Genomic DNA, 55,323 nt, shown 5'->3' on the forward strand with positions numbered 1-55,323 from the left:
GCCAACTGGCAGATGACCGACACCACCCTGACCGGACCCGGCGGACGCAGCGTGCCGCTGAACCAGATCGCGGCCGTGAATATCATGGGCAGCTTCGTGCAGATCGTCACCAAAGGCGGCGACAAGCACCTGATCAAGTACCAGGCCGACCCGGCCGCCATCAAAGCCGCGATTGAAAGGGCAATGGCATGACCAAGCTGATCTTCACCAACGCCCGCCTGATCGACCCCGAAGCCGGAACCGACGCGCTGGGTTGGCTGCACGTGGCCGACGGGCGCATCTTGGCCAGCGGCGACGGTCCAGCTCCCGAGGCGGACGCGCAGGTGATCGATTGCGGTGGTCAGTGTCTGGCCCCCGGCATCGTCGATATCGGCGTCAAGGTCTGCGAGCCGGGCGAGCGGCACAAGGAAAGCTACAAATCCGCGGGCCTTGCCGCTGCGGCCGGGGGCGTGACCACAATGGTCACCCGCCCCGACACCCTGCCTGCGATCGACACGCCGGAAACGCTCGAGTTCGTCACCCGCCGCGCCCAGGCCGACACGCCCGTCAACGTGCTGACCATGGCCGCCCTGACCAAGGGCCGCGACGGGCGCGAGATGACCGAGATCGGGTTTCTGATGGATGCCGGTGCGGTGGCTTTCACCGACTGCGACCATGTGGTGACGGACACTAAGGTGTTTTCCCGCGCGCTGACCTATGCCCGGGCCTGCGGCGCGCTTGTCATCGCCCACCCGCAGGACCCGGGCCTGAGCCACGGTGCTGCCGCCACAAGCGGCAAGTTCGCCGCCCTGCGCGGTCTGCCCGCCGTTTCGCCCATGGCCGAGCGTATGGGGCTGGACCGCGACATCGCCTTACTGGAAATGACCGGCGCGGCCTATCACGCCGACCAGATCACCACGGCCCGCGCCCTGCCCGCACTGGAACGGGCCAAGCGCAACGGGCTGGACATCACCGCCGGCACCTCGATCCATCACCTGACGCTGAACGAGCTGGACGTGGCCGACTATCGCACCTTCTTCAAGGTCAAGCCGCCGCTGCGATCCGAGGATGACCGGCAGGCGGTGATCGAGGCCGTGCGCTCCGGCTTGATCGACACGATCAGCTCGATGCACACGCCGCAGGACGAGGAAAGCAAACGCCTCCCGTTCGAAGAGGCGGCCTCGGGCGCAGTTGCGTTGGAAACCCTGCTGCCGGCCGCACTGCGCCTGTATCATGCCGATCAACTGGACCTGCCGACCCTGTTCAGGGCCATGACACTGAATCCGGCGAAACGACTGGGGCTGGACTGCGGCCGCCTCAGCGCGGGCGCCCCGGCCGATCTGGTTCTGTTCGACCCAAATGTGCCCTTCGTGCTGGACCGGTTCACGCTGAAATCGAAATCGCAGAACACCCCGTTTGACGGACAGCGGATGCAGGGTAAGGTCACCGCAACCTACGTTGCAGGCAAAGAAATTTTCCGGAGACCCTGATGCCCGTTTTCGACAGCACGACGACCCAACTGATTATCTGGGCCGCGATCGGATACCTGATGGGGTCGGTGCCCTATGGCATGATCGTTGCGCGGGTGATGGGGCTGGGCAACCTGCGCCAGATCGGATCCGGCAATATCGGTGCCACCAACGTGTTGCGCACCGGCAGCAAGGCGGCGGCGGCGCTGACCCTTCTGTTCGACGCCGGCAAAGGCGCGGTCGCGGTCCTGCTGGCCCGGGCACTGGCCGGCGACGATGCCGCCCAGGTCGCGGCGCTGGCGGCTTTTGTCGGCCATTGCTACCCGGTCTGGCTGAGCTTCAAGGGCGGCAAGGGCGTGGCAACTTTCCTGGGCCTGTGGCTGGCGCTGGACTGGCGGGTGGGCGTTGCATGCTGTCTGACATGGCTGATCGCTGCTGCGATCTGGCGGATCTCATCCCTCGGCGCGCTGGCCGCGGCAGCCCTGTCGACAACATGGGTGATGATCCTGACGGACGGGTCGACCTTTTTGTTGGGCGTCGTTCTGACGCTGCTAATCTACTGGCGCCACCGCGAGAATCTGGCCCGCATCAAGGCGGGAACAGAGCCCAAGATCGGGAAATCGTGACCGCGCCGACCGACTTTTTGGACGCATTCTTTGCCTTGCCGGCGGGTTCCTTCACCGGAACCGCAAACGGTCGAAGCTACTCGGTCACGCGGCTGGCGATGGCGGACGGCAAATCGCACAAGCTGGTCGCCCATGAACGGGGTGGCGGAGACTACATCAGTATGAACCTGTACCTGACGGATCAGAGCGGCGCTTTGCTGCGCCCCTGCGAGATGCCTGCCGCCAAGGTCGTACGCTTTGTTCTTGCCCTGGTACCCGACAGCTGAACCGCGGACCGACCTGCGCAGGCGAACAGACCGCTTGGCATTTCCGCACATTCACGTTTGATTGCTTTGAACGTGATCGCTGCCTTTCCCACCTCAGTTTCCGTGACGCTCAATTACCGGGTGCACGAAACGCAATTTCGGTGCTGGAACGCCCGCGCTTGGACATGCCGGGCAGCCCCGATCACGAAAGGTGGAACCATGAACAAGATCAAATCCCTGTTGGGCGGCGTGGCGCTGTCCGTGGCAATCGCAAGCTCGGCCCTGGCGGCCGGCGTGGAAATCAACGCCTCGTCGACCGGCCTGGCGATGCAGGGTTACGACCCTGTGGCCTATTTCACCGAAGGCGAGCCGACCAAAGGCAGCTACAAGATCACGGCGTTGCACAACGATGCGCTGTACCGTTTTGCCACCGAAGAGAACAAGGCCGCGTTCGAAGCCAATCCCGAGGCCTACCTGCCGGCCTATGGCGGCTACTGCGCCTTCGGAGCGGCCATGGGGTTCAAGTTTGACGGCGATCCCACCTACTGGAAGATCGTGGACAACAAGCTGTACCTGAACCTGTCGGAAGACATCCAGCAGCGTTGGGAAGGCGACATCCCCGGCTTCATCGAAAAAGCCAGCGTCAACTGGGAAACGATCGCCGACAAGGATCCGGCCGAACTGCAGCAATAATCTGCTGAATTGGCGGCAAGGATCGGCGGCAGCGTGCTTCTGCCGCCGATCGTGATTTGAAGCCCCACGACCCCGAACCTATCTGATCAGAACAACACTCCAAAAGGGCGGCAAGCCGCAGACCTTGCGGAAATCCGGGTCGGAATAACAGCGAAAAACCAATGATCCGGTCCACCGACCGGAACGTAATGATCAAAACAAACCTTCAGGCCAACCAAAGGCCGAGGCAGATAACTTCCAACGAAAGGATAGCAAGATGACGAGCAAACTGGCACTTTTGACCACCGTTGCAACTTTTGCAGCCGGCACCGCCATGGCGCAGTCCTCGGGCGATTGGACCGGATTCTATGCAGGTGCGCAGGTCGGCTACGCGGATATCGGCACCAGCCTGTCCGGTGTGGACGGAGACGGCGCCATCGGCGGTCTCATCCTTGGTTACGACTATGATCTGGGCGACTGGGTTGTAGGCGGCGGCTTTGACTATGACTGGTCTGACGTCGACCTTTCGGGTGCCGCAACGGTCGAAGACGTCTGGCGGCTGAAAGCCCGCGCCGGCTACAAGGTCAACCCGCAGGGGCTGCTGTATGGTGTCGCTGGTTACGCGGATGCGGGAACCGACACGCTGGGCAGCGACGATGGTTGGTTCATCGGCGCCGGCTATGAACAGATCGTCGCGCCGAACGTCAGCATCGCGGGCGAGCTGCTGTACCACGAGTTCGACAATTTCAACTCGACCGGTGTCGACGTGGATGCAACCACGTTCCAGATCCGGGCGGCATACCGCTTCTGATCCCTCGCGCAGAATCGAACGGGCCCGGCACGGCGTGCCGGGCCTTTTTCATGGCACCAGGATTGTGCTTCCGGTTGTCTGCCGCGCCTCCAGTGCGCGGTGCGCCTCAGCGACCTGATCCAGTTCAAAGCGTTGATCGATGTGAATCTTGACCTCGGCGCCGGCCACCTTGCCGAACAACCGCCGGGCCATGGCCTGACATACGGAATGGTCCGCAATATGGGTGAACAGCGTCGGCCGGGTGATTTTCAACGACCCTTTCTGCCCAAGAATGCCTATGTTGAATGGTGGCACGGGTCCAGACGCGTTGCCGAAGGAAATCATCATCCCCAATGGCTTGAGGCAGTCCAGCGACCCTTCGAACGTATCGGCACCGACAGAGTCCATGACCGCATCGACCCCTTTGCCGCCGGTAATCTCGGCCACGCGGGACGCAAAATCCTCGGTCCGGTAGTTGATGCAGTGTGTGGCGCCGTTGAACTGGGCCAGACGGCACTTGTCATCGGTCCCGGCCGTACCGATCAGCTTGATGCCTTCGGATTTGGCCCACTGGCACGCGATCAGGCCGACACCCCCGGCGGCGGCATGGAACAGAACCGTATCACCACGTTTCAGCGGCGTGGTGCGGTGAAACAAGTATTCAACCGTCAAGCCCTTGAGCATCATGGCCGCCGCGGTCTCGAATGAGATGCCGCCAGGCAAAGGGCACACCTGTGACGCGGGCATCACCCGCGCTTCGCAATAAGCACCGGCCGGCACCGCGGCATAGGCCGCCCGCTGGCCCGGTTTCAGATGGGTCACGCCCTCACCGACTGCCTCGATCACCCCAGCAGCTTCCATTCCCAGCGCGTGCGGCAGTTCCATCGGATACAGACCGGTCCGCTGGTAGACATCAATAAAATTCAGACCGCAGGCGTGATGGCGGATCCGAACTTCGCCCGGTCCCGGGTCACCCAACGGTCTATCCTCGATCTTCAGCACCTCGGGGCCGCCGGTTTCGTGAATGACTACGGTACGCGCCGTTTTCTGCATGCTGACCTCCTTTTGCCTGGATCCAAGCTATCACTTCGGCGCCGCAGGGCAATCGGGCGATCTCACAAGGGTGAACCAGGATTGGAAAAAACTGTGGTACACTAGGGTCAGGCGTTGCCGGGTCATCCGGCCACGGGCAACTTTTCGCCGGATGCATCCTGCGGCGCACCTGTGCCAAGGAAAGGGATGACAATGGCAAAGACAATCGGAAACCCGATCAGTTGGACCGCGCAACAACTCGGCGCGACCAGCGATCACATCGCTGAAAACGTAACCGCCATCGGCAGCGCTGACACCCAGCATCTGCCGACGGTTCAAACGCTGACGCTGCAAGACTTGCGAGAGTGCCTGCGCGCCGGATACCAAGACTTTCTGGCGATACGGGCCGATGCCATTTTCATCGTTCTGATCTACCCGATCGCGGGGCTTTTGATGTTCGGATTCGCCATGCAGGCCAACATGGTGCCGCTTCTGGCTCCTCTGGTGGCCGGGTTTGCGCTTATCGGTCCGGTGGCTGCTTTGGGCTTGTATGAGATCAGCCGCAGGCGGGAACAGGGGCACGAGGTTCACTGGCTGGACGCGCTGGGTGTTTTCCGATCCCCCTCGTTCGGCGCCATACTGGCACTGGCCTTTTACCTTGTCATGCTTTTGCTGGTCTGGCTGATGGTGGCCCATGGCATCTATGTCGAAACACTGGGTCCGCAGCCGCCAGAGACGCTGGGCCAATTTCTGACACAGGCTCTGACCACCGGCCCCGGCTGGACCATGATCATCGTCGGATCGGCGGTTGGGTTCCTGTTTGCTCTGGTGGCCTTGGCCGTCAGCGTTGTCAGCTTCCCGTTGCTTCTTGACCGCAAGATCGGCCTGCCTGTGGCCGTGGTCACCTCGGTCCGGGTCCTGCGGCACAATCCGACCGTGATCCTGACTTGGGGCTTCATCGTCGCCGCGCTGTTGGTTCTTGGCGCGATCCCGCTGCTTTTGGGCCTGATCGTCGTAATGCCTGTCTTGGGGCACGCGACATGGCACCTGTACAGACGCGCCATCGCCTGAGCAGAGCGCGGAACAACCCCCGCGCCGACATGCCTAGCCTGATACTTTCAAGACGATCTTGCCAATGTGGCCGGAGCTTTCCATGCGGGCATGCGCAGTGGCGGCATCGACCAGATCAAATTCGCTGTCCATGACCGGGGCAACTTTTCCAGCCTCAAGCAGCGGCCAGACCGCCTCATGCAGATCCTGCGCGATGCGCGCTTTCGCCTGATCGCTCTGTGGCCGCAGCGTGCTGCCGGTCAGGGTCAGGCGTTTGACCATCATCAGCGCAAAGTTCAACTCGACGACGGGTCCTTGCAGAAACGCGATCTGAACCAGCCTGCCGTCCTCGGCCAGCGCCTTGACGTTGCGAGGGATGTAATCGCCGCCAACCATGTCGAGAATCAGATCCGCCCCACCTTCGGCCCGCATGGCAGCAACAAAATCCTCGGTCTTGTAGTTGATTGCCCTCTCGGCCCCCAGGTCCAGACAGGCCTGGCATTTCTCGTCCGAACCGGCCGTCACGAAGACCCGGGCTCCGAAAGCGTTGGCCAGTTGAATGGCCGTAGTACCGATCCCGCTCGATCCCCCATGTACAAGGAACCGTTCGCCAGCCTTCAGCCCGCCACGAGTGAACACGTTTGACCAGACCGTAAAGAAAGTTTCGGGCAGGCAGGCGGCCTGTTTCAGGCTCAGGCCCGAGGGCACAGGCAGGCAGTGCACCGCCGGTGTCGCCACGTATTCGGCATACCCGCCGCCAGGCAACAACGCACAGACCTGATCCCCCAGTGCCACCCCCGAGACGCCGGACCCGATGGCCACCACCTCGCCCGAGGCCTCGAGTCCTGGCAGGTCGCTGGCCCCCGGCGGCGGATCATAGGCCCCGGCCCGCTGCAGAGCGTCCGGGCGGTTGACGCCGGCATAGGCCACTTTCAGAACCACCTGACCGTGACCCGGCTCGGGCAGGGGGCGTTCCGTCAGCTTGAGAACGTCCGGACCTCCGGGCGTGGTGATCTCAATCGCGCGCATCATCTGGGGCATTGGCAAAACTCCTTTGCGCAATGGGTATCAGGCGAATCGGGAAAGGCCCAGCAACAAGAGGCGGTTACTTGCGCGGGTTCAGAAGACCCGGCAGATCGGCCCGCATCCTGACTGGCGCCCGAACCTGACTTGCCAGCCAGTTGGGAACCGCAAGGAACGGTTTGAACAGCGGATTGTTGTTCACCTGCGCCTTGAGCTTCTCGAACTGCATCACATCCGCGATGCGGCGATCCAGGAATTCCCATGTCCGCTGGTGGTCCGGGCTGTCATCGCCCAACCAGAACAACAGGGTCGAGGAATACACACCCGACAGTGTCGCGCGTTTGGTGTACCAGTTGACGTCATCCGAAGTGTCGCCTAGCGCATCCCAGATCAGGTCACAGGTGCCCCAGACCGCCTTGGCGCCATCTGCCGCATATGACGGCAACGAAAACAAAGTCACGCCTCGTCGCACCGCCTCCCTGTCGGGGACAGCCTGCAGGCGGAAGCGCACTGCGGCGGCAATCCTGTCGCGGAACTTCAGATCGCTCAGGTCCTCGGACTTCAGCCGTTCAAGCATCTCGGCGTCCCCACGGGCGTGAAATGCGAGCGCCAGATCCACAGCGCCCCGCGGGCAGATGACCCGGGCCAGACCTTCGTCCAGATCGCAGTCTGCAATGGCCGCGCGAAAGCTCTCTTCGGACCAACCATCAAAAGGAACATGGGTCAGAATTGCGTCCAGCAATTGCTGTTTTGCATCTTCATAGGTCACGGTCATGGCGGTCCTCCGACTGTTGGGCCCAGTACTAGACAAGTTAGGTCCGCTTTGCTATACGGCCAACTCCTGCAATTTCCTTGCAACTCTATCTAGAAAGGTGGTGACAACCACATGCAGGTTAGTGTTCGCGACAACAATGTCGATCAGGCGCTTCGTGCCCTGAAGAAAAAGCTGCAGCGCGAAGGCGTGTTCCGTGAAATGAAGCTGAAGCAACATTTCGAGAAACCGTCCGAGAAAAAAGCGCGCGAGAAAGCTGAAGCGATCCGCCGTGCCCGTAAACTGGCACGCAAGAAAGCCCAGCGCGAAGGTCTGCTCTAAGATCTTCCTCGTCCAGCTTTGGATGACACTATTTGACGACCCCCGTGGCATCGCCCGGGGGTTTGTCGTTTCAGTAGATCTTGGGCACGTACAATTCGTCCGGCAGAACCCGCCGTTCATACTCGGGATTGTATTTCCGATCCGGCAGAGTGACCTTTTCGTGGGGCACCTCTTCGTACGGAATCTTGGTCAGAATGTGCTCCATGCAGTTCAACCTTTCCCGCTTTTTGTCGTTGCCTTCGACAATGTACCAGGGGGCCTCGGGAATGTTGGTTCGGAACAGCATGTCTTCCTTGGCCTTGGTATAGTCTTCCCAGCGGATGCGCGATTCCAAGTCCATCGGTGACAGTTTCCACTGCTTCATCGGATCATGGATTCGCATCAGAAAGCGCAGCTGCTGTTCTTCGTCCGTGATCGAGAACCAGTATTTCAGCAAGATGATCCCCGACCGAACCAACATGCGCTCGAATTCGGGAACGTCCTGAAAGAACTGCTCGACCTGGGCTTCGGTGGCGAAGCCCATCACCCGTTCAACGCCCGCCCGGTTGTACCACGACCGGTCGAACAGAACGATCTCACCCGCCGCCGGCAAATGCGGCACATAGCGTTGAAAATACCACTGGCTCTGCTCGCGCCGGCTGGGGGCAGGCAAAGCGACGACGCGTGCAACCCGCGGGTCCAGCCGCTGGGTGATCCGCTTGATTACTCCGCCCTTTCCAGCGCTGTCGCGCCCTTCGAACAGGATGCAAACCTTGGCGCCGGTATGCTGCACCCAGTCCTGAACCTTGATCAGCTCGGCCTGCAGGCGCAACAGGTTGCGGAAATAGACCTTGCGATCCAGCATTTCAGGATGCTGTTCGCGATAGATCTTGCGGACCTCCATCGACAGCATGGGTTCACTGAACTCGATCTCAAAATCCTCGTCCAGTGTGTCCTGCAACTCGGCTTCCAGCCAATCGTCGACTGTGTTCTCATATTCTTCAGCCAAGGGCCTGCTCCTTATCTTTCAACAGTCTCGGACCATATCGGGTACGTGTAACCGGCCAATGTCATGACGACCTGTTTCCCGCCCCGAAGCCCAATATTGAACCGGCTCAACGGCAGATACAACCGCATCGGCAAGACTGCCGCACCAGGATCAGACAGGCAGTGCGGTCGTCTTGAAAACGGTCCGCAGGGCGAACGAGCTTTGCATCTGCGCAACTCCGGGCAGGCGCGACAGATACTGGCGGTGGATGCGCGCAAAATCCTCGGTGTTTTCGGCGACCACCTTCAGGACATAATCGGCCGACCCGGCCATCAGGTGGCACTCCAGAACGTCCGGAATGCGCCGGACTGCCCGCTCGAAAGCCTCCAGCACCTCCTCGGCCTGACCCTGCAAGGTGATCTCGACGAATACGGTTGTCGGCACCCCCAGTTTGCGCGCATTCAACAGCGCGACATAGTCCCGGATATAGCCTTCCGCCTCAAGCCGCTGGACCCGGCGATGGCAGGCAGAGGGCGACAGGTTGACCTGCTCTGACAGTTCCGCGTTCGACATGCGCCCCTTGCGCTGAAGGGCCGCCAGAATCTTTCGGTCAGTCGCATCAAGTGACATTCACGCACATCCGTTGCAAGATTTTCTCATTTCATCGAAAAATTTCCCACATATTAGCGCATCTGCGCACCGAGTTTCACAGAAATTGCGCGGCTTTCTGCACATAATTTGTGCAGTTTATGAATGGAGAGCCCCATGAAAATCGGTTGCCCAAAAGAAATCAAACCGCAGGAATTCCGCGTCGGCATGACCCCGAACGCCGCGCAGGAAGCGGTTGCCCGTGGTCACGAGGTCATCATCGAAACCGGCGCCGGGTTGGGTTCAGGCTTTGACAACGACGCCTATGTCGCCGCAGGCGCGCGCATTGTGGACACCGCTGAAGAGGTGTTCGCGACCGCCGGCATGATCGTCAAGGTCAAGGAACCGCAAGCGGTCGAGCGCAAGATGCTGCGCGAAGGCCAGCTGCTGTTCACCTACCTGCACCTTGCGCCCGACCCGGAGCAAACCCACGATCTGCTGGCCTCGGGTTGCACGGCGATCGCCTATGAAACGGTGACGGATTCCAACGGTGGTCTGCCGCTGCTTGCCCCGATGTCCGAAGTCGCGGGGCGTCTGGCCCCGCAAGTCGGTTCGTGGACCCTGCAAAAGGCCAATGGCGGGCGCGGCGTTCTGATGGGCGGCGTCCCTGGTGTGGGCCCGGCAAAGGTTGTCGTGATCGGTGGCGGCGTCGTTGGCACGCATGCGGCTCAGGTGGCGGCTGGCATGGGCGCTGATGTGACCGTTCTGGACCGTTCGCTGCCGCGCCTTCGCTATCTGGATGACGTCTTCGGTGGCCGGTTCAAAAACCAGTACTCGACCGCGGGTGCCACGGCCGAGCTGATCCAGTCGGCTGATATGGTGATCGGGGCCGTTCTGATCCCAGGCGCGGCCGCACCGAAACTGATCACCCGCGAGCAATTGTCGACCATGAAGCCGGGCGCTGTGCTTGTCGACGTTGCCATCGACCAGGGCGGTTGCTTCGAAACCTCCAAGGCAACGACACACGCGGATCCGATCTATGAGGTGGATGGCATCATGCACTACTGCGTGGCCAATATGCCGGGTGCGGTGGCACGGACCTCGACCATCGCGCTGGGGAACGCAACAATGCCGTTCATGCTGGCGCTGGCCGACAAGGGCTGGAAGCAGGCGTGCCAGGACGATCCCCACCTTCTGGCAGGCCTCAACGTGCACGCCGGCCAGTTGACCTACTACGCCGTAGGCAAAGCGCTCGGGATCGACGTGGTCTCGCCCGCAATGGTCGTCAAGGCCTGATCGCAACGCAACAGCGCCGCGCATCTGCGCGGCGCTTGGCCCAACCGGAGAAGGGCATTTCCAATGCCCGACGGACGGGCGGGAGCATTCAGCCCTCTTTGTGGATTTCCACCGAGTGCGGGTAGGGAATCGAAATGCCCTTGCTGTCAAACGCTTCCTTGACGGCCTTGGTCAGATCAAACTTGACGTCCCAATAGTCGGCGGCAGCGCACCACAACCGCGCGGTCAGATCTACCGAGCTGTCTCCCAAGTTGGTCACACGCACCCAGGGCTCGGGGTCCGAGTGTATGCGCTTGTCCGCCTTGGCCACATCCAGAATGATCTTCATGGCCGCATCCGCATTGTCGCCATAGTCGATCCCGAATACCAGATCGACACGCCGCGTGTCGTGGGCCGAGTAGTTGGTGATGATCGACCCCCAGGCCTGACCGTTGGGAACGATGATCTGCACATTGTCGGGCGTGACCAGTTCGGTCGTGAACAGGTTCAGGTCCTTCACCGTGCCGGCTGTCCCACCGATGTCCACGAACTGACCCAGCTTGTATGGCCGGAAAACCACCAGCATCACACCTGCTGCTAGATCGCTGAGCGTGCCCTGCAGCGCAAGGCCGATGGCCAGCGAAGCGGCACCCAGAATGGCAACGATACTCGTCGCTTCGATCCCGAAGATGCCAAGTACAGCAACCAGAACAATGGCCAAGATCACCCATTTGACCGTGCTGGCAACGAAATTCCCCAAAGTCGGATCGATTTGCGGGGTCGAATTAATTCGGCGGCGAACGATCCCTGCGATCATGCCAGCGGCTATCCAGCCGACAACAAGAACGATCAGGGCTTTGACCGCGCTCATGATCAATGGGGCAAATGCCCCTACCTGCGTCACGACCTCATCCACGGGCGTCTCCTTTCCAACAGCAACAAACCCGCGACTTTTGCGCGGGGTTTCCGCAACATTGGGCGATAAAACCGCACAGGTCTAGGTTTGAAATACCCGGGATTTCCCCGCTGTGCTTCAGCAAACAGTCGCTGCCCGGGGTTGCACAGACCGCCATCTAACAATCCGCCCCCGAAAGCCTAGCTTGCAATAGTACCCGAACAAGGAGCTTGCCATGCTGGACACCGCCACCTTCCCGATCATGACCAAATGGCCCCCGCATTCGCCAGAGCGGATCCAACTCTATTCCTTCCCGACGCCGAACGGCGTTAAGGTATCCATCATGCTCGAAGAAACAGGCCTGCCTTATGAGGCGCACAAGGTCACCCTGTCAGACGCCGACGTCAAAAGCCCCGAGTTTCTGTCGCTGAACCCAAACAACAAGATTCCAGCGATCATCGATCCTGACGGCCCTGATGGACAGCCCTTGGCGCTGTTCGAAAGTGGTGCGATCCTGCTGTACCTCGCCGAGAAAACCGGCAAGTTCCTGGGCCAGAACACGGCCGACAAGTATCGGATCACGCAATGGCTGATGTTTCAGATGGGCGGCGTGGGCCCGATGTTCGGGCAACTGGGTTACTTCCACAAGTTCGCCGGCAGCGCAATCGAAGACCCGCGCCCGCGCGAGCGGTATATCAACGAGGCCAATCGGCTGCTGAATGTCGTCGAGACCCAGTTGCACGGGCAGGACTGGATCGCCGGTGAGTACTCAATTGCCGATATCGCTTTGGCCCCGTGGCTGCGCGGCCTTGATTTCTACGGCGCCAAAGAGTTGGTCGGCTGGGACGATCATCGCAACACCATCGCCTATCTGAACCGGTTCCTGGACCGGCCCGCGGTTCAAAAGGGTCTGGTCACGCCTCCGCGCGGGTAAGGGATCACGCCGTCGCCGCCTTGCAAGCGGCGTTGGCATTCCGTGCGATCAACCGGGCAGTTTCCCGGTCAGCACATACCGCAGGATCTCGACCACCTGACGGGGCTCCTCGGCCACCGCCAACGCGGCGGCATCGACCTCTTTCAGCGCATGTTGATGGTCGGGGCCGTGCAGCACGATGATCGACTTACCCAGGGCCGCAGCATAGCCCGCGTCAAAGGCCGCGTTCCACTGCTTGTACTTGTCCCCGAACCGCACCACGACGACATCGGCATCGGCGATCCCCTTCCGGGTGCGAATGGCGTTGACCATCGCGCCTTTGTGGTCGTGCCAGTACTTGTTCGGCTCGGCCCCCAGAATGGCGACACCGCAATCGTCGCTGGCCGCATGATCGGTCACTGGGCTGTTGAAAGTGACGTCCAGCCCTTGCGCGCCTTCGATGATCTGCTCGCGCCAATCCGTGTGGATCTCGCCCGACAGGTAGACATTCAATCCCATTGCAACCTCCGCATTTTGCTTCCGGCCCTGTTTACTGTCCAAACCCGCAAAGCCCAATGCGGAAGTTGCCTGTTGATGCAGCGCTGGCGTTACAGCTTGCGAGCCACCAGATAGCGCGAGGGCGGTTTTGCCGGAAAATTCCCGCTTTCTATGATCTCGAACCCGGCCTTTTCAATGGTCGTTTCCAGTGTCTTGATGTCGAATTGGCTGACGAATGGCGCCTTGCCCAAAAGCTGCATGACCGGCAGCAACAGCTTCAGCAAGCCGAACTTGAACCCCAATCCACCCTGGGCAAGACAGGGCGTTTTTGAAATGAACAGACCGCCGGGTTTCAACACCTCATGAACCCCGGCCAGCGTCGCCTCTAGATCGCGGATCAGGTGCAGCAGATTGAACGCCATCACCACATCATAGGCCCAATTCGGGGGGCGGGTCGCGTCGGCCTCGACAAAGACAACGTTTTCGATCTGTTCCTCTTGCGCCAACCTGCGGCCCACGGCCAACATGCCCGGAGAGACATCGCTCGCCGTGATCGTATCCGCATGGCCGGACAGCCGCAGCGCGGTGCGCCCGGTTCCGCAGCCCAGTTCCAGCACCTGGTCGGTTGGCTTCAGGTAGGACACCGTGCGTTGCAACGTGTGCTCGTAGGACTCCATGTCGCGGATCGGGGATTTCGCGTATTTCTCGGCGATTCCGTCCCAGAATTTGGCTGTGGCAGTCATGTCGGCTCTCCTTTGAGCGCAAGGTAGTGATACGCGTTTCAAAGGTGAATTGCCGAAATTCGCAGAATCCTTATACATTCATGCATGGATGATCCGCGCAAATTCGACTGGAACCATATCCGCGCCTTTCTGGCGACAGCCGAGACCGGCTCACTTTCGGCCGCGGCGCGGCGATTGGACCAGACGCAACCGACCCTCAGCCGCCAGATCGCCGCGCTTGAATCCGACCTGGGCGTGATGCTTTTCGAACGGGTCGGCCGATCGCTTCAGATCACCACCGCCGGAATCGAGTTGTTGGAGCACACACGGACCATGGGCGCAGCTGCAGATCGCATTGCGTTGGCCGCGTCCGGTCAGGCGCAATCGATCGAGGGGCAGGTGCGGATCACCGCAAGCGACGTGATGTCGGCCTATATCCTGCCGGAACTGCTGCGCGAGATCCGCGCGCAAGCCCCGAAACTACGGATCGACGTGATCGCCGCGAACGACATTCGCGATTTGATGCGGCGCGAGGCGGATATCGCCATCCGACACGTCCGCCCCGACCAGCCTGACCTGATCGCAAAACTGGTGCAGGAGGCTGACGGGCATTTCTATGCCGCCACCACCTACCTGAACCGCGCTGGACGCCCCAAGTCCCTGTCGGACCTGTCCCGGCACGCGTTCATCAGTTTCGGCGACACCGCACAAATGATCGCCTATTTCGAACCGATCGGCCTGCATCTGACCGAAGAAAACTTCCGCCTAGGGTCGCAGAACGGCATCGTCTCGTGGGAGTTTGCCAGGCAGGGCTTTGGCATCGCGCCCATGTCCGAGCCGGTGGGCGATGCCACACCCGGTATGGAGCGCGTCCTTCCCGACATGGAGCCGCTGCGGTTCCCGATCTGGCTGACCACCCATCGCGAGCTGCATACCAGCCGCCGCATCCGGCTGGTCTTTGACCTGCTGGCGGATTTCTTCGCAAAATGAAACACGCGCGCCATGGGCGCGCGTGCCACTTCGGGTTCAAGCCACCTCAGCCGCGCAGAACGCCGCCGGTGGCCTTGGTGACCTTGGCGATGATCTTTTCCGCCACCGCCTCGATGTCTTTTTCCTTCAGCGTGCTGTCGGTCGGCTGCAGACGCACGGTGATGGCCAGAGATTTCTTGCCCTCACCCAGGCTGCCGCCGATGAATTCATCGAATACACGCACCTCTTCGATCAGCGCCTTGTCGGCCCCGGCGGCGGCATTTACCAGCGTCAGCGCCTCGACATCGGCATCGACGACAAAGGCAAAGTCACGCTCGACCGCCTGCAGGTCGCGCAGCTCCAGCGCCGAGCGGGTGGTGCCGGATTTGCGCGGCAGCGGCACCTCGTCCGGCCAGATGGTGAAGGCCACGGCCGGGCCCTTGATGTCCAACTGCTGCAGCACGCGCGGATGCAGTTCACCGAACACGCCCAGCACCTTTTTGGGGCCCAGGCAGATCTTGCCGTGACGGCCGGGATGCCACCAGGCATCGCCGTCGCGCAGGATCTGCACCTTGGCCGGGGCCCCGATGGCGGTCAGCACAGCCTCGGCATCGGCCTTGGCGTCAAACACGTCGACCGCGCGGGTGGTGCCATGCACATCCTTGGGTCCGGTCCGTCCGACCAGAAGGCCTGCGATCTGGGTGCGTTGCTCGCCGGGTTCCCCGTCATGAAAGACCGGGCCGACCTCGAACAGGGCCAGATCGGCAGAGCCGCGCGCCTGGTTGCGCGCCGCGGCCTGCAACAGGCCGGGCAGCAGGTCGGGGCGCATGTGGCTCATCTCGGACGAGATCGGGTTTTCCAGCATCGTCGCGTCATCGCCGCCACCGAACAGCGCGGCCGAGGCCCGATCGATGAAGGTATAGCTGACGCATTCATTGTACCCCAGCGCCGCGCAGGTGCGCCGCGCCATCGACTGACGCCGCTGGGCCGGAGTCATGACCGGCTTGGGAATACCATCCGTGACGCGCGGCAGCGGCTTGCCCTGCAGCTTGGTCAGCGAAGCGATGCGGGCGACCTCTTCGACCAAGTCGGCCTCGCCTTGGATGTCGGGGCGCCAGCTGGGCACATGGGCCATGTCGCCTTCCAGCCGGAAGCCCAGCCGGGTCAGGGTCTGGCGCTGCTCGCTTTCGGGGATGTCCATGCCCACCAGCGACTGCACCCGCGCCGCATCCAACCGATAGGCGCGCGAATGGTCCGGCGCTTTGCCGGCCTCGACCACCTTCGAAACCTCGCCGCCGCAGATATCCAGGATCATCTGGGTCGCGTGCTCCAGCCCTTCCAGCGTGTATGCCGGATCGACCCCGCGTTCGAACCGGTAGCGCGCGTCCGAGTTGATCTTGAGCGCGCGGCCCGCCAGCGCGATCTGAACGTGGTCCCAGAAGGCGCTTTCCAGGAACACGTTCACCGTGTCCTCGGTACAGCCGGTCTCCATCCCGCCCATGATGCCGGCGATGGATTCCGGGCCGTTGTCGTCGGAAATCACCATCATGCCGGGCTGCAGCGTGTATTCCTTTTCATCCAGCGCCACCAGCTTCTCACCGCCCTTGGCGCGGTGCACCCGCAGATTGCCCTTGACCTTGTCGGCGTCAAAGACGTGCAGCGGGCGGTTGCTGTCGAAAGTCATGTAGTTGGTGATGTCCACCAAGGCCGAGATCGGACGCAGACCGATCGCCTTCAGCTGATCCTGCAGCCATTGCGGGCTGGGGCCATTCTTGACACCGCGGATCAGGCGGCCAGTGAAATGCGGGCAGCCATCCAGCGTGTCATCGTCGATCGTCACCTTGATCGGGCTTTCGAAATCCCCCGGCACCGGGGCATAGTCGCGCTGCTTCAGCGTGCCCAGACCCCGCGCCGCCAGATCGCGCGCGATGCCCGCAACGCCCAGCGCATCGGGGCGGTTGGGAGTGATGGCGATCTCGATCACCGGGTCGATCTTGGCGGGGTCGTTCTCGGCCAGCCAGTCGACGAACCGCTGGCCCACCTCGCCCGAGGGCAGCTCGATGATGCCGTCATGCTCGTCCGACAGTTCCAGCTCGCGCTCGGACGCCATCATGCCAAAGCTTTCGACGCCGCGGATCTTGCCGACGCTGATCGTCAGATCCAGACCGGGGATATACATACCCGGCTTGCAGACCACGACGGTGATGCCCTCGCGCGCGTTGGGGGCGCCGCAGATGATCTGCAACTCGCCCTCGTCGGTGTCCACCTTGCAGACGCGCAGCTTGTCGGCATCGGGGTGTTTCTCGGCATGTTTCACATAGCCCAGGGTAAAATCCTTGAGCTTGTCGGCCGGGTTGATGACCTCTTCGACCTCGAGCCCGAGATCGGTCAGCGCCTCGACGATCTCATCAACCGAGGCGTCGGTGTCCAGGTGGTCTTTCAGCCAGGAGAGGGTGAATTTCATTTCTGTTTTCCTGTCCGGTAAGGCGGGCTTACCCGCCGAATTCTCTTGGGCAGCAGGGCAAGCCCCACGCTATTTCATCGTGACAAGCCACCATGCAGGTTGGGCATATCCAGCGCCGCAAACCCATAGTGGCGCAGCCAGCGCAGGTCGCTGTCAAAGAACGCCCGAAGATCCGGGATGCCGTATTTCAGCATCGCCAGACGGTCGATGCCGATGCCAAAGGCAAAGCCCTGATAGACCTCGGGGTCGATCCCGCCGGCGGCGATCACCTTGGGGTGGACCATGCCGCTGCCCAGAATCTCCATCCAGTCATCGCCCTCGCCGATCTTCAGCTGGCCGCCTTCCCAGGAACAGCGGATATCGACCTCGGCCGAGGGTTCGGTGAACGGGAAATGCGAGGCGCGGAAGCGCAGTTCGACGTCGTCGACCTCGAAGAACGCTTTGACGAATTCCTCCAGAACCCATTTCAGGTTCGCCATCGAGATATCCTTGTCGATGGCAAGGCCCTCGACCTGGTGGAACATCGGCGTGTGGGTCTGGTCATAATCGGCGCGATAGACGCCGCCCGGGCAGATCACGCGGATCGGCGCGCCCTGCTTCTCCATCGAGCGGATCTGCACCGGCGAGGTATGGGTGCGCAGCACATGCGGCGGGCGATTGTCGCCCGGCGCGCGGTGCATGTAGAACGTGTCCATCTCGGCCCGCGCGGGGTGGTGACCGGGGATGTTCAGCGCGTCGAAATTGTACCAGTCGGTCTCGATCCGGGGGCCTTCGGCGACGGAGAAGCCCAGCTCGGCAAAGATCGCGGTCAGTTCCTCGGTCGCCTGGCTGACCGGGTGGATCGAGCCCTGGCGGCGCGGGCGCGCGGGCAGCGTCACGTCCAACCACTCGGTCCGCAGACGTTCATCCAACGCGGCATCGGCCAATGCGGCCTTCTTGGCGGCCAGCGCCGAATTGATCTCGTCCTTCAGCGCGTTCAGCGCGGGGCCGGCGACCTGGCGTTCCTCGGGCGTCATCTTGCCCAGTTCGCGCATCTTCAGCGCCACTTCGCCCTTTTTGCCCACCGCGGCCACGCGGATCGCTTCCAGCGTGCTTTCGTCGCCTGCGTCAGCGATCTGACCCAGATATTTTGCCTTAAGATCGTCCATGACGGTCCCCTGAATTCTGTTGCTGTCCTGCTATCACAGCAGCGCGCGAAAGCAAGAGGGCCGGGCCGCGCGATCAGGTCGCGCGCAGAACCGCTGCCTGTCGATCACACCGGACCGGGCGGATCGTGGGGCCATAGCCTTGCAGATGGGTCCGCAGGTCGGGGAACAGCGCAAACAGCTCGCGCGCGGCCTCCTGTTCCAGCCCCGAGAGCGCCTCCTGCCCCGGAAAGAAGCTCTCGGACACAAGACCCGAAGTGGTGACCAGCTGGTGCCGGTCGAAGAACAGATGGACATAACGAACGATGTCGCAGGGCTGCACGGTGACGGTGTCGCCGTTTACCAGCGACTTGGCCGGAACCAGAACCTCATCCTCGCCGAACAGAAGCTGGGCTTGCCAGCCGCTGACAAGAATGCGGTGCTGGGGCGAGACCAGAATGTCTGCCGTGGCGCCCAAAACACCCGCGCGGATGCCCACCGGCGCAAACCGGCCCACGCCGCGCACCGTGCGGCCGCCGATCCAGCGAACCCGGCAAGGGCCGTCATCGACGGTCAGGACCGTGTCGCCGGGCTGCAACGTCTCGATCCGGCGCGGCCCCTCGGGGGTATCCACCAAGGTTCCTGCCGTGAAACACGCGGCCCCGGTATCCCCGGGCGACAAGGGGCCATATGTCAGCGTGCCGGGATCGGGCTGGTTGAATTGCAGGGTCGTCGTGGTCTGGTTCGGCCCGACCAGCACCGGCAGGTTGACCGAGGTTTCCCCAGCCGCCAACCCATCGACCGCGACGATGTTCTGCGTGCCGCCACCGATGTCGTAGAAATCTATCACCTCACCCGTGGCGGTGTTGGTCAGCGCATAGGCTTCGTAATTGGTGGCGCCGCCGCCATCCGGATCGGTCAGGAAGATCGGGAAATCATCGGCCGAGATGACATAGACGATCTCGTTATTGTCGGGGTCCACGGTGACCTGAACGGAAGGATCGTTCAGCGGGATCTCGATCCCGACCTGCCCGTTCGCCTGATAGAAAGACACGGTGAAATCCGCCGGGTCTTCGTCCGGGCGAAGGGACACCTCCAGGAATTCGGACACGCCCGAATTCGCGGCATAGGCATTGGAATAATGCAACTCACTGATACGCGCCATGAAAGCACCACGACCGGACAACCTGACCCGAATGTATCGCGCAAACGCCGCCGCCGAACAAGGCGCGGTCCGGGAATGTGGCTAACAGGCCCCTAATTGCAACAGGTCGCGGTCAGTAGCTGTATTCGGGGTAGATCCGCGTCAGATCGCCCTGCCAGTCGCCGTGGTAATCCTCGAGCAGTTCGTCGGCCGGCACCTTGCCGGACTGGATGCTTTCCTTCAGCGCGTTCAGGAAATGGGTCTCGTCCGGGACGAGCCCGCCGGCACCCGGCCGCGCCCGGGCCTTCAGGCCGGAGTCGGCGATGGCCACCACCTCGCGCGCCAGATCGTGCATGTTGATGCCGCCGACCTGCGCCTGCAGCCCGTCTTGGGCCGCGGCGACGCGCAGCCCCTCGCGGGTTTCGGCGTCCCAGCCCTTGACCAGATCCCATGCGGCATCCAGCGCGGACTGGTCATAGGTCAGCCCCACCCAGAAAGCGGGCAGCGCGCACAGGCGGCGCCACGGGCCGCCGTCAGCCCCGCGCATTTCCATGAATTTCTTGATCCGCGCCTCGGGGAAGGCGGTGGTCAGGTGATCGGCCCAATCCGAAAGCGTCGGCGTCTCGCCCGGCAGCGCGGGCAGCTTTCCCTGCAGGAAATCGCGGAACGACATGCCCAGCGCATCGATATATTTGCCGTCGCGATAGACGAAATACATCGGCACATCCAAGGCATATTCCACGTAGCGCTCGAACCCGAAGCCGTCCTCGAACACGAAGGGCAGCATGCCGGTGCGCGCGTCATCCAGATGCCGCCAGATGTAGCTGCGCCAGCTTTTGTGGCCGTTGGGCTTGCCCTCGAAGAAGGGCGAGTTGGCAAACAGCGCGGTCGCCACCGGCTGCAGGGCAAGCGCCACGCGTAGCTTCTGCACCATGTCCGCCTCGGACCCGAAATCGATGTTGACCTGAACCGTGCAGGTCCGGCGCATCATGGCGCGGCCCATGTCGCCGACCTTTTCCATGTAGTCGTTCATCAGGACATACCGGCCCTTGGGCATCAGCGGCATATCCTCATGCTTCCAGATCGGTGCGGCGCCCAGCCCGATGAAGCCTACGCCGATCTTGTCGGCGATGTCCTTCACGTCGCGCAGATGCGCGTTCACTTCGTCGCAGGTCTCGTGGATGGTCTCCAGTGGCGCGCCCGACAGCTCCAGCTGCCCCCCCGGTTCCAGCGAGACGTTTGCTCCGTCCTTTTCCAGCCCGATCAGCTTGCCCGCCTCTTCCACGGGGGTCCAGCCATGCCCGTCGCGCAGCCCCTGCAGCACCGCTAGGATCGAGCGTTCGCCCTCATAGGGCAGCGGTTTCAGCGTGTCCTTGCAGTAGCCGAATTTCTCGTGCTCGGTCCCGATGCGCCATTCGCTTTTGGGTTTGCAGCCATCGGCCAGGTATTCGGCCAGTTGTTCGTGGCGTTCGATCGGCCCGCCGCCGGACTGAGGAATGGACATGAACCGTGCTCCGATCCTGATGTGTCGAGTCGTGGGGGTCAGTGGTGGTCGCAATCTCCCCCGGTGTCAATGCACGGTCAGTTCAACCGGATGTGCGCCGGGCGCGAGGGGTGGCGTTCCCAGATCACCACCGGATGCGACGCCCCGCCCTTGAGTTCCGACAGCATCCGCTCGGTCCGCAGCCCCGGCAGGGCCGAGAACACGTCGAACAGCGCCTCGGCCCCCTCGGCATTCACGGGAATGTGAAGCGGCGGCTGGCCGGGCTGCTGCAGCACCCAATGCGCGGGGCTGGCGGTGGGGTCCAGCGTCAGGCTCTCGATTTCGCGGGTGGCGACGATGCCGCCTTCCAGCGGCCCCAGATAGGCGATCTGCCCTTCATCCACAGATACCACGCCCGGCCCGCCCGCGCCCAGCCGAAAGCGGGCCCGCTGTACCCCGATCACGGCCAGCGCGATCGAGACCACCACAAGTACCCAGCCCAGCCAGCCCAGAAACCCGCCCGGCCCGCCGATCCAGCTGAGGCCAAGGATCAGAACGAACCCGGCGGCCAGCACCTCGCGCCAGCGCCACAGGGCCAGTTTGGCTTCGGGACGGATGAAACTCATGACGCGGCCTCCATCTGATCGCTGAACAGGACCAGTGAAAAGGTCCCGGCAGGGGCAAACCCAATAGCAACATAAGCACGCACGGCGGCGTTTGAAGCCGCAAACAGAACGGCCTTGCGAACGCCGGCGGCCCGCGCCTCGGCCAGATGCAGGGCGACGGCGGTGCGGGCATAGCCCCGACCGCGCAGCGCGGGCGGGGTGAACACGCCGCCGATCTGGACGATCTCGGGCAGCGTGGCATTGAAGCCTGTCATGCTGACGGGCTGGCCGTCGACCATCAGCAGCCGGTGCGAGTCGCGCTGAATATATCCGTCGATGTCCTTCTGCGCAGCCTTGCGGGCCATGCCCGGGTCGGTGCCCAAAGATTCCAGATGATAGGCCTCGCGCCAGCGGATCAACAGGCTTCGGTCGCCATCCGACAGCGGCACCAGCCGTGCGTTTTCCGTTGGCGGAACGATCAGGTCGCGCAGATCCAGCGCAAAGGACGGTTCGTCCCGGTCCAGATGCGCGGCGCGGTCCTGCCATCCGGCCTGTTGTAGAAACCGGCGGGCTTGCGAAGCTTCGCCCGCCAGCCCCATGACCGTGCGGCCCCGGATCAGGTCAGCTGCCGCGGTCAGGTCGGCCTCGGGCAGATCCGGGCATTGCGGCAGGATCATGCCTTCGTTGGTGATGCCGAACACGCCGCGCAGCGGGTCGCCCAGCATCCACATGCTCATCGCGCGCGGCGCGGGTGCGTTCAGGCCAAAGTCTCGCAGGTTGGCCAGCGCGAACATCGAGCTTTGCACATGATCCAGAAGAAACCGTTCGATCGCCGGAATGTCCTGTTGCCGCGCCAGCCGCCACATCAGGACCAATCCCCCAGCGCCTGTTGCCACAGGGTCATCGCGGCCACCGCCGCCGTATCGGCTCGCAGGATGCGCGGCCCTAGGCTGACCACATGCGTGAAAGGCAGATCCTTCAGCCGCTGGCGCTCGGCATCGGAGAACCCGCCCTCGGGGCCGATCAGGATGGCCCACGGTCGGCCCTTGTCCTGCGCGGCCAGGCGCAGGGCCGACCCGGCCTCGACCTCGTCGCAGAACATCAGCTGGCGGCCGTCCGGCCAGTTGTCCAACAGCTTGTCCAGCCGTTGCAGGTTGCAGACCTCGGGCACGAAGGTGCCGCCACATTGCTCGGCCGCCTCGACCGCATGGGCCTGCAGCCGGTCCTGGCGGATGCGTTCGGAATTGGTGAAGGCGGTCTGCACCGGCATGATCTTCGCGGCCCCCATCTCGGCCGCCTTTTCGACGATGAAATCGGTCCGCGCTTTCTTGATCGGGGCAAACAGCAGCCACAGGTCCGGCGGCAGTTGCAGTGGCCGGGTCTGTTCAAGACAGCTCAGAGCGCCGCCCCGTTTGCCCGCCTCGGCCACCTGCGCCAGCCACTCGCCATCGCGGCCGTTGAACAGGGCCACCTGCCCGCCCACGGCCAGACGCATGACGCCGAACAGGTAATGGGCCTGCTCGCGCGTCAAAGGAACCGATTGCCCCGCACCCAAAGGGTGATCTACATACAGCCTGATCTTCGCACTCATGAGACCCTACATATGCAAGGCAATGCCCCAACACCAGACGGTCAGGTCGCCGACGCCGTTACCGGCAACTGGGTCGATACCCGCGCCCCGGCCTTTGCCCGCCCCTATCTGCGGCTGTCGCGCGCGGACCGGCCGATCGGGACGTGGCTGCTGCTGATTCCGTGCTGGTGGGGCCTGGCGCTGGCGATCCTGCATGACGGTCAGCCGCGGTGGGGCGATCTGTGGATTGCCGTTGGGTGCGCGGCCGGGGCCTTTCTGATGCGTGGCGCGGGTTGCACCTGGAATGACATCACCGACCGCAAGTTCGACGCGAAGGTTGAACGCACACGCTCACGGCCCATCCCCTCGGGTCAGGTCAGCGTGCGGCAGGCGGTGATCTGGATGGGCATCCAGTGCCTTCTGGCGCTGGCAATCCTGCTGACCTTCAACCAGGCGGCCATCGCGATGGGCGTCCTGTCGCTGCTGCCGGTGACGATCTACCCCTATGCCAAGCGCTTCACCTGGTGGCCGCAGGTGTTTCTGGGGCTGGCCTTCAACTGGGGCGCCCTGCTGGCCTGGGCGGCGCATCGCGGCACGGTCGAATGGCCCGCGATCCTGCTGTACCTGTCCGGCATCGCCTGGACGCTGTTCTACGACACGATCTATGCTCACCAGGACGCCGAGGATGACGAGCTGATCGGCATCAAGTCCACCGCGCGCCTGTTCGGGACCGACACCGCGAAATGGCTGAAGTTTTTTCTTGTGGCGACCGTGGCGCTGATGGGGCTGGCCATCGTCGAGGCCGCACTGCCCAATTCCAGCGTGTTGGCGCTGGTCGTGGCCATTGGTGGACCTTGGGCAATGGGGTGGCACATGGCGTGGCAACTGCGCGGGCTGGACATCGAAGATAACGCGAAACTGCTGCAACTGTTTCGCGCCAACCGGGACACCGGCCTTATTCCGCTCATCTTCCTTTGCGTCGCATTGCTCCTCTGATTGCACCTCGGTACCGGTGCCTGTAAGAGTCCCGCCCAATGGCCCGAGGAGATAAGAAACCGCTCATGCGCTTGCCGTATTTCCTGACATCAGCCCTGATCTTTGTCGTATCGGCGGGGGTCTGTCTGCTGGCCGCCGGATTCGCGGTGACCAAGATCGAAGAAACCTCGGAAACTGCCGTTCGAAATGCACTGAGCATGCAGGGCCATGAGTGGGCCGAAGTGCAGGCGGATGGGCTGCGTGTTGTGCTGACCGGTACTGCCCCGGACGAGGCCACGCGATTCAATGCGCTGACCGCGGCCGGTACACAGGTCGACACCTCTCGGGTGATCGATGAGATGGACATTGCCCCGACGGCTGACCTGACTCCGCCCAAATTCTCGGCTGAAATTCTTCGGAACGACAGCGGCATTTCCGTGATCGGGTTGGTTCCGGCCAGCGTGGATCGCGACGCTCTGATGGACCGGCTGCAGAAGCTGGACCCGCAGGCGCGGGTGTCGGACCTGCTGGAAACCGCAGACTACAAGAAACCCAAAGGCTGGGACGACGCGATTTCCTATGCCATCCTTGCCCTGTCCAAGCTGCCGCGAGCCAAGATTTCCGCCAGCCCCGATCTGGTCAAGATCACTGCCATCGCCGACAGCCAGCAGGAAAAAGAACGGCTGGAACAGGAACTGACACGCGCCGCGCCGCCCAGCTTGCGCATCGGTCTGGCGATTTCGGCACCGCGCCCGGTGATCACTCCGTTCACCCTGCGCTATCTGATTTCGGAGGATGGCGGACAGTTCGACGCCTGTTCGGCACAGGATGAAAAGGCGCGCGACACCATTGTTGCCGCCGCGCAGGATGCCGGGCTGTCAGGGCCCTATACCTGCACAATCGGCCTGGGTGTGCCATCGCCCCGATGGGCGCAGGCCGCTGAACTGAGTATCCGGGCTCTGTCCGAGATCGGGCGAGGATCGGTCACGATGTCGGATGCCGACATCACGCTGATTGCTGAACCGAACACCAGCCCGGCCACCTTCGACAAGGTCGTGGGCGAGTTGGAAAACGCCCTGCCCGAAGTGTTTGCCCTGCACGCGGTTCTGCCTGAACCCGAAAACAACGAACAGGCCGGACCTGTGGAATTCACCGCCACCCGCAGCCCGGAAGGTCTGGTACAACTGCGCGGCCGTCTGGGCGATGATTTACAGCGCGACATGATCGACAGCTATGCCCGGGCTGCCTTCGGATCCGATCAGGTTCACAGTGCCGCCCGCGTGGTCGACCAGATGCCGCAGGACTGGCCCGTGCGCGTTCTGGCGGGGCTGGAATCCCTGTCCTGGCTGAACAACGGCGTGCTGACCGTAACGCCTGACAAGGTCGAGTTGACTGGCGTCAGCCACGATGAGGACGCCAAGGCACAGATCGCGGGCCTGCTGTCAGACAAGTTGGGCGATGCGCAGGACTTTGACCTGTCGATCACCTATCAGCCCCCGCCCGAACCCGAAGACGCGCTGCCAGACCCGGAGCAGTGCGAAAGTCGCATCGCCGAGGTTCAGGAAACCCGCAAGATCACGTTCGAGCCCGGGTCGGCTACGGTCTCGTCTGAATCCCGCGACAGTCTGAATCAGATTGCCGAAATCCTGCGCGAATGCGGACCGATCCGGATTGAAATCCAGGGTCATACCGACAGCCAGGGCCGCGAAGAGATGAACCAGCAGCTGAGCCAGTCACGCGCCCAGTCCATCCTGAACGAATTGCGCGCCCGTCGGGTGCCGACCAAAAGCTACTCGGCCGCAGGATATGGTGAGACGCAGCCGATTGCAGACAATGACACCGAAGACGGGCGCGAGAAAAACCGGCGCATCGAATTCCGCCTGATCCGGCCCGAGCCGGTCGCCAATCAGGAAACCGGTCTGGAAGCGTTGGAGACCCAGACAAGCGCAACCGAACCTGCGCCAACAGAAGAAGAAGCATCCGAAACGGATGCAGGGGACCAGTAAGTTGAACAGAACCGAATTCATCATCGCCACCGCCGTCATCCTGTTCGCCGCCTTCTGCATGGGCTGGTTCGCCAACTGGCTGGTGCACCGCCTGTCGCGCGTGCGCCAATCCGACGTGGCCGATCTGGACCGCATGAGCCAGGAGTTACACGAAGCCGAGGAAACCCGCGATCAGGCGATCACCTATTTGCAGCAGCGTGAGGCCGAGCTGACCAACCAGCTGACCCAGACCGAGGCCGAGCTGGCCGCGGCTATGGACGGGCTGCGCGCTGCCCGCCAGGAAGCCGAGGAATTGCGCGGCCGGATCAACAACGCCGATTGAGGCTTACCAGCGCGACAGCGCGTCCTCGTCCTCGTCCTTGGCGGCAACCCAATCGGCCCCGGACGCGGTGATTTCCTTTTTCCAAAACGGGGCGCGGGATTTCAGGTAATCCATCAGGTATTCAGCGGCCTCGAACGCATCCTTGCGGTGCGGGGCTGCCGTTGCGACCATCATGATCCGGTCACCCGGGGCCAGCCGCCCATGGCGATGGATCACCAGCACATCGCCCAGCGACCACCGGTTTTTGGCTTCCTCGGCGATCTTGGCGATGGCGCGTTCGGTCATGCCGGGATAATGCTCGATCTCCATGCAGGCCAGATCGGTCTGGGCCAGATCACGCACGATGCCGGTAAAGGTGACGATGGCCCCATTGGCCGTGTCACCCGCGGCAAAGGCATTGGCCTCGGCCCCCAGATCGAACGGCTCTTGCTGCACCGAAATCCGCATCACCCTACCCGCCGGTCATGGGCGGGAAAAAGGCCACTTCGCGGACGCCGGCCAGCGGCGCGTCGAAATCCGACAGTTCCTGATCCAGCGCGACCCGCAGGGCGGAGACGTCGGCAAAGGCCGCGGCATAGCGGTCTTCACGGGCGCTGAGTTCAGCCACCAGATCGGAGACCGTGGCCGCGGTGGTTTCGACCTTTTCCTTCGGCACGCCGATCCGCTCGCGGACCCAAGCGAAATACAAGACATCCATGCGTCAGCCCTCCTTCAGATGGGGCATGGCTTTACGTAGGTAGTCGTAGCCGGTGATCAATGTCAGCGTCGCCGCGATCCACAGCAACCACAACCCGATGCGGCCCGACCAGAACATGCCATCCAGCTTCCATTGCAGGCCCGAGATGTCCTCGACCTGACCCGACAGGATCTGGTCGATCAGCGCGGCGTCCATGCCGAAGGTGGACATGACGAAATAGTGCTCAAATATGCCCTGCGAAAACAGCACGGCGATCGCCACCATCTGCGCGGTCGTCTTCCATTTGGCCAGCTTGGTGACCTTGAGCGTTCCAGCCACGTCGCCCAGATACTCGCGCAGGCCCGAGACGAAGACCTCGCGGAACAGGATCACGGTGGCGGGCAGCACCAGCCAGGGCGTCCAGTGCTCGGTCGAATAGCCGACCAGGATCATCAGCGCGATCACCACCATCGCCTTGTCGGCGATCGGGTCCAGCATCGCGCCCATCTTGGTTTCCTGCTTCCAAGCGCGCGCCAGATAGCCGTCGAACCAATCGGTTATGGCCGCCGACAGAAACAGGATCAGCGCGAACCAATCAGCATAGGGTCGCGTGAAATACAGAAACATCACCGCCAGGCCGGGCGCGGCCAGTAGGCGCAGCAAAGTCAGAATATTCGGCAGGTTCCACTTCATGCGCTGGACCCTACAACCATGGCCGGGAACAGAAAAGACGGCACGACAAAAAACTGCCAAGAACACAGGTGTTTGGACCACGACAGGTCAGACCGTCGCAGGCGGTGGATCGATGACCGTTTCCCCCTTGGCGCGGCGCGAAGAACGGGTCAGGTTGCGTGGGTATCGCCAGCCAGGAAAGATCCGCCCCGTGACCTCACATATCAGAACCGATGCGCGCGCCAACCTGATCGGCAGCGCCTGGATGATCGCGGCCATGGCCGGGTTCGCCCTGGAGGACGCGTTGCTGAAAACTGCGGCCAAAGCGCTGCCCATCTGGCAGGTTCTGGTGCTGTTCGGGCTGGGCGGGGCGTTGATTTTCGCCGGGGTCGCGTTGCTACAGGGGCGGCGGTTGCTACACCCCGATGTCCTCTCCAAGCCGATGAAGATCCGGGTGCTGTTCGAAGTCTTCGGGCGCCTGTTCTATGTGTTGGCCATCGCCCTGACGCCACTGTCCTCGGCCACGGTGATCCTGCAGGCCACGCCGCTGGTCGTGGTGGCGGGTGCCGCGCTGTTCTTCGGGGAAACCGTCGGCTGGCGGCGCTGGAGCGCCATTCTGGTCGGACTGATCGGAGTGGTGATCATCATCCAGCCAACCGGAGACAGTTTCTCGGCCCTGTCCATTCTTGCAGTGCTGGGAATGCTTGGCTTTGCCGGCCGCGATCTGGCCAGCCGCGCGGCCCCTGCCACGCTGGGCACCACCGTTCTTGGGTTTAACGGCTTTCTGTCAATTGTCGTCGCAGGTGGTTTGTACCGGGCTTTCGAAGGCGCCGCCGCGGTGCCGGTGGACGCCCAAACCGCCCTGCATCTGACCGGAGCCGTGGTGATGGGGGCGGTGGCCTATGCTTCGCTGATGCTGGCCATGCGGACGGGCGAAGTGTCGGCCGTGACCCCGTTTCGCTATACCCGCCTTCTGTTCGGTATCGGGCTGGGCGTGCTGATATTCGACGAGCATCTGGACCAGACCATGTGGCTGGGCAGCGCGCTGATCGTGGCCTCGGGGCTGTACATTCTGTGGCGCGGGCGCCAGCGGCCTCAGCCTTTTTCGTGAAAGAAATCATAGACCTTCTGCGCCAGACCGGCCGAGATCCCGTCCACCGCCTTCAGGTCAGCCAGATTGGCGCGGCTGACCGCCTTGGCGCTGCCGAAATGCGCCAGCAGGGCACGTTTGCGGGCCGCGCCCACGCCGGGGATTTCATCGAGCGGCGTCGCGCCCATCGCCTTGGCCCGTTTGGCGCGGTGGGTGCCGATGGCAAAGCGGTGCGCCTCGTCCCGTAGCCGCTGAATGAAATACAGAACCGGGTCGTTGCGTTTCAGGGCAAAGGGGCGCTGGCCGATGCGGTGGAACTCTTCCTTGCCGTGGTCGCGATCGACGCCCTTGGCGACACCGACCATGGGGATGTCCTCGACCCCGTGCGCCTGCATGATCTCGTGCACGGCACTCACCTGCCCTGCACCCCCATCGATCAGCAACAGATCGGGCCACAGGCCCTTGTCACGGTCGGGGTCCTCTTTCAACAAGCGGCTGAAGCGGCGGGTCAGCACCTCTTTCATCATGCCGAAATCGTCGCCCGGCGTCAGGTCGTCGCCGCGAATGTTGAATTTGCGATAGGCGTTCTTCATGAACCCCTCGGGACCGGCCACGATCATCGCGCCCACCGCGTTAGTGCCCTGGATATGCGAGTTGTCGTAGACCTCGATCCGCTTGGGTGGCGCGTCCAGATCGAAGGCCTCGGCCAGACCGCGCAGCAGCTTGGCCTGCGTCGCGCTTTCCGACATGCGGCGGGCCAGCGCCTCGCGCGCGTTGCGCAGCGCGCCCGAGACCAGTTCCAGCTTTTCGCCCCGCTGCGGCACTAGGATCTCGACCTTGCGGCCGGCCTTTTCCGACAGGGCCTGCTGCATCAGATCCGCGTTTTCGATTCCGTCCGACAGGATCAGCTGCCGCGGCGGTTCCTTGTTGTCGTAGAACTGGCCCAGAAAGGCCTCCATCACCTCGGCCGGGGAGACGTCGGGGCCGACCCGCGGATAGAAATCGCGGTTGCCCCAGTTCTGGTTGGCGCGGATGAAGAACACCTGAACGCAGGCCTGGCCGCTGTCCATATAGAGGCCGATCACATCCGCCTCGGCCACTCCGCGCGGGTTGATGCCCTGCGCCGTCTGCACCTGCGTGAGCGCGCGTATCCGGTCGCGCAGGGCGGCGGCGCGCTCGAACTCCATCGCGTCCGAGGCCTCCTGCATCTGCGCGGCCAGTTCCTCCTGGATCCGGGTCGAGCGGCCGGACAGGAACCGCTCGGCGTCACGCACGCTTTCGGCATAGTCGGCCTGCGAAACCATGCCCACGCACGGCCCCGAGCAGCGCTTGATCTGGTAGAGCAGGCAGGGCCGGGTGCGACTGTCGAACATCGAATCCGAGCAGTTCCGGAGCAGAAAGGCCTTCTGCAATTGGTTCAGCGTGCGGTTCACCGCGCCCGCGCTGGCGAAGGGGCCGAAATAGGCGCCCTTTTCCTTCTTGGCCCCGCGATGCTTCTTGATCTGCGGAAACGGGTGATCCTTGGCCACCAGAATGTTGGGAAAGCTTTTGTCGTCGCGCAGCAGGACGTTGTACTTGGGCTTGAGCTGCTTGATCAGGTTCTGTTCCAGCAGCAGCGCCTCGGTCTCGGTCCGGGTGGTCAGGAACATCATCGACGCGGTCGAGGCAATCATCCGCTCGATCCGGCCGGAATGTCCCGGGCGGGTGTAGTTCGACACCCGCGCCCGCAGGTTGCGCGCCTTGCCGACATACAGAACCCGGCTGTCCGCATCCAGCATCCGATAGACACCCGGCGAACTGTCCAGCGTCTTCACGTATTTCTGGATGCAGGCATAGCCGGTCGGCTGAGGCTGGGATTGAGGGGCGCTGTCGGCGGTCATGAAAGAGAGATACGATTCTCTGACCGTGGCTGCAATCTTGCGCGCCTTAGATCAAGAGAAAACAAATCCACGATTCTTGTGGATAACTGTGCGGACAACTTTCCCTGCACCGTGATTTTTCCTTGAATCCTTGTGTTTTCACGGCGTTGCACAATAAATAGGCACAATTTCAAAACATTGATTATAAAAGATATTTTTATTCTCGTTTTACAAGTATATGAAAAAAAAGACATTTTTGTAACGAACCTGTAACAGGATCGAGAGCGGTGCAAAACTTGCAGGGGCAATACCTATTCAAGGCCCACTACATCAGGCGTTTGCCAGCCCAGATGCTGGCCGCCATCAACGCACAAAAGCTGGCCCGTGACCGCATGTGCGTCCAGAAAATACCCAAGGGCCGCGTTGATATCCGAGGGATTTGCACCGCGTTCCAAGACCGTGTTTTCGCGTTGGGTCTTGAAGTGCTGGGGACTTTGCCGGTGTCCCTGCAGAGTTGGACCCGGCCCAATGGCATTGACGCGAATGGCCGGCGTCAGTGCCTGGGCCGCCGTCCGGGTCAATGCCCATAGCCCCATCTTGGCGATGGTGTAGGACATGAATTCAGGCGTCAGTTTGCGCACCCGCATGTCGACCATATTCACGATCAAGCCGGTCGCGACGGGTTCGTCATTCTCATCCATCTCGGGTTCCAGACCCTGGCCCGCCATGGCCTGCGTCAACACGAAGGGCGCGCGCAGGTTGCTGTCCATGTGGCGATCCCAGCTTAGCCGGGTGGCAGTGCGGATGTTGTCGTATTCGAAGATTGACGCATTGTTGACCAGACAGGTGATCGGACCGCCCAGCGCCTCGGCCGCGCTCGGCAAAAGGGTCTGCACCTGATCCTCGTCCAGCAGATCGGCCTTCAGCGCCACGGCAGTGCGGCCCATTGCCTGGATCTCGGACACGGTCTCGGCAGCGGCAGCGCCTGAGGTTGCGTGATGCACGGCAACGTCCATGCCACGTTTCGCAAGGTACAACGCCATGGCCCGCCCCAGTCGAATGCCGGCGCCGGTCACCAGTGCTCGGGTCATGAAGGGGCTCCTTTCAGTCAGATCAGGCCAACAGGATCACGACATATGTGACGTACAGCAGCGTCAAGATGAACCCCCAGACCCGGGTGATGTCTTGCTTGAAGAAGACGAACGGGATCAGCAGCAGGGACGAGCCCAGCATGACCCAAAGATCGAATTGCAGAAATTCGGGGTCCACGGGGATGCGCCCGAACAGCGTGGCAATACCGACAATGCCCAGAAGGTTGAACATGTTCGACCCGATGACGTTGCCCAGAGCAACATCGGCCTGCCGGCGCAACGCGGCCATGACGGTGGTCGCCAGTTCGGGAAGCGAGGTTCCGACCGCAACCAGCGTCAGCCCGATCACCGTTTCACTGACACCGTAGGTCCGCGCAATGATGGTCGCGTTGTCGACCAGAAGATGCGCGCCCATCGGCAGACCAATCAGCCCAAGCACCAGATACAGCGACACCTTCCAGTACGGCATGTCCGGGTCGGCCTCTTCCAGCGCTTCCAGATCCTGCTCTCCCGAGCAGGAGTTGCGATGCGCGTGCGCTTCTCGGAAGGCGTTGAGTAGGATCAGAGCCAACCCCGCCAGCAGGATTGCCCCGCTGAACAGGTTGAATTCTCCGCAAAAGGCCAAACCGATGAACAGAACCGAGGCCAGCAACATGAAGACGTAGTTTCTTCGCGTGTTGCATTCGCTGCTGTGGATCGTTGCCAACAAGGCCGGCAAACCCAGGACCAGAAGGATGTTGGCCGTGTTCGAACCGACGACATTGCCCAGCGCGATACCGGGCGCATTTTCCTCGATGGCCTTGATGGCGATCAGAAGCTCAGGCGCCGAGGTGCCGAAGGCCACGATCGTCAGGCTGACGATCAAGGCCGGAACACCCAGGCGCAGGCTGAGATTCACCGCACCCCGCACCAGCGCGTCACCGGCCAACAGCAGGATCAATAAGCCAAGACCGGAAAGCAGCCAGGCCGTCATCGACGCCCTCCTTGCTCACATGTGCAGGGGCCCTTGCCAATCCGGAACCGACCGCAGCGCGGACATTTCGCGGAATTCAATCTCTGTTGACCGGGAAAGCGCAGCTTTCCGAACATCGCCAGGACCCCCATGGCAACCAGAAACAGAATGACGACCTTGACGATCACGTCACATACCAAAGCGCGCGTAGGCCGCGCGCTCCTCGAGCAGGGAAATGGCGTCCTGCGCCATGTCCGTTCCAAACCGCGACCAGATCGGTCGGCGCAACCCGTAGCGCCGGAATTTGACCTTGTCGCCAAATACTTCCTGCATCTTTGGCTTCAGATGCGCGATGCCGTCGATCAGCCCAAGTTCGTGCGCACGCCGCGCCAGCCAGATTTCACCGGTAAACAGATCGGCGGCCTCGTCCAAACGACTGCCGCGCCGAGCTTTCACATAGGCAATGAAATTCTGGTGGATGTCGTCCAACAGCCCCTTGAGACGCGCGACATCCTCTTCTTTCTCGGGAGAGAACGGGTCCAGCATCGATTTGGATTTCCCGGCGGTATGTACGCGCCGTTCGATCCCCTGACGGGCCAGAAACACATGCGCCCCGAACCCCGAGGAGATGACCCCGATCGACCCCAGAACCGAGCTGTCATCCGCCCAGATCTCGTCCGCCGAAGCCGCAAGCCAATAACCACCAGAAGCCGCTACGTCCTCGACAAAGGCATGGACAGGTACCTTGAACTCGTCGGCCAACCGCCGGATCCGCGCACCGATCAGCGAGCTTTGAACCGGCGATCCGCCCGGCGAATTGATCTCGAGCGCGACGGCGGCAGGTTTTCCCTTGCGGAAGGCTTTTTCCAGAACAGGCGCCGAAGAGGCATCGTTCAGCGAGGCTCGGCCAGCCATTCCAATGACTCCGGACAGGCGAACGACAGCCACGGTTGGCTGCTTGTTGAGAAACGGCAGGCTGAGTTTCATGGGTGCCGATGTAGAGTGCGTCCGCCCCTTAAACAAGGGACCCCACCTGCCATGAACGTGACGTGAACCAAAATCCTGTTCACCCACGGCAAAAATGCAACGCCCTAGCTGCGGATGCGCCACCCGGTTTTGAAGATCCAACCGATGACCGCCAGGCAAAAGCCGGTAAAGGCCAGGATCGCCAGAAGGCTTAGCAGAATGGGCACGTCCGAAAGCCCATAAAACGACCAACGAAACCCAGAGATCAAATAGACCACAGGGTTGAACAACGAGATCGTCTGCCACACCGGCGGCAGCATCGAGATCGAGTAGAACGTGCCGCCCAGAAAGATCAGCGGCGTCACCACCAGCTGCGGCACAAGCGACATCTGTTCGAAATTGCTGGCCCATATCCCGATGATGAAGCCCAGCAGGGAAAAGCTGAGGCAGGACAGGATCAGAAAGGCTGCCATCGCGAAGGGATGCTCAATTCGGATGTCCACGAAGAACGTGGCCGTAGTCAGGATCACCAATCCCACGAACAACGCCTTGGTCGCGGCGGCACCCACATAGCCGATCACGATCTCGATGAAATTCACCGGAGCCGAGAGCAGTTCGTAGATCGTGCCCAGGAACTTGGGGAAATAGATGCCAAAGGACGCGTTCGAGATCGACAGCATCACCACCGACAGCATGATCAGCCCCGGCACTATGAAGGCGCCGTAGGATACGCCCTCGACCTCCTGGATGCGACTGCCAATGGCGGTGCCGAACACCACGAAATACAGCGAGGTCGACAGCACCGGCGACAGGAAGCTCTGCGCGAGGGTGCGGAAGAACCGGGCCATTTCGAACCGGTAGATGGCGGCGATGGCGGACCAGTTCATGCGGCATCTCCGGACACGAGGTTGACGAAAATCTCTTCCAGGCTCGATTGCCGGGTCTGCACGTCGCGCAACACCAACCCCGCCTCGGCCACGTCATTCAGCAAAGTGGTGATACCGGTGCGATCGGCATTGGTGTCATAGGTATAAATCAGCGCATCGCCCTGCCCGTTCAGCACCAGATTGTGGTGGGCCAGACTGCCGGGAATGTCCGAGATCGTGCGGGTCAGCATGACCTCGATCTGCTTCTTGCCCATCTGCGCCATCAAGGTGTTTTTGTCCTGCACCAGCATCAGTTCGCCCTTGTCGATCACACCGATCCGGTCGGCGATGGCTTCGGCCTCTTCGATGTAGTGGGTGGTCAGGATGATGGTGACACCGGCAGCCTTCAGCTCGTCGACGATGGCCCACATGTCCTTGCGCAGCTCGACATCCACGCCGGCGGTGGGTTCATCCAGGAACAGCACCCGCGGCTCGTGCGCCAGCGCCTTGGCGATCAGCACCCGTCGCTTCATACCGCCCGACAGTTCCTTGATCGCGTTCTTGCGCTTGTCCCAAAGAGACAGCTTGCGCAGGATCTCTTCGATCCGCGCACTGTCCTGCCCATAGCCGAACAGACCGCGCGAAAACCGTACGGTGTTCCAGACCTTCTCGAACGGCTCAAGCGCAATTTCCTGCGGCACGAGGCCAATCATGCGCCGGGCTGCACGAAAGTCCGTGAGGATGTCGTGTCCCCCTACGGTGACCGTCCCAGACGTGGGCGTGGTAATCCCGCAAATCGTCGAGATCAGGGTGGTCTTTCCCGCTCCGTTCGGGCCGAGCAGGGCCAGGATCTCGCCCTCTTCGATGTCCAGCGATACGCCTTTCAGCGCTTCGAACCCGCCGGCATAGGTTTTGCGCAGATCCTTGATCGAAAGAATTGTCGTCATGCGTTTTCCCAGTTCTGGCCGGGACAGTATCGCGGCAGAGGATTGCCGAACAGACCAAATCCGCACAGTCCTCTGCGCGCAAACGCAGGTTTCACTCGCGCCCGGTCAGGCGGCCCAGCCAGCCTTTCTTTTCCCCCTCGGGGTTGCCTTCGCTGTCCTCTTCCGGCGCTGCAGGGCCTTCGAAATGCTGCTGAAGGTTCGAGAAGAACTGGTCAGCCATCTTTTTGGCAAAGCCGTCGATCAACCGGCTGCCAAGCTGAGCCAGCTTGCCGCCAACCTTGGCATCCACGTCATAGGCCAGAACCGTTCCACCGCTGTCACTGGCCCTGAACGTGACACTGGCGCTGCCCTTTGCAAAACCCGCGGCCCCGCCTTTGCCCTCACCCGCGATGGTCAGGCTTTGACCCTCAACCATATCGGACATCGTGACGGTGCCTTTGAACGTGGCCTTTACTGGCCCCACCTTCTGCACCACGGTCGCCTCGTAACCGTCCGTCGGATTGCCCGAGACCTCTTGCGCACCGGGTACGCAGGCTTTCAGCACCTCGGGGTCCAGAAGGGCCGCATAGACATCGGACGGCGCCGCCTGAATTTCACGCGTGTCACTCATTTGCATGGGACCACCCCCCTTTTTTGAAATGCCTGATATTCGACCAAAGACCTATCCACGAACTGCCGTTGCGGCAACCGTGTTCCACACATTATCCGCCGCCCCCGGAATCCTGGGCCCGCATGTCGGCAATCCGTTTCTGCACCAGTTCCAGATGCAGACGGGCATCATACTGCCCTTGCCTGTAGGCCGCTGGCAGCCTTAGGTCCGCCAGCTTTTCGTCCAGCACCTGCAACTGTCCCTGCATCCGCACGAGGTCTTCCGCGGAAGGGTTGTCGGCCAGGTCCTGTTCGATCAGACGAATTTCCGGGTAGTGCTGCCAGACACGCCATCGTTGGAAATAGGCGTAGATCCGCGGCAACAACCGGACCAGCGGTAGGACGATGAAAAAGAACGGCAGGAACAGAAGGAAAACCCGATTGACCTGCGCCGCCACCCAATAAGGCAACCAATCATGCCACGTGGATGGCCCTTCAAGTATCAGCTGCCGTGCGGTGTTGTTGAGGGGCAATGCGGTCCCTTCGATCCCCGGAAAGGCCCCGGGGTCATTGATGATGCCCTGAGCCTCGTGCAGGACGATCGCCGCCATCGTCAGCCGGTTGACCAACGCCGGATGCAGTCCCGGCCGCACAACCAGTCGCGCCTCGAGAGCGATCAGATCTACCGGGCGCGGCGGTAGAACCGGGTTCAGCGACATGCCTCCGGTCGGTACGGTCACCACAGTGGCATAGGACAAACGACGTGAAATCGCCTCGACATGTTCAAGGTTCAGAACCTTCAGTCCCGGCACCTCGTAGGCAGCCAGCAGGTAGGGGGCTTCGATTGGGGCGACAAAGACGGCGATGTCCAACGTTCCGTCCAACAAGGCGTCGGCCGCCCGGTCATAGGGCAGTGCAACATGCACGTTATCCTCTTGGGCCAGCCCGACCGCGCGCTCGAAGTCGCGGAATGCGTCCGCGGTGCCGGACCCGGGCGCACCGCTGTTGATGCTCAACCCTCGCCATAACGCGGGATTGGGCGGAATCCACGCATCCTCGCGCGCCATGAAAATCATCGGCTCGAAAAACACGGTCCCGATGGCCTGCGCCCGATCCGGGTCAACTTCGATGCCGCCCTGCAAGAAGGCCACATCCACAGCCCCGTCGTCCAGGAGACGCGCATTTTCGACCGACCCTGCGGTTTCGACGATCTCGAGCCGAACGTCATCCTCAGCAAGGATATCGGAATAATCCTGCGCCACTTCGATATAGGCACCACCCGCCGGTCCGGCTGCCATGCGCAGGTCGCCGGGCGGGTGCAGCAGAAGGATGATTGCCACCAGAACCGCCAAGACCATGGCGGCACTGATCGTGATCCAAAGACGCATCCTACCCCTCGCTGATCCACCCCGGACAGCACGCTACGCCGCTGGCCCCAAGCTGGCAAGTATTCCGATGTGTTTGTTGGTTTTTCCCGTTCCGGATCAGACCGATGCCAGACGCCGCGTCGCTGCCGGTCGGTCTTGCATTCCTACTGGGCCCCGGCCAGCATCGCTGGGAAGGAGTGCTGCTCATGCTCAACGGAATCCGTGTTGTCGAAATCGAGGGTCTCGGCCCCGGCCCGTTCGCCGCCATGATGCTGGCAGATCTGGGGGCCGATGTCGTGACCATCCACCGCAAGGGGGGCGCCGTCACACCCGGCATGCCGGACCGATCCGTGTTGGACCGGGGCAAGCGGTCGATCGCGCTCGACCTCAAGGACCCCGACGACCTCGAAACCGCTCGGCGCCTGATCGCAACCGCCGATGCTTTGATCGAGGGCTTCCGCCCCGGCGTGATGGAGAAGCTGGGTCTGGGGCCCGAAGCCTGCCACGCCCTGAACCCGGCGCTGGTCTATGGCCGCATGACAGGTTGGGGCCAAGACAGCCCGCTTGCCGACACCGCAGGACATGATCTGAACTACATCGCCCTGTCGGGGGCACTCTGGTACGGCTCACCACCCGGCACCGAACCGATGACCCCGCCTACGCTGGTCGGAGATATCGGCGGCGGCGCGATGTATCTGGTCACCGGCATTCTGGCCGGGCTGCTAAACGCGCGCGCAACCGGCACGGGCACGGTCGTCGACGCCGCCATCTACGACGGCTCAGCCCACATGATGAACCTGCTGATGAGCCTGCGCCAGACAGGCAACCTGTCCGACACGCGCGGCCAGAGCCTGCTGGACGGCCCGCACTGGAGCCGTACATACGCCTGCGCGGATGGCGGCTTTCTTTCGGTCCAATGTCTCGAACCGAAATTCTATGCCCAATTCCTGGAAATCCTGGGCCTGTCCCAAGACCCGGCGTTCCAGCAACAATACGACAGCACTCTCTGGCCAGACCTGACCCGGCGCCTGGCGGAAATCTTCGCAACCAAGCCGCGCGACCATTGGGCCAAACTGTTCGAAGGATCAGACGCCTGCGTCGCCCCGGTGCTCAGCCCCGACGAGGCCGCAACCCACCCGATGAACACCGTCCGCCAAACCTGGCGAGAAACAGACGGCACCCTGCAGGCCGCCGCCGCCCCGCGCTTCTCCACCCATCAATGGCAGCCGAAACCCAGCCCGGCCCGCGGCCAACACACGACCGAAATCCTTACGGAACTTCTGGCTCTTAAGAAGACCTGACACACCCTTCATCTGGCCAACGGCCAAGAGGGGGCTGGCCCCCTCGCACGCCGCCTACCCGCCGCGGACCGTGTCGATCATCAACCGCACATTTTCCGGGTCGGCATCCGGCGTGATCCCGTGACCCAGATTGAAAATATGCGGCCCCTTGGAAAAGGCGCGCACGATGCGGCGGGTCTCATCCACCAGCGCCTGCCCACCGGTCACCATGTGCGACGAGGCCAGGTTGCCTTGCACGCAGCCATCCACCTGCACATGTTCGGCGGCCCATTCCGGCGCAACCGAGTTGTCCAGCGCCACGCAATCGACACCGGTGGCCTTCGCGAAACCGACATAGCCCTCGCCCGCCTCACGCGGGAAACCGATGACCGGAATGCCCGGGTGGCGTTCCTTGAGCGCCTGAGTGATGATCCGGCACGGCTCGACCGCGTATTTGGTGAAATCCTCGCCTTTCAGCGACCCGGCCCAGCTGTCGAAAATCTTGACCACCTCGGCCCCCGCTTCGATCTGAGCCGACAGATATTCGATCGTGGCCGCAGTGATCCGGTCCAGCAACGCCTCGAACAGCGCGGTGTTTTCCTCGCGCAGGGCGTGGGCGGGGCCCTGATCAGGGGTGCCACGCCCGGCGATCATATAGGTCGCAACGGTCCACGGGGCGCCGGCAAAGCCAATCAGAGTCGTCTCGGACGGTAACTCGCGCGACAGGATGCGCACGGTTTCATAGACGGGTGACAGTGTCTCGTGAATCGCATCAACCGGTTTCAGTGCATCGAAATCCGATGGCTGCGTGATCGTTGACAGGCGCGGCCCTTCGCCGGTGACAAACCAAAGGTCGGCGCCCAGCGCCTGCGGCACCAGCAGGATGTCGGCAAACAGGATTGCGGCATCGAACCCATAGCGGCGGATCGGCTGCAGCGTAACCTCGGCCGCCAGATCGGGGGTGTAGCACAGCGACAGGAAATCGCCCGCCTGTTCCCGCGTGGCGCGGTATTCCGGCAGATAGCGTCCGGCCTGTCGCATCATCCAGATCGGCGGCGTGTCCAGTACCTCGCCCGCCAGCGCCCGCAGCAGTTTCTTGTTCTCGGCCATGTCAGCCCCCACTATTCCGGTTCGCGCAACGGGTCCGCCTTCAGCGGCAAAATGTCAAGCGCGGCCCCCATTGTCAGGGCAATGTGACGCGACTAAAGCTGTGCCCATGACTTTGACCCTGCCCACCCCCGCATCGCCGCTGAAGATCGGCACCCGTGGTTCGCCGCTGGCGCTGGCCCAGGCCCATGAAACCCGCCAGCGGCTGTGCGATGCCTTCGACCTGCCCGAACAGGCGTTTGAGATCGTGGTGATCAAGACCACCGGCGACAACCGCGCCATGATCGACGCGGACCGCCCGTTGAAAGAGATCGGCAACAAGGGCCTGTTTACCAAGGAAATCGAAGAGGCGATGCTGGGTGGGGACATCGACATCGCCGTGCACTCGACCAAGGACATGCCGGTTGAACAGCCGCAGGGGCTGGTGCTGGATACGTTCCTGCCGCGCGAGGACGTGCGTGATGCCTTCATCTCGCCCCGCCTCAACTCGATCCATGACCTGCCCAAGGGTGCGGTCGTCGGCACCTCGTCGCTGCGGCGGCGGGCACAATTGCTGCACCGCCGGCCCGATCTGAACGTGGTCGAGTTCCGGGGCAACGTACAGACCCGACTGAAGAAGCTGGCCGATGGTGTGGCCGAATGCACGTTTCTGGCCATGGCCGGCATCCGCCGCCTGAACATGCGGGACCTCCCTGCCACCGCAATCTCGCCCGACGACATGCTGCCGGCCATCGCGCAAGGCACGATCGGCATCGAGCGCCGCGCGGACGACCACCGGGCCGCCGAGATGCTGGAGGCCATTCATCACTCTGAAACGGCCTGTCGTTTGGCGGCCGAGCGCACGTTGCTGGCCGCGCTGGATGGGTCTTGCGAAACTCCGATTGCCGGTCTGGCTGAACTTGCCGATGGGCAGTTGCGCCTACGCGGCGAAGTTCTGCGCCCGGACGGATCGGATGCCATCAGTGAGAGCGAGACCGGTTCGACGGAGGACGCAGCGGAAATGGGCCGGACCATGGCGGCAAAACTGCTGCACCGTGCCGGGCCCGGATTCTTCGAGTGGAGAAATATGTAAAAAAGTTTCTGCGAATGTGAACTGCTTCACTGTCGCCCCGGTTGAAATCAGGCATCAATGTGTCATCCCGATTGGGAATGTGGATCAGTCTCGAATGTATCGAAGTTTTAGTTCGTGATTTTGTAGATAGTATTCGAGGGGGCGAGACTGAGAACCCTGTCCGATCGAAACGGGTCGTGCTTTTGAAAAAAGGCGCGGCCCGTTTTGACTCTGCGGCCCGCAATGGGTCCCTGTCATCCCGGAAACCGGTGCACGTTGCCATGATGACTGAACATCGCCTGGCCCGAGCGGATGTCGAACCGGAAATCAGCCGACCTTCCCGGCAAGGCCGCATAGAACGCGCGCAGGCCCGGTTCGACCAAGCCTGCTTGGGCGCTGCAGGCTTCGCTCAAGCGCTGTATTTCGTCGTGAGACCGCCGTGCACGTATCGCAGTGATCAGATCCTGATGCATCTCCTGCAGCTTCTGGAAATCCGCGCTATGGGCCAACGCGCTGTCACCGACCAAAGCAAAAATCGGCTCCAGTTCGGTCTTGCCTTTCAGATGAACAAGCCCTGCTTCGAGCATCGCGAGATCGGCGCCAGCGGCCTGTGAGACTGAGCTTGAGATCAGGATGTCATATTCGACCTGGCGGCAACTTTGCTCGATTCGAGCGGCGACGTTGACCACATCTCCGATCACCGTGTAGTTGAATCGCCGCCGCGAGCCGATGTTGCCGACACAGGCCATTCCCGTGGCGCATCCTGTCGCCAATGCGATCGGAGGATGCCCGCGCATCGTGTCCGATGCGTTGAACTCGGCCAGAGCTCGCCGCATCTGCAACGCAGCCTGCGCCGCCAGAAGCGGGTGCCGTTCCACCGGAACCGGCGCGTTCCAGAACGCCATGACCGCATCCCCGATGAATTTGTCGATGGTGCCTTTTTCGTGCAGGATCCGGTCTCCGATGACCGAGAACAGTTCATTGAGCAGCGCGACCAGGTCCGTGGCCGACACCCGCTCGGACAACGGTGTAAACCCGCGAATGTCCGAGAACATGACCGTGATTTCCTGCGTTTCACCACCCAGTTGCAGTTCGTGTCCGGTTGCATCCATCTCGTCCAGGATCTCGGGCGCGACATAGTGCGAGAAGATCCGCCGGATCACCCGCTTTTCCCGCTCGGTCGATATGAACAGATAACCGGACAACAGCCCGAAATTGGCCATCCCGCCGGCAAGCGGGAAGGTTGCATCGAACAGCACGGACTGGTTCTGAAACGCCAACCAACTGACCCCGACAACCACGGCCGCCGCGATGCCGCCCGCCATGAACGAGGCAACGGCCCCAAAGCTGGACATGACGACCGTGACGACGACTCCAAGGATGATGAAAGCCAGAAGCTCGAGGGCGGCGGTGACATCCGACCGGGTCAGCATGTCGCCCAGCAGCGCCTGCTCGATGACTTGGGCGTGGATGGAGACGCCGGGAACGGACTCTCCCAACGCAGTCTGATGCATGTCGAACAGACCTGCCGCCGACGTTCCGATCAATACGATCCGGCCTTCGATCTGGCTGCGCAGAACCGGATCATCTGCGGATTGCAGTATGTCATTGGCCGACAGGTAGAGCCCGGGATCATCCGGTCTGTACCTGACCCAGACCTCTCCGTTTTCCGTTGTGGGCAGAACCAGACCCGCCAATTCGACCGACAGCACGATGCCGGACTCGCCCTGCGCCCCTTCGATGAAGATCACCGGCTCGCCCGTCGCGACCCTCAGAGCCTCCAGCCCAAGTCCAGGCAGAACACCGCTTGGCCCCTGCCACAACACCGGAACCCGACGCACCACGCCCGTGCCGCCCAAAGGTGAAACATTCACACCGCCGATCCCGGTTGCATCCTGGTCCAGCGGTGGCGCCAGCGGAGTCCAGTGGGGCACGGACACCAGCCCGGCGGCCGGGTTTTCGCCGATCTCCACGATTCCGGCCTTCGGGGCAATGTCCTGATCCCCTCCGGTCAACCGTGCTGCTACACCCATCACGACGGGCCAGTTCGAAACCTCGGCCCCGAACAAGATGTCATTGTCCAGCTGAGCGGCCTCCTCTTTGGCGCTGAGAATGTCAGCCAGGGCCGGATCACTCAGCAGCCGCGACGGTGAGTACCGATCGGGCTCGGCGAACAACATGTCAAAAGCGATTGAAGCGGCGCCATACTCGCCCAAACGCTCGACCATCTGCGTCAACAGGGTCCGGGGCCAGGGCCATTGGCCCCAATTCTCAAGCGACGTCTCGTCGATATCAACGACCCGAACCGGCAAATCGGGATCGAAGGCGCGCGGGGACAACCGCTGCAACACGTCGAAATAGATCAGCCGGGACATGCGGACCGGATAAGGGTCCAGTACCCGCAGCAGACAACCAAACAGGATCAGACCCAGGCCCACCAGCCTAAAAGCACGGCGCCGTCCAGCTTTCTCGTGCTGCCTGACGCTCACGTCAACCTCTGCTCGCCGGCAACGACATGGACAACGCTCTAGCCATCGCCGCCGGACCCAAAGACACCGCCGCCAGTATCCCGCCGATCATCGACAGTTTCGGGCCGGTCGCCCGGCCTGTCGAACTGCCCGACCGGATCCGGTTTTTCGGGCGGCGCGGCAACCGCTGCCTTGACCTGCCTCTGCGGCGGAGCGGACCGGCGCGGCTCGGGCGCGTCCGACTTTGCGCGCGGCGCAGGTTGGGATTCACCCGAGCAGCCTTCGACATCCACCTGCAAAGGCGGTTTGAGGTCTTTCTGCGACTGAATGAACGGAAAACCGCTGACCACGGCCTTGTCATACATCGCCTGATCGACCGGCCGCCCCACCGCACCACGCTGGCTGGTTGCATACAGGCTGCAAATCCGGCCCGTCGATCGGCAAGAGCCGCCGAGGCCACACATCTGAACCGTGCCATGCAGCACGAGCATCGCGCTTTGGTTTCCCGGCGCGATCCACATGTCAAATACCGTGCCCCGCACCGCCATGGTGGCCGTCGGCGTCTTGATGGAGTAGGCGCGTTTCCTGCTTTTGCCCGAGATGAACCGGAAGCTTCCGCCCAGCGCCTCGACCGCAAAGCTCTTGGCCTTACGGTTGCCGCGCAACATCTTCACGTCCAGAACCATCCGCGCATTGGGACCAACCGCGATCTTCGTGTCATCCACAAAGACAAGCTGAACCACGCCATTCGCATCCGTGACGATCGAGTCGCCGGACAACACCTCCATCCCATTACGCAGGGGCAGCGTTTTGCCGCCACGGGTCACATCCGCCCCCTGTTTCACGCTGATTACGGTTCCTATGTTTGCCCAGCTGAGGGCAGGAACGCAAAGAACGAAAAAACCAACCAGAACAATCTTCAACCAAGCCAAAATGCCAGCCCTTCCCCCAAAAGGTTACTGTCGAGCGCGGATGCGCTCACTGCCCGGCCAGCCTCTGAAACTGTTTTTTGGATCAATCAAAATGACTAAAATCTTAGCAAATATGCATCCATTGGCATGTAATTGGCAAGTTTTCTGTTCTTATGCCTTTTCAGCGGACAAGTTGAGCCGCCGAGTTTACGCGAAAGAAACGGCCGTTTCTGCAACTCAAACCACCTGACACTGGCACTCCAGCAGGGCCCTTCTCAACGCCAAAGGCAGGTGGCCTCTCCAGTTTATTCAGCCGTTCACGACACCCATCTTTTTGCAAATGCAATTCCCCACCGCACCTGGCTCGCCATAATTTTTTTGTCCGATTACGTACTCTGACCGCGCGTACACTCTCAGGCCAACCGACGTTGGGATGGCGAAACCAAATCGAAGCAGAACGCGAATCCACGTATGTTTCCTGGCAATCCCGCGGCACGACATGATGGCCACGCCTTAGCCCAAACCGGTGCAGACCTAAGCGATTCCAAGCGTTTTCAAGGGCTTCGCCCAATCCGGCAAAAATTTCCGGTGGTGCAGGAATTGGCCTTGTATTTCCGTCGCTTGCACGGCTATACCCGTCGGCGGAGACGTGGCCGAGTGGTCGAAGGCGCTCCCCTGCTAAGGGAGTAGGCGGGAAACCGTCTCGAGGGTTCGAATCCCTTCGTCTCCGCCATTACCCATTGATATGGCTAAAATAGTGAAGGGCTTGCTTTCAAGTTCTACACTTTTGCTGCGCGCCTTCGCCGGTGCTCCGCCAGCTTCAAGCACCGTTTGGCAGATGATCCGCCGACGGGCCTCGAACACTCAGCGTTTCAACAACAGTATAAAGAAGACCCCTCCCAAAAGACCCGTGACCACGCCAACGGGGATGTCCTCGGGGGCCATTGCGGTTCTGGCGACCACATCCGCCCATAGCAGAAACAAACCACCCAGAATTGCTGACAGAGGGACGACGCGTCGGTAGTCTCCGCCAACAAGGAACCGCACGATATGCGGAACCATCAGACCGACGAAGCCGATCATGCCCGAGAAGGCCACCATGACTCCGGTGATCAGCGCGCCAGCTGCAAAGACACCAAGACGAAACCGCGCCACTGCAATGCCCAGCGAGCTTGCAGTCTCATCCCCGATGGTCATCGCGTTCAGCCTGGCGGCCTGAAGCCATAACCAGGTGCTGCATGGCAGCAGGATCGCCAGCGGGTAGATCAGGTATGACCACTGAGCCAACCCTAACCCGCCCAACATCCAGAACACGGCCGTATGAGCCGCCTTGGGGTCGCCGAGGAAAATCAGAATGTTGGCGCCAGCCATGATGACGAAGGACACCGCCACACCGGTCAGGACCAGGCGATCCGCGCTTGTGGCGCCGGCCCAGCGGGCAACGCTCAGGACCGTCAGCGTGGCCGTCAAGGCACCCAGAAACGCCATGACCGGCACGGTGAGAAGTCCCAGAAACAAGCCGGTATGCAACAAGGCAAGTATGGCTCCAAACGCGCCGCCGGCCGATATGCCCAGCAGGTGGGGATCGGCCAGCGGGTTTCTTGTGACCGCCTGGAGGGTGGCCCCGACAATCGCTAGTCCGGCCCCGACCATGACGGCAAGCAGGGCGCGCGGAAAACGGATTTCCCAGACAATCGCGGCGCGGCCCTTTGACCATGTCGGCTCGCCCGAGGATAGGCCGGTTTCGTGCAGCAAAACTCCCCAGACGGTCTTGGTGGGCACCGAAATGGCCCCCACCGAGATCGCAAAGGACAAGGACACGACCAACACGACCAGCCCCACCAGCATCGCTGCCCAGAGCGGTAGTACCCGGCGCGCCTGCACTACGCGCATTTAGTTGCCGACCAAGGCAGCCGGGCCCCAAAAGCCATGGGCGAGCTTCCGAACCGCCTTGATGTTGCGCGGCCCGGGTGTGGCCTCGACATATTCCAGAACCACGAAACGATCGTTCTTGACCGCGTCCAGATCTGCAAATGCAGGATTATTGACCATGAAGCCCCGCTTCTGCTCGGCGGTGACGTCGCCATAATTGACGATCACAATGACTTCGGGGTTGCGATCGACGACTTCCTCCCAGGTGACGGTCGCCCAGCTTTTCTCGAAATCACCCATGATGTTGACGCCGCCTGCGGCCTCGATCAGAGCGGTCGGCATGGCATAGCGGCCGGCTGTGAACGGCGTATCCTCGCCGCTGTCATAGACAAAGACACGCAGCGGTTCGTCCGAAGGATTCAGGCCGGAGGTGATCTCAGCAAGTTCGGCCTTGTATCCCTGGACCAGCTTTTGCGCCCTCTCTTCGACACCGAAGATACGACCGAGATTCAGCAGATCGTTGTACATGTCACCCATGCTGGCTTTGGGTTTGTCGCCAATATGGATGCAGCTTTCAGTCAGTTCGTAGACTTTGATCCCGAAAGGCTCGAGCGTCTCCGGCGTCACCTCGCCACCCACTTTCATCCCGTAGTTCCAGCCTGCGAAATAGAAATCGGCATCCGCGCCGACCAGCACCTCTTTGCTGGGATACTTGGCTGACAGTTCGGGCAGTTGCTGCACTCCGGCGCGCATGTCCTCGTCCAACGTCTTCCAGCCGGAAATGCCGGTATATCCCACCATCCGGTCGGCAAGGCCCAGCACCAGCATCATTTCCGTCAGGTTCACGTCGTTCGAGATCGCCGCCTTGGGCGGTTCGTCAAAGGTGACGGTTCGATTGCAACTTTGCACGGTGGTTTCCGCGATCGCGGTATTGGCCACCAAAGCCAGGCCCAGGGCTAGGGTGGTCGGTTTCATTTCAAGCTTCCTTCTGGTTGGGGATTGGGGAGTTGATAGGTCAGTTGAGGTTTGTGACTGAGGCTGAGCTGCTCTTGCCGGGCGGTGACATCGAACGTCTCAGAGACCAGCCTGTCACTCAGCACTGTCTGGGGTGGGCCAAAGCCGCAGGGTCGACCGTTCTTCAGAACCAGAACACGGTCGCAGACATCGGCGGCCAGGTTCAGGTCGTGCAGCGAGGTGACGATCGTCAGGTCGAGGTCCCGGATCAGCCGCAACACCTCAAGCTGGTGGCGGATGTCCAGGTGGTTGGTAGGCTCGTCCAGCACAAGAATCCGGGGCTCTTGGGCAAGGGCGCGGGCGACCATCACGCGCTGCCGCTCGCCGCCGGATAGAGTGGCCAGCCCACGATCGGTAAACCCTTGCAGATCCATTCGGTGCAGCGCGGATTCGATGATCTGATGGTCACGACTGCCGGGCGTGGACAGGCCCAACCGGTGCGGCACCCGCCCCAGCGCCACGATGTCGCGCACGGTCAGCGCAAAATCCGAGGGCTGCTCCTGCAGCACGGCGGCAACCTGGCGCGCCAGCGCCCGGGGGGCCATTCTTTTCACGGACACGCCGTCCACCAGCATGTCGCCCGAGGACGGACGGTGATAGCCGTAGATCATCCGGAGAAGAGTGGTCTTGCCGGCACCGTTCGGCCCCACAACCCCCATGACCTGCCCGCGCATCAGCGAAAAACTGGTCTCGTGCAGAACCAACGGCGCTCGTTTTCGCGGCGCCCAGGTGACGGCATCCACCGACAGCAAAGGCGTGCTCATGAGGCACAATCCGCATCTTCCGAAGACGCAGCCATCGCGGCTGGAATGCGGGCCAGCGTCGCATGGCGAAGCCCGGCCAGGCGGTCGACCGAGCTGCACCATCCATCGCGCAACTGCTCGTAGAGCCGGGCGGATTCCACCAATGCCTCGGTCTCTTCAGACGTAAGGCCGCCAAACAGGTAAGATGCCTTGCCCGGCGCGTGATAGGCGACGGTACAGGGCCGGTTGCACCCGACAATGCAGGCGGCACCGGAAACGTCAAAAGCTGCCAAACCGTCGTCTTCGCCCAGCGCGGCGCACAATCGTCCGATCAGGTCAGGCCCGGGGCGCACGGCTGCACCCTTGGATCGGCAAGATAGGCAAACCGAGATGTGATGTGTTGATTGTCGGTTCATTTCGCCCTCCGCGAAATCGCGGGCCGGACAGGGAACCAGTCATGTCAGCGGCGTAAGCCGAAAATGCCATCTTGGCCTCCTTCCGGGACACCCCGCCCGGGTTGAGTTGCGTTTGATGATGGCAGGTCTCCTGACTCGCGGTGTATGGCTTGCCCCGCCTTCCCAGACCTATCGGCCCAGTGGCATCCGGGGGTCGCACACCGCCTACAGTTGCGGGGGCAGTCACGGAATTGGCGTCAGAACGGCGCCGCACCGTATTCCCTTTTACCCGACCGCCAAAACGATCGGGAACCATCAGCACCAATCTCATCCATGAATCGGGTTGCACTGTCAACGACGTTCTGGGTGGGCGCGTGATCGAGGAATCCAAGCGCCCGTTCAGCACCAGCTGAGCGATAGGCCGTGCGGCGAACTACGGTGTTTCAACCAAGTGGATTCGGATAGCCCGGAAGGTCCGGAGATGCAGCGGCGCAAGCGGGTAGATTGCAAAGTCTCCGTGAGCGGCCTCGCCTTTTCCCTTTGAATGCAGAATCCTATCGTCGGCAAACGTACAAAAATTTACGCGCGGAAAAATCATTGATTTATCCTGTAATTGATTCAAACATACGAATTCGACACAACTTTATTTTTACCTCCGTTGTTGTCGCCGTCGCCCGTTTAGTCGGGCCCTTCCGACTGCTGGAGTGAGTGCTGGCGGTCGGAAGGCATTTCACGAAGATCAGCGTTGGGAGGACGCGGTGCCCGGACTTAATGTACGATCCCTCCCTCGAAAGTTCGCACCGGCTTTTGCCCGTGACGTCATTGCGTCAGCACGCTTTGTTCACGGTCCCGGGGATCAGCAGAAATCCTGTCTGCCAGCCACGTCATTGGCGACAGTCTTTTTTGGAACGGGAATTACCAGACCGGGGTATGCTCGAATGACTGCATAGACGTGAGCGCGCGAAAAAGAGGCCACCTATTCCACATGTATCGACAAACCCAAGAGGAGAAGAAAGTGATTAACAAAGTCATGATGATTTCAGGCGCGACGTGTTTCGCACTACTAGCGGCCTGTGACGATACGAGCACGTCAAGCGCACCTGCCGAACTGACACCCGCTCAACAGGCGTGTCTGCGAGACGTGGCCAAAACAACCAACAATTCGCAGGTGGTCGTGCTCTCATCCGCGTTCAGCGAGGCTGGAACACAAGTCACCGTTGGGGTTGGCGAGGATCGGGCTCCGTGGAATTGTATTGCTTACAGTGACGGCGCGACAGCCGGTATTGAGTTCCTCGGCGACGAAGGCGCACTTTGACCCGTTTGATGCGTAGCCGGAGTCGGCTGCGCAGCGCTGGCTTGATACTCTGAGGTCCGGCATGGTCTGCAGAATAACCATCATCGCGTTTGCGACCCTTTACCTGTTGGCGTTGTTTGCGTTCCTGACCGGTACCTTTGGCTGGTTCGGACAGGAACGAGACCCGTTGTCCGGCGTGTTCCTTTTGCCGCTGGGACTGCCCTGGGTACTTGCCGTGGACCTTTTCTCAGAGTCCGCCAAACCGTGGCTCGCGGCAACTGCACCGGTGCTCAACCTGTTGGCACTGGTTTTGATATGCAGATGGGCACGCGGTTTGCGCCAGGAATGAAGGCGGAACTCTTTCCCGCAAAATTGGAGGAAAACATGGGAAAAGTGATCTTGGGGCTTGTGATCGGGCTCATCCTCGGCGTGGTTGGAGCGATGACCTTGGGCGGCGGGGCCGCGATGGGTGTCGGCGTTGCGACAGGCTTGTCCGCCGGTGTGTGCACCACATTGAAGGGAGCCCAGGCCGAGAACCTGATCACCGCCGAGCAAGCAGATCAGATCCTCAATCGCGTGAATTCCGAAATGGCGTCATTGCAAGGAATTGAAACGACTGACGAGATCGTCGGCAGCGCACAGGCTTGCGACGAGTTTCTGGCAGAGTTGCGGGAAGCGCAGTGAGGTTTCTGCTCACCGGAAACATAACATTTACGATAGACCGACAGAGGACCTGCTTATGAAACGCAGTTTTTTGAACCTTCTAACTCCCGCCCTTGCGATCAGCGGAACAGCCGCCCTGGCCATGTCAGACGCCGACGACGCGTGTATCGACCATCTGCGGCAGGTCGGTGGACCGGACGGTCAATCCGGCACGATCGAAAGCTCACAATTCTCGGAAGCCGGCACGCTCGTCATGCTGCGTGACGCGGGCGGAACACTTTGGCGTTGCATTGCGTACAAGGATGGAAGCATCGGCGAGATGTCGGTTGTCGAGGCGATGGATGATGGTGGCGGAGCCATGGACGGCGCTTCCGGGTCTACAGGTAGCCAGCGCGTCAAATTCGATGCCGGGTCCACCGGCGCCGAGCTCGTCGGCCAACTCGCGCCAGGCGCATCGCAGCAATACGTTCTTGGCGCAAAAAACGAACAGTTTCTTTACGTCCGAGTTGCTCCGCAAAATGGCTCTTTGGACTACGTCATTCGCAACCCCGATGGGTCTGAATTGTTGGGATTGATGTCTGCGGACAAGGAGTATCGCGGACAGCTTTGGCAATCCGGAGATCATGTTGTCGAGGTCATCAACCGCAGCAACTCTGCCGTCGACTACAACGTCATTTTTGGAATTGAATAGGGGATCGCCCCGAAACCATGAAACGCATTTCCAAAAAATAGGAAAGCAGATGAACTCCAAGATCCTATTGGTGATCGGCGCGGTCAGTGTCTCTGTGCTTGCAGGATGCGGTGAAAGTGGCGGATCAGTGGAAGCAAGTGCACCAACCGTGGGCAGTTCCAGCGATCTGTCGTCATTTGAAGGCGCAAGAGCGGGTCAGGCTGAAATGGGCATTCAAAGTCTCGGGTTTGAACTCATCCGAAGCGAAGGGCTGACCTCGTACTGGTTCAACAAGGAGACCGGTGCCTGTGCTCGGATCACGACATCTGAGGGAAGATACTCGGACGTAGCGATGCTGCCGTCAGGTGACTGCTGACACGCATTCATCAATCCCAAATCTTCAAAAAGGAGCTTCAACTTGCATTTCGACCTGGCACATGCGGCGATAACCGTTGTCGCCTTGATCATCACCAACCTGGCCTTGAAATCGGCCGGCGTGATCAACGAAGAAAACAAACACCAATGGAACTGGAAAGTTGTTCTGGCCTACTTCGTGGTGGTCTTTATCATCAATCTGGTGTGGCCGATCTAAGGCTTCAGGGCGGCAAGCCAACCGCCGATCTGACCTGGTTACCGTGAACGCGCCTCTCGGCGGGACTGCCGGCAGGAAAAGCGTGAGCATCGCTGGCTGAAAACAGAAAGGAATACGCATGCGGTTTTTGACGTCCCTCATATTCATCGGTGTTCTGGCAACCGCGGCGAATTCTGACGTCACCAGTCGAAACGGTGGCCCAAGCAACAGCCAGATGCTCTCCAAGGGCAGCGATGGAGGCGTCGATGGCGTCGCTTTCTTTCGCCCAGTCCTAAGCGGGGTTTTGTATCGCTCTGGCTTCAAGGGCGGCGACAAGGGTCGAACGGGTCTGAGTGACGCTCAGCGCGAAACACTTTGCGATGAAGGGTTTTCAACCGGGTTTTACGCGGATTTCGGCAAGAACACCGAATACGGCCGCACCAGCTGTGGGAACGGAGCCTTTGACTATCAGAGCGCCAGATCGTCCCGACCTAGCACTGTCATGGCCACCATACACGAGGTGATTGAGAATCCTGGAAAGGGTCCTGTCCTGGTGCACTGTATGTGGGGCGTTCATTCCTCAGGCGCATTGTCGGCAATGGCACTTGTTCAGTTTTGTGGTTGGACGGAAGAAAGGGCCAAGGAATATTGGAATGATGCCCGAAACGGTGCCCCATGTTCGGGCGGGTGTGACCAGTGGATTGACTCGAAATTCTCAAACTTCAGTGTCGACCCCAGTTTGAAGATCTCCGCCGAACAACAGGCCGCGATTTGCCCCAAATGATATCGGGAGGACTATCTAAATGAGGTTCAATCTTCTGGGGTCACTGGCTTTAATTGCACCCACTGCCTTGTGGGCGAGCGACGATGTTCGTGGAGAAGCCACGACATTTGATAGTCCCAATGGTGTTACGGAACGCTGCATTCGGATCGAAAAAGTCCCAACGGGCGCGTATCAAAAACGCGATCTTGAGGAAGAGACAGCCTATTGCGAGATTGATTTCTATGCCCCCGAAATTGCCATTTGCCCCAAAACCTGGAGCACCAGCCCAGGAATGGCCGTCTACGATATTTCGGAAGGACCCTACGTGGGGAACCGTTCCGAGTTTGAGAGAAACGCTTGCAAAGAGGGCAAGTCGGCAAAAGAACTGGCCAAGGGCAGAGTGGCCAAATTCAAATCCACCATGAACCAAAAGGGTACAAGCGGAACGTTTTCCACCTCGTCGCTGCTCTACTACCATTTCTCCAGGTATTTCGACGCGACGGTGAAAATTCCGGTGGCGGTCTGGCGCAGCATGGACGCTCAGGCGCATCTTACCGAGGTTGCAGAGCCCGGCCTTGCGATTTCCGGTGGATCTCATGGCGGGCGCATGAACCATGAAGGCTGGCGGGTCTTCGTGGCTGCGGATGCCAACCCGAACTCATACCAACCGACGGATGATCTGTTCACCGCAGATCGAACGCAGATTTACGGTGTCCTGCTTGGTAGCCCGGGTCATCGCTACGGCTCGGAAATCAACGGCACCCGTAAATCCGGTTGGGGCAAAGGCCAAAATCGCGATTTTCAGGAAACACCCGCTTTCCTGGCCTTGCGGTCGTCAAAACCCTTGCCCGAGGCCATTGCAGAGGGCGTCAGGGAAGGCCGAAAGGATCGGCAGATCAACAAGGACCTTGGGCCCGATGTCAGCGACCAGCAGATGGCATTCTGGATGCAGGAGCTTACCGAGATTGTTCTGCTCGACTTCATCTTCAGCCAGCAGGACCGTGTGGGAAACATTGATTTCACGCCCTACTGGTATTGGGTCGAGGACGGAAAACTCAAACACAAGAAAACGAAGCACCATCAGCCGAATGATGGAGACGTTCCCGCCGATGCGATATTGATCCGTCGCAGCAATCTGAACGACAACGATGCCGGTGGGCGTATCGAATATGCCAACTTCGCGAAATCCACTCAGATGCTGGAGAAAATGCGGCATTTCTCTCCAAACACGTACCGGCGCCTGGTTGCGTTGAACAGTGACCTTCAAACGCAAGGTCCGGTTTACGGCTGGTTGTCACAAAGCTTTGGGCTGTCGGACCGTCAAATTGCGCAGGTCGTCAAAAACACCGCGCTGGCAACATCCATCCTCAAGAGCAATTGTACCAATGGCGATCTGGTGTTTGACTTGGACCCTGTCGCATTCTTTTTGAACAATAATACCGAGGCGGAGGGCCTGGACTGCAATGATCCGTAAGCGTTCGATCACTGTCGCGGCGTTCATTTGGACCGCCGTTCTGGCCAGCAAAGCGGCCGCTTTGGATGTGATCGTCATATCGGATCTGAACGGCAGCTATGGCTCGGTCAAATATGATGCCCGCATCGAAAAGGCGATCAAGCGGATAATCGAGATTGATCCCGATCTGGTGATTTCGACCGGCGATATGGTCGCTGGACAACGCGTCCCCAACTTGTCAGACAAACAGGTCAGAGAGATGTGGAAGGCGTTTCACAAAGCGGTGTCCGACCCGCTGGAGGCTGCCGGAATTCCATTTGCAGTCACGCCGGGAAACCATGATGCCTCGGCCTATCGCGGGTTCGAGCGCGAAAGAAAAATATACGCCGAGGAATGGGGGCCAAGAAAGCCAGACGTCAACTTCCTGATGTCGGATGACTATCCGTTCTTCTACGCGTTTGAAATGCAGGGTGTAACCTTTGCGTCTTTGGATGCCACGACCCTTGGGCCACTATCCGGGGATCAGCAGGACCGACTTGAGCAACTTGGGGCTGGTGGAGACCCGATTGTCACTTTCAGCCACCTCCCGCTGTGGCCTTTCGCGATCCAGCGCGAACGCGAAATCATCGGTGACCCGACGCTTGAAAAAATCTATCTGCAAGGCGGCGTCGTTCTGCATCTGTCTGGCCACCACCATGCTTTTTACCCAGGCTGGAAAGACGGCGTCGCCTATGTCTCGCAAGCTTGCTTGGGCGGTGGCTCGCGGCGGCTTATCGGTGATCGCGCCAGATCACCTCACAGTTTCACGCATGTCACCTTCCAGCCGAACGGAGAGTTTGGGATAGCAGTATATCGAGGGCCGGATTTCGAAAGGTCGGTCGACTTCAAGTCGCTCCCGAAAGAGATCAAATCCCCGAATGCGGTGTTGAAACGTTTAGACCTTGTGAAGTGACTAGAGGCTGAGTTTCAACTCAACTTTTTCAGGGACCAAATCGTTTATCATCTCTTCGATGCGGGCTTCGGAAAGCCCACCCGAAGTAATGAAAAGCAATGAAATTCGAGATTTGCCGGGAACATGGTGTTTTCTGATCAGCTTCCAGCCGGCGTCTGCGGCCATTGCTTCAATGGCGCTGCTGACGTTCAATGAGTGCTCCTCGTCCGAAGCCTTAAGCGATATTTCAACGCCCTTGTTTCGCCCTCCGAGCCAAATGAAACACCAACAGACAACCGCCACCAGTGTGGCCATCAGCGGCAGGCCCAATCCGACAGCAAGCCCAAGAACGGTTACGACGATCAATTCGACAGTGTCTATCGGATCATCCAAATTGGAGCGAAATCTGAGCAATGCGCCGATGCCGAAGATAACGAACCCGATCATTGACCCGTGCTGGACGACCAGGAATCCCACCGCCATGCCGATCAGCGCATAGAGGAAGAAGAGCCTGGGCATTACTATGTCGCCGACACTTCTACGGGCTTTGCGCCGCACCGGATG

At 61.3% G+C, this 55,323-nt stretch carries 59 protein-coding genes, 1 tRNA gene and 1 riboswitch (2 of these 61 cut by a window edge); of the genes, 26 read left to right on the plus strand and 34 right to left on the minus strand.

Going from position 1 to position 55,323, the window contains the following annotated elements; all coding sequences use genetic code 11:
• The 6 genes from AC2FNZ_RS01745 to AC2FNZ_RS01770 form a co-directional block, all read left to right on the plus strand.
• Positions 1-192, plus strand: the end of a protein-coding gene (locus AC2FNZ_RS01745; protein ID WP_496839338.1) for a hypothetical protein. The gene continues 195 nt to the left of window position 1, outside the view; only the last 192 of its 387 coding nucleotides appear in the window; its start codon lies beyond the left edge, outside the window; its stop codon occupies positions 190-192.
• Positions 189-1,469, plus strand: a complete 1,281-nt coding sequence (gene pyrC, locus AC2FNZ_RS01750; protein ID WP_496839339.1) for a dihydroorotase — start codon at positions 189-191, stop codon at positions 1,467-1,469. Before AC2FNZ_RS01745 ends, pyrC begins: the two co-directional genes overlap by 4 nt.
• Complete coding sequence (gene plsY, locus AC2FNZ_RS01755) at positions 1,469-2,074, plus strand: glycerol-3-phosphate 1-O-acyltransferase PlsY (RefSeq protein WP_496839340.1); 606 nt, start codon at positions 1,469-1,471, stop codon at positions 2,072-2,074. The genes pyrC and plsY overlap by 1 nt, the downstream gene beginning before the upstream one ends.
• Positions 2,071-2,340, plus strand: a complete 270-nt coding sequence (locus AC2FNZ_RS01760) for a hypothetical protein (RefSeq protein ID WP_222457978.1) — start codon at positions 2,071-2,073, stop codon at positions 2,338-2,340. The genes plsY and AC2FNZ_RS01760 overlap by 4 nt, the downstream gene beginning before the upstream one ends.
• 198 nt (positions 2,341-2,538) lie before the next feature.
• Positions 2,539-3,012, plus strand: coding sequence for a YHS domain-containing (seleno)protein (locus AC2FNZ_RS01765; RefSeq protein ID WP_093963550.1), 474 nt, complete (start codon positions 2,539-2,541; stop codon positions 3,010-3,012).
• 256 nt (positions 3,013-3,268) lie between these two features.
• A complete protein-coding gene (locus tag AC2FNZ_RS01770; protein ID WP_093963551.1) occupies positions 3,269-3,802 on the plus strand; it encodes an outer membrane protein in 534 nt (177 codons plus the stop codon).
• A gap of 48 nt (positions 3,803-3,850) precedes the next feature.
• Here AC2FNZ_RS01770 and AC2FNZ_RS01775 read toward each other — a convergent pair whose 3' ends face one another.
• Positions 3,851-4,834 (minus strand): quinone oxidoreductase family protein, encoded by a 984-nt coding sequence (locus tag AC2FNZ_RS01775; protein WP_093963552.1) that lies wholly within the window; start codon positions 4,832-4,834, stop codon positions 3,851-3,853.
• Between the two features lie 192 nt (positions 4,835-5,026).
• On the opposite strand from AC2FNZ_RS01775, the gene AC2FNZ_RS01780 reads away from it, so the two are divergent.
• Positions 5,027-5,884: a DUF2189 domain-containing protein gene (locus AC2FNZ_RS01780; protein ID WP_496839341.1), complete on the plus strand. Its 858-nt coding sequence runs from the start codon at positions 5,027-5,029 to the stop codon at positions 5,882-5,884.
• 33 nt (positions 5,885-5,917) lie between these two features.
• Here the strand turns inward: AC2FNZ_RS01780 and AC2FNZ_RS01785 are convergent, their stop codons facing one another.
• Positions 5,918-6,904, minus strand: a complete 987-nt coding sequence (locus AC2FNZ_RS01785) for an NAD(P)H-quinone oxidoreductase (protein ID WP_496839342.1) — start codon at positions 6,902-6,904, stop codon at positions 5,918-5,920.
• A gap of 64 nt (positions 6,905-6,968) precedes the next feature.
• Positions 6,969-7,661: a COQ9 family protein gene (locus AC2FNZ_RS01790; protein ID WP_170342311.1), complete on the minus strand. Its 693-nt coding sequence runs from the start codon at positions 7,659-7,661 to the stop codon at positions 6,969-6,971.
• A gap of 111 nt (positions 7,662-7,772) precedes the next feature.
• Here AC2FNZ_RS01790 and rpsU point away from each other — a divergent pair, with 111 nt between their 5' ends.
• The gene (gene rpsU / locus AC2FNZ_RS01795; RefSeq protein ID WP_005614280.1) at positions 7,773-7,979 is read left to right on the plus strand and encodes a 30S ribosomal protein S21; all 207 of its coding nucleotides are present in this window, start codon (positions 7,773-7,775) and stop codon (positions 7,977-7,979) included.
• A 70-nt stretch (positions 7,980-8,049) separates the two neighbouring features.
• Here the strand turns inward: rpsU and ppk2 are convergent, their stop codons facing one another.
• Positions 8,050-8,967 (minus strand): polyphosphate kinase 2, encoded by a 918-nt coding sequence (gene ppk2 / locus AC2FNZ_RS01800; protein ID WP_093963555.1) that lies wholly within the window; start codon positions 8,965-8,967, stop codon positions 8,050-8,052.
• Positions 8,968-9,117: 150 nt separating this feature from the next.
• Positions 9,118-9,576, minus strand: a complete 459-nt coding sequence (locus AC2FNZ_RS01805) for an Lrp/AsnC family transcriptional regulator (protein WP_093963556.1) — start codon at positions 9,574-9,576, stop codon at positions 9,118-9,120.
• Between the two features lie 135 nt (positions 9,577-9,711).
• Between AC2FNZ_RS01805 and ald the strand changes: the two genes are divergently transcribed.
• The gene (gene ald, locus AC2FNZ_RS01810; RefSeq protein ID WP_480776052.1) at positions 9,712-10,830 is read left to right on the plus strand and encodes an alanine dehydrogenase; all 1,119 of its coding nucleotides are present in this window, start codon (positions 9,712-9,714) and stop codon (positions 10,828-10,830) included.
• An 88-nt stretch (positions 10,831-10,918) separates the two neighbouring features.
• Here the strand turns inward: ald and AC2FNZ_RS01815 are convergent, their stop codons facing one another.
• The gene (locus AC2FNZ_RS01815) at positions 10,919-11,725 is read right to left on the minus strand and encodes a mechanosensitive ion channel family protein (protein ID WP_170601100.1); all 807 of its coding nucleotides are present in this window, start codon (positions 11,723-11,725) and stop codon (positions 10,919-10,921) included.
• A 214-nt stretch (positions 11,726-11,939) separates the two neighbouring features.
• Between AC2FNZ_RS01815 and AC2FNZ_RS01820 the strand changes: the two genes are divergently transcribed.
• Complete coding sequence (locus tag AC2FNZ_RS01820) at positions 11,940-12,638, plus strand: glutathione S-transferase family protein (RefSeq protein ID WP_496839343.1); 699 nt, start codon at positions 11,940-11,942, stop codon at positions 12,636-12,638.
• Between the two features lie 48 nt (positions 12,639-12,686).
• Here AC2FNZ_RS01820 and AC2FNZ_RS01825 read toward each other — a convergent pair whose 3' ends face one another.
• Positions 12,687-13,136 carry a YtoQ family protein gene (locus AC2FNZ_RS01825; RefSeq protein ID WP_170342319.1) on the minus strand — a complete coding sequence of 150 codons (450 nt, stop codon included), beginning with the start codon at positions 13,134-13,136 and terminating at the stop codon, positions 12,687-12,689.
• Between the two features lie 89 nt (positions 13,137-13,225).
• Positions 13,226-13,858, minus strand: coding sequence for a class I SAM-dependent methyltransferase (locus AC2FNZ_RS01830; RefSeq protein ID WP_496839344.1), 633 nt, complete (start codon positions 13,856-13,858; stop codon positions 13,226-13,228).
• 84 nt (positions 13,859-13,942) lie between these two features.
• On the opposite strand from AC2FNZ_RS01830, the gene AC2FNZ_RS01835 reads away from it, so the two are divergent.
• Positions 13,943-14,827 (plus strand): LysR family transcriptional regulator, encoded by an 885-nt coding sequence (locus AC2FNZ_RS01835; protein WP_496839346.1) that lies wholly within the window; start codon positions 13,943-13,945, stop codon positions 14,825-14,827.
• Positions 14,828-14,873: 46 nt separating this feature from the next.
• Here the strand turns inward: AC2FNZ_RS01835 and pheT are convergent, their stop codons facing one another.
• The 7 genes from pheT to AC2FNZ_RS01870 all read right to left on the minus strand — a co-directional run bounded on the left by pheT (position 14,874) and on the right by AC2FNZ_RS01870 (position 23,217).
• Positions 14,874-17,270 (minus strand): phenylalanine--tRNA ligase subunit beta, encoded by a 2,397-nt coding sequence (gene pheT, locus AC2FNZ_RS01840; RefSeq protein WP_496839348.1) that lies wholly within the window; start codon positions 17,268-17,270, stop codon positions 14,874-14,876.
• Positions 17,271-17,344: 74 nt separating this feature from the next.
• Positions 17,345-18,418 carry a phenylalanine--tRNA ligase subunit alpha gene (pheS, locus tag AC2FNZ_RS01845; RefSeq protein ID WP_093963563.1) on the minus strand — a complete coding sequence of 358 codons (1,074 nt, stop codon included), beginning with the start codon at positions 18,416-18,418 and terminating at the stop codon, positions 17,345-17,347.
• A gap of 73 nt (positions 18,419-18,491) precedes the next feature.
• A complete protein-coding gene (locus tag AC2FNZ_RS01850; RefSeq protein ID WP_496839350.1) occupies positions 18,492-19,559 on the minus strand; it encodes a Hint domain-containing protein in 1,068 nt (355 codons plus the stop codon).
• Positions 19,560-19,671: 112 nt separating this feature from the next.
• Positions 19,672-21,042, minus strand: coding sequence for a glutamate--cysteine ligase (locus AC2FNZ_RS01855; protein ID WP_496832050.1), 1,371 nt, complete (start codon positions 21,040-21,042; stop codon positions 19,672-19,674).
• A gap of 77 nt (positions 21,043-21,119) precedes the next feature.
• Positions 21,120-21,647 (minus strand): hypothetical protein, encoded by a 528-nt coding sequence (locus tag AC2FNZ_RS01860; RefSeq protein WP_496832052.1) that lies wholly within the window; start codon positions 21,645-21,647, stop codon positions 21,120-21,122.
• Positions 21,644-22,492, minus strand: coding sequence for a GNAT family N-acetyltransferase (locus tag AC2FNZ_RS01865; protein ID WP_496839352.1), 849 nt, complete (start codon positions 22,490-22,492; stop codon positions 21,644-21,646). Before AC2FNZ_RS01865 ends, AC2FNZ_RS01860 begins: the two co-directional genes overlap by 4 nt.
• Entirely contained in the window at positions 22,492-23,217 is a 726-nt protein-coding gene (locus AC2FNZ_RS01870) for a 16S rRNA (uracil(1498)-N(3))-methyltransferase (protein ID WP_496832056.1), read from the minus strand. Before AC2FNZ_RS01870 ends, AC2FNZ_RS01865 begins: the two co-directional genes overlap by 1 nt.
• A gap of 12 nt (positions 23,218-23,229) precedes the next feature.
• Between AC2FNZ_RS01870 and ubiA the strand changes: the two genes are divergently transcribed.
• The 3 genes from ubiA to AC2FNZ_RS01885 all read left to right on the plus strand — a co-directional run bounded on the left by ubiA (position 23,230) and on the right by AC2FNZ_RS01885 (position 26,499).
• Positions 23,230-24,192: a 4-hydroxybenzoate octaprenyltransferase gene (ubiA, locus tag AC2FNZ_RS01875; protein WP_496839353.1), complete on the plus strand. Its 963-nt coding sequence runs from the start codon at positions 23,230-23,232 to the stop codon at positions 24,190-24,192.
• Positions 24,193-24,257: 65 nt separating this feature from the next.
• Entirely contained in the window at positions 24,258-26,177 is a 1,920-nt protein-coding gene (locus AC2FNZ_RS01880) for an OmpA family protein (protein WP_170342338.1), read from the plus strand.
• Between the two features lies 1 nt (position 26,178).
• Positions 26,179-26,499, plus strand: a complete 321-nt coding sequence (locus AC2FNZ_RS01885; RefSeq protein WP_093963571.1) for a hypothetical protein — start codon at positions 26,179-26,181, stop codon at positions 26,497-26,499.
• Positions 26,500-26,502: 3 nt separating this feature from the next.
• Here the strand turns inward: AC2FNZ_RS01885 and AC2FNZ_RS01890 are convergent, their stop codons facing one another.
• The 3 genes from AC2FNZ_RS01890 to pgsA are packed head-to-tail and all read right to left on the minus strand — an operon-like array spanning position 26,503 to position 27,868.
• The gene (locus AC2FNZ_RS01890; RefSeq protein WP_093963572.1) at positions 26,503-26,946 is read right to left on the minus strand and encodes a molybdenum cofactor biosynthesis protein MoaE; all 444 of its coding nucleotides are present in this window, start codon (positions 26,944-26,946) and stop codon (positions 26,503-26,505) included.
• 4 nt (positions 26,947-26,950) lie between these two features.
• On the minus strand, positions 26,951-27,196 hold the full coding sequence (gene moaD / locus AC2FNZ_RS01895; RefSeq protein WP_093963573.1) for a molybdopterin converting factor subunit 1: 246 nt from the start codon (positions 27,194-27,196) through the stop codon (positions 26,951-26,953).
• Between the two features lie 3 nt (positions 27,197-27,199).
• Positions 27,200-27,868, minus strand: a complete 669-nt coding sequence (pgsA, locus tag AC2FNZ_RS01900) for a CDP-diacylglycerol--glycerol-3-phosphate 3-phosphatidyltransferase (RefSeq protein ID WP_170342342.1) — start codon at positions 27,866-27,868, stop codon at positions 27,200-27,202.
• Positions 27,869-28,058: 190 nt separating this feature from the next.
• On the opposite strand from pgsA, the gene AC2FNZ_RS01905 reads away from it, so the two are divergent.
• The gene (locus AC2FNZ_RS01905) at positions 28,059-28,958 is read left to right on the plus strand and encodes a DMT family transporter (RefSeq protein WP_496839445.1); all 900 of its coding nucleotides are present in this window, start codon (positions 28,059-28,061) and stop codon (positions 28,956-28,958) included.
• Here AC2FNZ_RS01905 and uvrC read toward each other — a convergent pair.
• From uvrC to AC2FNZ_RS01945, 8 genes are all read right to left on the minus strand, one after another.
• Entirely contained in the window at positions 28,943-30,817 is a 1,875-nt protein-coding gene (gene uvrC / locus AC2FNZ_RS01910; protein ID WP_496839354.1) for an excinuclease ABC subunit UvrC, read from the minus strand. The genes AC2FNZ_RS01905 and uvrC overlap by 16 nt on opposite strands.
• A 290-nt stretch (positions 30,818-31,107) precedes the next feature.
• Positions 31,108-31,887 (minus strand): SDR family oxidoreductase, encoded by a 780-nt coding sequence (locus tag AC2FNZ_RS01915; protein WP_496839355.1) that lies wholly within the window; start codon positions 31,885-31,887, stop codon positions 31,108-31,110.
• Between the two features lie 22 nt (positions 31,888-31,909).
• Positions 31,910-32,860 carry a calcium/sodium antiporter gene (locus AC2FNZ_RS01920; protein ID WP_093963577.1) on the minus strand — a complete coding sequence of 317 codons (951 nt, stop codon included), beginning with the start codon at positions 32,858-32,860 and terminating at the stop codon, positions 31,910-31,912.
• Positions 32,861-33,028: 168 nt separating this feature from the next.
• The gene (locus tag AC2FNZ_RS01925; RefSeq protein WP_496839356.1) at positions 33,029-33,826 is read right to left on the minus strand and encodes a S49 family peptidase; all 798 of its coding nucleotides are present in this window, start codon (positions 33,824-33,826) and stop codon (positions 33,029-33,031) included.
• 104 nt (positions 33,827-33,930) lie between these two features.
• Positions 33,931-34,692 (minus strand): ABC transporter permease, encoded by a 762-nt coding sequence (locus AC2FNZ_RS01930; RefSeq protein WP_093963579.1) that lies wholly within the window; start codon positions 34,690-34,692, stop codon positions 33,931-33,933.
• On the minus strand, positions 34,689-35,618 hold the full coding sequence (locus tag AC2FNZ_RS01935; RefSeq protein ID WP_496839357.1) for an ABC transporter ATP-binding protein: 930 nt from the start codon (positions 35,616-35,618) through the stop codon (positions 34,689-34,691). The genes AC2FNZ_RS01930 and AC2FNZ_RS01935 overlap by 4 nt, the downstream gene beginning before the upstream one ends.
• Positions 35,619-35,709: 91 nt before the next feature.
• Complete coding sequence (locus AC2FNZ_RS01940; RefSeq protein ID WP_496839358.1) at positions 35,710-36,234, minus strand: SRPBCC family protein; 525 nt, start codon at positions 36,232-36,234, stop codon at positions 35,710-35,712.
• Between the two features lie 85 nt (positions 36,235-36,319).
• Positions 36,320-37,594, minus strand: a complete 1,275-nt coding sequence (locus tag AC2FNZ_RS01945; RefSeq protein ID WP_496839359.1) for a TAXI family TRAP transporter solute-binding subunit — start codon at positions 37,592-37,594, stop codon at positions 36,320-36,322.
• A gap of 185 nt (positions 37,595-37,779) precedes the next feature.
• On the opposite strand from AC2FNZ_RS01945, the gene AC2FNZ_RS01950 reads away from it, so the two are divergent.
• Positions 37,780-38,874, plus strand: a complete 1,095-nt coding sequence (locus tag AC2FNZ_RS01950; RefSeq protein ID WP_496839447.1) for a CaiB/BaiF CoA transferase family protein — start codon at positions 37,780-37,782, stop codon at positions 38,872-38,874.
• Positions 38,875-38,928: 54 nt separating this feature from the next.
• Here the strand turns inward: AC2FNZ_RS01950 and hemE are convergent, their stop codons facing one another.
• A complete protein-coding gene (hemE, locus tag AC2FNZ_RS01955) occupies positions 38,929-39,963 on the minus strand; it encodes a uroporphyrinogen decarboxylase (RefSeq protein ID WP_496839360.1) in 1,035 nt (344 codons plus the stop codon).
• Between the two features lie 106 nt (positions 39,964-40,069).
• On the opposite strand from hemE, the gene hemC reads away from it, so the two are divergent.
• Positions 40,070-41,032, plus strand: coding sequence for a hydroxymethylbilane synthase (gene hemC / locus AC2FNZ_RS01960; protein ID WP_496839361.1), 963 nt, complete (start codon positions 40,070-40,072; stop codon positions 41,030-41,032).
• A gap of 233 nt (positions 41,033-41,265) precedes the next feature.
• Here hemC and AC2FNZ_RS01965 read toward each other — a convergent pair whose 3' ends face one another.
• Both AC2FNZ_RS01965 and AC2FNZ_RS01970 read right to left on the minus strand, forming a co-directional pair.
• Positions 41,266-43,500 carry a CHASE2 domain-containing protein gene (locus AC2FNZ_RS01965; RefSeq protein ID WP_496839362.1) on the minus strand — a complete coding sequence of 745 codons (2,235 nt, stop codon included), beginning with the start codon at positions 43,498-43,500 and terminating at the stop codon, positions 41,266-41,268.
• Positions 43,501-43,538: 38 nt separating this feature from the next.
• Positions 43,539-44,324, minus strand: a complete 786-nt coding sequence (locus AC2FNZ_RS01970) for a FecR family protein (protein WP_496839363.1) — start codon at positions 44,322-44,324, stop codon at positions 43,539-43,541.
• 709 nt (positions 44,325-45,033) lie between these two features.
• On the opposite strand from AC2FNZ_RS01970, the gene AC2FNZ_RS01975 reads away from it, so the two are divergent.
• Positions 45,034-45,123 (plus strand) — tRNA-Ser (locus AC2FNZ_RS01975).
• A 131-nt stretch (positions 45,124-45,254) separates the two neighbouring features.
• On the opposite strand, the gene AC2FNZ_RS01980 is transcribed toward AC2FNZ_RS01975, so the two are convergent.
• The 4 genes from AC2FNZ_RS01980 to AC2FNZ_RS01995 are packed head-to-tail and all read right to left on the minus strand — an operon-like array spanning position 45,255 to position 48,435.
• Positions 45,255-46,283, minus strand: a complete 1,029-nt coding sequence (locus tag AC2FNZ_RS01980) for a FecCD family ABC transporter permease (protein WP_496839364.1) — start codon at positions 46,281-46,283, stop codon at positions 45,255-45,257.
• Positions 46,284-47,237, minus strand: a complete 954-nt coding sequence (locus tag AC2FNZ_RS01985) for an ABC transporter substrate-binding protein (RefSeq protein WP_496839366.1) — start codon at positions 47,235-47,237, stop codon at positions 46,284-46,286.
• Positions 47,234-48,040: an ABC transporter ATP-binding protein gene (locus tag AC2FNZ_RS01990; RefSeq protein WP_496839367.1), complete on the minus strand. Its 807-nt coding sequence runs from the start codon at positions 48,038-48,040 to the stop codon at positions 47,234-47,236. Before AC2FNZ_RS01990 ends, AC2FNZ_RS01985 begins: the two co-directional genes overlap by 4 nt.
• On the minus strand, positions 48,037-48,435 hold the full coding sequence (locus AC2FNZ_RS01995; protein ID WP_496839369.1) for a DUF1636 family protein: 399 nt from the start codon (positions 48,433-48,435) through the stop codon (positions 48,037-48,039). The genes AC2FNZ_RS01990 and AC2FNZ_RS01995 overlap by 4 nt, the downstream gene beginning before the upstream one ends.
• Before the next feature lie 103 nt (positions 48,436-48,538).
• Positions 48,539-48,746, minus strand: a riboswitch (cobalamin riboswitch).
• A 683-nt stretch (positions 48,747-49,429) separates the two neighbouring features.
• On the opposite strand from AC2FNZ_RS01995, the gene AC2FNZ_RS02000 reads away from it, so the two are divergent.
• The 8 genes from AC2FNZ_RS02000 to AC2FNZ_RS02035 all read left to right on the plus strand — a co-directional run bounded on the left by AC2FNZ_RS02000 (position 49,430) and on the right by AC2FNZ_RS02035 (position 54,780).
• Positions 49,430-49,729, plus strand: coding sequence for a hypothetical protein (locus AC2FNZ_RS02000; protein ID WP_170343100.1), 300 nt, complete (start codon positions 49,430-49,432; stop codon positions 49,727-49,729).
• Positions 49,730-49,972: 243 nt separating this feature from the next.
• On the plus strand, positions 49,973-50,392 hold the full coding sequence (locus tag AC2FNZ_RS02005) for a hypothetical protein (protein ID WP_480803173.1): 420 nt from the start codon (positions 49,973-49,975) through the stop codon (positions 50,390-50,392).
• A 55-nt stretch (positions 50,393-50,447) separates the two neighbouring features.
• Positions 50,448-51,062 carry a hypothetical protein gene (locus tag AC2FNZ_RS02010; RefSeq protein WP_496832093.1) on the plus strand — a complete coding sequence of 205 codons (615 nt, stop codon included), beginning with the start codon at positions 50,448-50,450 and terminating at the stop codon, positions 51,060-51,062.
• 49 nt (positions 51,063-51,111) lie between these two features.
• Entirely contained in the window at positions 51,112-51,417 is a 306-nt protein-coding gene (locus tag AC2FNZ_RS02015; RefSeq protein ID WP_093963599.1) for a hypothetical protein, read from the plus strand.
• Between the two features lie 42 nt (positions 51,418-51,459).
• The gene (locus tag AC2FNZ_RS02020; RefSeq protein WP_170359951.1) at positions 51,460-51,633 is read left to right on the plus strand and encodes a hypothetical protein; all 174 of its coding nucleotides are present in this window, start codon (positions 51,460-51,462) and stop codon (positions 51,631-51,633) included.
• A 118-nt stretch (positions 51,634-51,751) separates the two neighbouring features.
• The gene (locus tag AC2FNZ_RS02025) at positions 51,752-52,396 is read left to right on the plus strand and encodes a hypothetical protein (protein WP_496839370.1); all 645 of its coding nucleotides are present in this window, start codon (positions 51,752-51,754) and stop codon (positions 52,394-52,396) included.
• A 19-nt stretch (positions 52,397-52,415) separates the two neighbouring features.
• Positions 52,416-53,849, plus strand: a complete 1,434-nt coding sequence (locus AC2FNZ_RS02030) for a hypothetical protein (protein WP_496839371.1) — start codon at positions 52,416-52,418, stop codon at positions 53,847-53,849.
• Positions 53,839-54,780, plus strand: a complete 942-nt coding sequence (locus AC2FNZ_RS02035) for a metallophosphoesterase family protein (RefSeq protein WP_496839372.1) — start codon at positions 53,839-53,841, stop codon at positions 54,778-54,780. The genes AC2FNZ_RS02030 and AC2FNZ_RS02035 overlap by 11 nt, the downstream gene beginning before the upstream one ends.
• On the opposite strand, the gene AC2FNZ_RS02040 is transcribed toward AC2FNZ_RS02035, so the two are convergent.
• Positions 54,781-55,323 carry the 3' portion of a DUF4956 domain-containing protein gene (locus AC2FNZ_RS02040; RefSeq protein ID WP_496832101.1) on the minus strand. It continues 216 nt past the right edge of the window, so only the last 543 of its 759 coding nucleotides appear in the window; its start codon lies beyond the right edge, outside the window; the stop codon is at positions 54,781-54,783.

Source organism: Ruegeria sp. SAZA006 (genome assembly GCF_059613465.1).

Bases quoted from the DNA above. Each gene is read 5' to 3' on its own strand.
- AC2FNZ_RS01880 (WP_170342338.1), top strand. From the start codon at position 24,258: ATGCGCTTGCCGTATTTCCTGACATCAGCCCTGATCTTTGTCGTATCG.
- AC2FNZ_RS01770 (WP_093963551.1), top strand. From the start codon at position 3,269: ATGACGAGCAAACTGGCACTTTTGACCACCGTTGCAACTTTTGCAGCC.
- AC2FNZ_RS02025 (WP_496839370.1), top strand. From the start codon at position 51,752: ATGCGGTTTTTGACGTCCCTCATATTCATCGGTGTTCTGGCAACCGCG.
- AC2FNZ_RS02010 (WP_496832093.1), top strand. From the start codon at position 50,448: ATGAAACGCAGTTTTTTGAACCTTCTAACTCCCGCCCTTGCGATCAGC.
- ubiA (WP_496839353.1), top strand. From the start codon at position 23,230: ATGCAAGGCAATGCCCCAACACCAGACGGTCAGGTCGCCGACGCCGTT.
- AC2FNZ_RS01985 (WP_496839366.1), bottom strand. From the start codon at position 47,237: ATGAAACCGACCACCCTAGCCCTGGGCCTGGCTTTGGTGGCCAATACC.
- AC2FNZ_RS01805 (WP_093963556.1), bottom strand. From the start codon at position 9,576: ATGTCACTTGATGCGACTGACCGAAAGATTCTGGCGGCCCTTCAGCGC.
- AC2FNZ_RS01775 (WP_093963552.1), bottom strand. From the start codon at position 4,834: ATGCAGAAAACGGCGCGTACCGTAGTCATTCACGAAACCGGCGGCCCC.
- AC2FNZ_RS01780 (WP_496839341.1), top strand. From the start codon at position 5,027: ATGGCAAAGACAATCGGAAACCCGATCAGTTGGACCGCGCAACAACTC.
- AC2FNZ_RS01935 (WP_496839357.1), bottom strand. From the start codon at position 35,618: ATGACGACAATTCTTTCGATCAAGGATCTGCGCAAAACCTATGCCGGC.
- AC2FNZ_RS01915 (WP_496839355.1), bottom strand. From the start codon at position 31,887: ATGACCCGAGCACTGGTGACCGGCGCCGGCATTCGACTGGGGCGGGCC.
- hemE (WP_496839360.1), bottom strand. From the start codon at position 39,963: ATGGCCGAGAACAAGAAACTGCTGCGGGCGCTGGCGGGCGAGGTACTG.
- AC2FNZ_RS01855 (WP_496832050.1), bottom strand. From the start codon at position 21,042: ATGTCCATTCCTCAGTCCGGCGGCGGGCCGATCGAACGCCACGAACAA.
- AC2FNZ_RS02035 (WP_496839372.1), top strand. From the start codon at position 53,839: ATGATCCGTAAGCGTTCGATCACTGTCGCGGCGTTCATTTGGACCGCC.
- AC2FNZ_RS01850 (WP_496839350.1), bottom strand. From the start codon at position 19,559: ATGGCGCGTATCAGTGAGTTGCATTATTCCAATGCCTATGCCGCGAAT.
- AC2FNZ_RS01765 (WP_093963550.1), top strand. From the start codon at position 2,539: ATGAACAAGATCAAATCCCTGTTGGGCGGCGTGGCGCTGTCCGTGGCA.
- AC2FNZ_RS01940 (WP_496839358.1), bottom strand. From the start codon at position 36,234: ATGCAAATGAGTGACACGCGTGAAATTCAGGCGGCGCCGTCCGATGTC.
- AC2FNZ_RS01870 (WP_496832056.1), bottom strand. From the start codon at position 23,217: ATGAGTGCGAAGATCAGGCTGTATGTAGATCACCCTTTGGGTGCGGGG.
- ald (WP_480776052.1), top strand. From the start codon at position 9,712: ATGAAAATCGGTTGCCCAAAAGAAATCAAACCGCAGGAATTCCGCGTC.
- AC2FNZ_RS01995 (WP_496839369.1), bottom strand. From the start codon at position 48,435: ATGAACCGACAATCAACACATCACATCTCGGTTTGCCTATCTTGCCGA.
- pgsA (WP_170342342.1), bottom strand. From the start codon at position 27,868: ATGAAGTGGAACCTGCCGAATATTCTGACTTTGCTGCGCCTACTGGCC.
- AC2FNZ_RS01785 (WP_496839342.1), bottom strand. From the start codon at position 6,904: ATGCCCCAGATGATGCGCGCGATTGAGATCACCACGCCCGGAGGTCCG.
- AC2FNZ_RS01865 (WP_496839352.1), bottom strand. From the start codon at position 22,492: ATGTGGCGGCTGGCGCGGCAACAGGACATTCCGGCGATCGAACGGTTT.
- moaD (WP_093963573.1), bottom strand. From the start codon at position 27,196: ATGGATGTCTTGTATTTCGCTTGGGTCCGCGAGCGGATCGGCGTGCCG.
- AC2FNZ_RS01890 (WP_093963572.1), bottom strand. From the start codon at position 26,946: ATGCGGATTTCGGTGCAGCAAGAGCCGTTCGATCTGGGGGCCGAGGCC.
- uvrC (WP_496839354.1), bottom strand. From the start codon at position 30,817: ATGACCGCCGACAGCGCCCCTCAATCCCAGCCTCAGCCGACCGGCTAT.
- pyrC (WP_496839339.1), top strand. From the start codon at position 189: ATGACCAAGCTGATCTTCACCAACGCCCGCCTGATCGACCCCGAAGCC.
- AC2FNZ_RS01925 (WP_496839356.1), bottom strand. From the start codon at position 33,826: ATGAAACTCAGCCTGCCGTTTCTCAACAAGCAGCCAACCGTGGCTGTC.
- AC2FNZ_RS01990 (WP_496839367.1), bottom strand. From the start codon at position 48,040: ATGAGCACGCCTTTGCTGTCGGTGGATGCCGTCACCTGGGCGCCGCGA.
- AC2FNZ_RS01980 (WP_496839364.1), bottom strand. From the start codon at position 46,283: ATGCGCGTAGTGCAGGCGCGCCGGGTACTACCGCTCTGGGCAGCGATG.
- hemC (WP_496839361.1), top strand. From the start codon at position 40,070: ATGACTTTGACCCTGCCCACCCCCGCATCGCCGCTGAAGATCGGCACC.
- pheT (WP_496839348.1), bottom strand. From the start codon at position 17,270: ATGAAATTCACCCTCTCCTGGCTGAAAGACCACCTGGACACCGACGCC.
- AC2FNZ_RS02015 (WP_093963599.1), top strand. From the start codon at position 51,112: ATGAACTCCAAGATCCTATTGGTGATCGGCGCGGTCAGTGTCTCTGTG.
- AC2FNZ_RS01790 (WP_170342311.1), bottom strand. From the start codon at position 7,661: ATGACCGTGACCTATGAAGATGCAAAACAGCAATTGCTGGACGCAATT.
- pheS (WP_093963563.1), bottom strand. From the start codon at position 18,418: ATGGACGATCTTAAGGCAAAATATCTGGGTCAGATCGCTGACGCAGGC.
- AC2FNZ_RS01825 (WP_170342319.1), bottom strand. From the start codon at position 13,136: ATGGGATTGAATGTCTACCTGTCGGGCGAGATCCACACGGATTGGCGC.
- AC2FNZ_RS01945 (WP_496839359.1), bottom strand. From the start codon at position 37,594: ATGCGTCTTTGGATCACGATCAGTGCCGCCATGGTCTTGGCGGTTCTG.
- AC2FNZ_RS01820 (WP_496839343.1), top strand. From the start codon at position 11,940: ATGCTGGACACCGCCACCTTCCCGATCATGACCAAATGGCCCCCGCAT.
- AC2FNZ_RS01920 (WP_093963577.1), bottom strand. From the start codon at position 32,860: ATGACGGCCTGGCTGCTTTCCGGTCTTGGCTTATTGATCCTGCTGTTG.
- rpsU (WP_005614280.1), top strand. From the start codon at position 7,773: ATGCAGGTTAGTGTTCGCGACAACAATGTCGATCAGGCGCTTCGTGCC.
- AC2FNZ_RS02030 (WP_496839371.1), top strand. From the start codon at position 52,416: ATGAGGTTCAATCTTCTGGGGTCACTGGCTTTAATTGCACCCACTGCC.
- AC2FNZ_RS01930 (WP_093963579.1), bottom strand. From the start codon at position 34,692: ATGAACTGGTCCGCCATCGCCGCCATCTACCGGTTCGAAATGGCCCGG.
- plsY (WP_496839340.1), top strand. From the start codon at position 1,469: ATGCCCGTTTTCGACAGCACGACGACCCAACTGATTATCTGGGCCGCG.
- AC2FNZ_RS01860 (WP_496832052.1), bottom strand. From the start codon at position 21,647: ATGAGTTTCATCCGTCCCGAAGCCAAACTGGCCCTGTGGCGCTGGCGC.
- AC2FNZ_RS01950 (WP_496839447.1), top strand. From the start codon at position 37,780: ATGCTCAACGGAATCCGTGTTGTCGAAATCGAGGGTCTCGGCCCCGGC.
- AC2FNZ_RS01830 (WP_496839344.1), bottom strand. From the start codon at position 13,858: ATGACTGCCACAGCCAAATTCTGGGACGGAATCGCCGAGAAATACGCG.
- AC2FNZ_RS01835 (WP_496839346.1), top strand. From the start codon at position 13,943: ATGGATGATCCGCGCAAATTCGACTGGAACCATATCCGCGCCTTTCTG.